53 protein-coding genes, 2 tRNA genes and 2 pseudogenes (2 of these 57 running past the window's edge) are annotated in these 57,199 nt (G+C 60.8%); 21 read left to right on the top strand and 36 right to left on the bottom strand.

All coding sequences use genetic code 11. The features are described 5' to 3' along the window. Both ABID44_RS01160 and ABID44_RS01155 read right to left on the bottom strand, forming a co-directional pair. Positions 1-189, bottom strand: partial view of an acetyl-CoA C-acyltransferase gene (locus tag ABID44_RS01160; RefSeq protein ID WP_354149845.1) — the 5' portion only. 1,002 nt of this gene lie to the left of the window's left edge; the window shows 189 of its 1,191 coding nt (coding positions 1-189); the start codon lies at positions 187-189; its stop codon lies off the left edge, out of view. A 617-nt stretch (positions 190-806) separates the two neighbouring features. After that, positions 807-896 (bottom strand) — tRNA-Ser (locus tag ABID44_RS01155). 233 nt (positions 897-1,129) lie between these two features. Here ABID44_RS01155 and ABID44_RS01150 point away from each other — a divergent pair. Then, positions 1,130-1,777, top strand: a complete 648-nt coding sequence (locus tag ABID44_RS01150) for a TerC family protein (protein ID WP_354149844.1) — start codon at positions 1,130-1,132, stop codon at positions 1,775-1,777. 22 nt (positions 1,778-1,799) lie between these two features. Here ABID44_RS01150 and ABID44_RS01145 read toward each other — a convergent pair whose 3' ends face one another. From ABID44_RS01145 to pcsA, 7 genes are all read right to left on the bottom strand, one after another. Further along, positions 1,800-2,441 carry a glutathione S-transferase family protein gene (locus tag ABID44_RS01145; protein WP_354149843.1) on the bottom strand — a complete coding sequence of 214 codons (642 nt, stop codon included), beginning with the start codon at positions 2,439-2,441 and terminating at the stop codon, positions 1,800-1,802. 132 nt (positions 2,442-2,573) lie between these two features. Further along, on the bottom strand, positions 2,574-3,641 hold the full coding sequence (locus ABID44_RS01140; RefSeq protein ID WP_354149842.1) for a BMP family ABC transporter substrate-binding protein: 1,068 nt from the start codon (positions 3,639-3,641) through the stop codon (positions 2,574-2,576). 43 nt (positions 3,642-3,684) lie between these two features. Continuing rightward, a complete protein-coding gene (locus ABID44_RS01135; protein ID WP_354149841.1) occupies positions 3,685-4,659 on the bottom strand; it encodes an ABC transporter permease in 975 nt (324 codons plus the stop codon). After that, positions 4,659-5,765: an ABC transporter permease gene (locus tag ABID44_RS01130; RefSeq protein ID WP_354149840.1), complete on the bottom strand. Its 1,107-nt coding sequence runs from the start codon at positions 5,763-5,765 to the stop codon at positions 4,659-4,661. The genes ABID44_RS01135 and ABID44_RS01130 overlap by 1 nt, the downstream gene beginning before the upstream one ends. Continuing rightward, positions 5,765-7,357, bottom strand: coding sequence for an ABC transporter ATP-binding protein (locus ABID44_RS01125; RefSeq protein WP_354149839.1), 1,593 nt, complete (start codon positions 7,355-7,357; stop codon positions 5,765-5,767). Before ABID44_RS01125 ends, ABID44_RS01130 begins: the two co-directional genes overlap by 1 nt. A 116-nt stretch (positions 7,358-7,473) precedes the next feature. Further along, positions 7,474-8,451, bottom strand: coding sequence for a quinone oxidoreductase family protein (locus ABID44_RS01120; RefSeq protein WP_354149838.1), 978 nt, complete (start codon positions 8,449-8,451; stop codon positions 7,474-7,476). A gap of 5 nt (positions 8,452-8,456) precedes the next feature. After that, positions 8,457-9,284, bottom strand: a complete 828-nt coding sequence (gene pcsA / locus ABID44_RS01115) for a phosphatidylcholine synthase (RefSeq protein ID WP_378226788.1) — start codon at positions 9,282-9,284, stop codon at positions 8,457-8,459. Between the two features lie 194 nt (positions 9,285-9,478). Here pcsA and ABID44_RS01110 point away from each other — a divergent pair, with 194 nt between their 5' ends. Next, positions 9,479-10,705 (top strand): UbiH/UbiF family hydroxylase, encoded by a 1,227-nt coding sequence (locus ABID44_RS01110; protein ID WP_354149837.1) that lies wholly within the window; start codon positions 9,479-9,481, stop codon positions 10,703-10,705. Positions 10,706-10,757: 52 nt separating this feature from the next. Here ABID44_RS01110 and ABID44_RS01105 read toward each other — a convergent pair. Then, positions 10,758-10,940, bottom strand: a pseudogene (locus ABID44_RS01105) (AEC family transporter); the annotation flags it as partial. Positions 10,941-11,057: 117 nt separating this feature from the next. Here ABID44_RS01105 and hspQ point away from each other — a divergent pair. After that, the gene (gene hspQ / locus ABID44_RS01100; RefSeq protein ID WP_378226786.1) at positions 11,058-11,381 is read left to right on the top strand and encodes a heat shock protein HspQ; all 324 of its coding nucleotides are present in this window, start codon (positions 11,058-11,060) and stop codon (positions 11,379-11,381) included. A 142-nt stretch (positions 11,382-11,523) separates the two neighbouring features. Here hspQ and aspS read toward each other — a convergent pair whose 3' ends face one another. Further along, a complete protein-coding gene (gene aspS, locus ABID44_RS01095; protein WP_354149835.1) occupies positions 11,524-13,314 on the bottom strand; it encodes an aspartate--tRNA ligase in 1,791 nt (596 codons plus the stop codon). A 218-nt stretch (positions 13,315-13,532) separates the two neighbouring features. Here aspS and rnd point away from each other — a divergent pair, with 218 nt between their 5' ends. Next, positions 13,533-14,705, top strand: coding sequence for a ribonuclease D (gene rnd, locus ABID44_RS01090; protein WP_354149834.1), 1,173 nt, complete (start codon positions 13,533-13,535; stop codon positions 14,703-14,705). Between the two features lie 6 nt (positions 14,706-14,711). Here rnd and ABID44_RS01085 read toward each other — a convergent pair whose 3' ends face one another. The 4 genes from ABID44_RS01085 to ABID44_RS01070 form a co-directional block, all read right to left on the bottom strand. Beyond that, the gene (locus tag ABID44_RS01085; RefSeq protein WP_354149833.1) at positions 14,712-15,134 is read right to left on the bottom strand and encodes an MAPEG family protein; all 423 of its coding nucleotides are present in this window, start codon (positions 15,132-15,134) and stop codon (positions 14,712-14,714) included. Positions 15,135-15,174: 40 nt separating this feature from the next. Beyond that, positions 15,175-16,677 carry an IMP dehydrogenase gene (gene guaB, locus ABID44_RS01080; RefSeq protein WP_354149832.1) on the bottom strand — a complete coding sequence of 501 codons (1,503 nt, stop codon included), beginning with the start codon at positions 16,675-16,677 and terminating at the stop codon, positions 15,175-15,177. A gap of 137 nt (positions 16,678-16,814) precedes the next feature. Further along, complete coding sequence (locus ABID44_RS01075) at positions 16,815-17,531, bottom strand: RlmE family RNA methyltransferase (RefSeq protein ID WP_354149831.1); 717 nt, start codon at positions 17,529-17,531, stop codon at positions 16,815-16,817. Further along, the gene (locus ABID44_RS01070; protein WP_435521456.1) at positions 17,528-18,943 is read right to left on the bottom strand and encodes a Ppx/GppA phosphatase family protein; all 1,416 of its coding nucleotides are present in this window, start codon (positions 18,941-18,943) and stop codon (positions 17,528-17,530) included. Before ABID44_RS01070 ends, ABID44_RS01075 begins: the two co-directional genes overlap by 4 nt. 238 nt (positions 18,944-19,181) lie before the next feature. On the opposite strand from ABID44_RS01070, the gene ABID44_RS01065 reads away from it, so the two are divergent. Both ABID44_RS01065 and ABID44_RS01060 read left to right on the top strand, forming a co-directional pair. Next, the gene (locus ABID44_RS01065) at positions 19,182-20,114 is read left to right on the top strand and encodes a putative bifunctional lysylphosphatidylglycerol flippase/synthetase (protein ID WP_354149829.1); all 933 of its coding nucleotides are present in this window, start codon (positions 19,182-19,184) and stop codon (positions 20,112-20,114) included. A gap of 160 nt (positions 20,115-20,274) precedes the next feature. Beyond that, a tRNA-Gln gene (locus ABID44_RS01060) sits at positions 20,275-20,348 on the top strand. Between the two features lie 37 nt (positions 20,349-20,385). Here ABID44_RS01060 and dusA read toward each other — a convergent pair. Next, positions 20,386-21,399 carry a tRNA dihydrouridine(20/20a) synthase DusA gene (dusA, locus tag ABID44_RS01055; protein WP_354149828.1) on the bottom strand — a complete coding sequence of 338 codons (1,014 nt, stop codon included), beginning with the start codon at positions 21,397-21,399 and terminating at the stop codon, positions 20,386-20,388. A 344-nt stretch (positions 21,400-21,743) separates the two neighbouring features. On the opposite strand from dusA, the gene ABID44_RS01050 reads away from it, so the two are divergent. Together ABID44_RS01050 and ABID44_RS01045 are read left to right on the top strand one after the other, a co-directional pair. Further along, positions 21,744-22,007, top strand: coding sequence for a hypothetical protein (locus ABID44_RS01050; protein ID WP_354149827.1), 264 nt, complete (start codon positions 21,744-21,746; stop codon positions 22,005-22,007). 90 nt (positions 22,008-22,097) lie between these two features. Further along, entirely contained in the window at positions 22,098-22,496 is a 399-nt protein-coding gene (locus ABID44_RS01045; RefSeq protein ID WP_354149826.1) for a hypothetical protein, read from the top strand. 321 nt (positions 22,497-22,817) lie between these two features. On the opposite strand, the gene ABID44_RS01040 is transcribed toward ABID44_RS01045, so the two are convergent. The 3 genes from ABID44_RS01040 to ABID44_RS01030 form a co-directional block, all read right to left on the bottom strand. Further along, positions 22,818-23,060: a hypothetical protein gene (locus ABID44_RS01040; RefSeq protein ID WP_354149825.1), complete on the bottom strand. Its 243-nt coding sequence runs from the start codon at positions 23,058-23,060 to the stop codon at positions 22,818-22,820. 824 nt (positions 23,061-23,884) lie between these two features. Next, positions 23,885-24,118 (bottom strand): hypothetical protein, encoded by a 234-nt coding sequence (locus ABID44_RS01035; protein ID WP_354149824.1) that lies wholly within the window; start codon positions 24,116-24,118, stop codon positions 23,885-23,887. Positions 24,119-24,230: 112 nt separating this feature from the next. Beyond that, complete coding sequence (locus ABID44_RS01030; protein WP_354149823.1) at positions 24,231-24,440, bottom strand: cold-shock protein; 210 nt, start codon at positions 24,438-24,440, stop codon at positions 24,231-24,233. Positions 24,441-24,902: 462 nt separating this feature from the next. Between ABID44_RS01030 and ABID44_RS01025 the strand changes: the two genes are divergently transcribed. Further along, positions 24,903-25,286 carry a hypothetical protein gene (locus ABID44_RS01025; protein ID WP_354149822.1) on the top strand — a complete coding sequence of 128 codons (384 nt, stop codon included), beginning with the start codon at positions 24,903-24,905 and terminating at the stop codon, positions 25,284-25,286. A 933-nt stretch (positions 25,287-26,219) separates the two neighbouring features. Here ABID44_RS01025 and ABID44_RS01020 read toward each other — a convergent pair. After that, positions 26,220-26,369: a hypothetical protein gene (locus ABID44_RS01020; protein ID WP_354149821.1), complete on the bottom strand. Its 150-nt coding sequence runs from the start codon at positions 26,367-26,369 to the stop codon at positions 26,220-26,222. A 465-nt stretch (positions 26,370-26,834) separates the two neighbouring features. Between ABID44_RS01020 and ABID44_RS01015 the strand changes: the two are divergent. Together ABID44_RS01015 and mazG are read left to right on the top strand one after the other, a co-directional pair. After that, a pseudogene (locus tag ABID44_RS01015) lies at positions 26,835-27,332 on the top strand (GNAT family N-acetyltransferase); the annotation flags it as partial. A 57-nt stretch (positions 27,333-27,389) separates the two neighbouring features. Further along, positions 27,390-28,214 carry a nucleoside triphosphate pyrophosphohydrolase gene (gene mazG / locus ABID44_RS01010; protein ID WP_354150178.1) on the top strand — a complete coding sequence of 275 codons (825 nt, stop codon included), beginning with the start codon at positions 27,390-27,392 and terminating at the stop codon, positions 28,212-28,214. A gap of 6 nt (positions 28,215-28,220) precedes the next feature. On the opposite strand, the gene hflX is transcribed toward mazG, so the two are convergent. The 9 genes from hflX to ABID44_RS00965 all read right to left on the bottom strand — a co-directional run bounded on the left by hflX (position 28,221) and on the right by ABID44_RS00965 (position 35,909). Further along, positions 28,221-29,615, bottom strand: a complete 1,395-nt coding sequence (hflX, locus tag ABID44_RS01005; RefSeq protein ID WP_354149820.1) for a GTPase HflX — start codon at positions 29,613-29,615, stop codon at positions 28,221-28,223. Between the two features lie 10 nt (positions 29,616-29,625). After that, complete coding sequence (hfq, locus tag ABID44_RS01000) at positions 29,626-29,862, bottom strand: RNA chaperone Hfq (RefSeq protein ID WP_035028646.1); 237 nt, start codon at positions 29,860-29,862, stop codon at positions 29,626-29,628. Positions 29,863-30,003: 141 nt separating this feature from the next. After that, complete coding sequence (locus ABID44_RS00995) at positions 30,004-30,864, bottom strand: D-amino-acid transaminase (RefSeq protein WP_354149819.1); 861 nt, start codon at positions 30,862-30,864, stop codon at positions 30,004-30,006. Between the two features lie 234 nt (positions 30,865-31,098). Next, positions 31,099-31,908 carry a 4-hydroxy-tetrahydrodipicolinate reductase gene (dapB, locus tag ABID44_RS00990; protein WP_354149818.1) on the bottom strand — a complete coding sequence of 270 codons (810 nt, stop codon included), beginning with the start codon at positions 31,906-31,908 and terminating at the stop codon, positions 31,099-31,101. A gap of 91 nt (positions 31,909-31,999) precedes the next feature. Next, complete coding sequence (locus ABID44_RS00985) at positions 32,000-32,557, bottom strand: OmpA family protein (RefSeq protein ID WP_354149817.1); 558 nt, start codon at positions 32,555-32,557, stop codon at positions 32,000-32,002. A 110-nt stretch (positions 32,558-32,667) separates the two neighbouring features. Then, positions 32,668-33,231, bottom strand: a complete 564-nt coding sequence (locus tag ABID44_RS00980) for a GNAT family N-acetyltransferase (protein WP_354149816.1) — start codon at positions 33,229-33,231, stop codon at positions 32,668-32,670. Then, positions 33,231-34,097 carry a 3-mercaptopyruvate sulfurtransferase gene (gene sseA, locus ABID44_RS00975; RefSeq protein WP_354149815.1) on the bottom strand — a complete coding sequence of 289 codons (867 nt, stop codon included), beginning with the start codon at positions 34,095-34,097 and terminating at the stop codon, positions 33,231-33,233. Before sseA ends, ABID44_RS00980 begins: the two co-directional genes overlap by 1 nt. Before the next feature lie 37 nt (positions 34,098-34,134). Continuing rightward, positions 34,135-34,875, bottom strand: a complete 741-nt coding sequence (locus ABID44_RS00970; RefSeq protein ID WP_354150177.1) for an alanyl-tRNA editing protein — start codon at positions 34,873-34,875, stop codon at positions 34,135-34,137. An 8-nt stretch (positions 34,876-34,883) separates the two neighbouring features. Further along, positions 34,884-35,909: a cysteine synthase A gene (locus ABID44_RS00965; RefSeq protein ID WP_354149814.1), complete on the bottom strand. Its 1,026-nt coding sequence runs from the start codon at positions 35,907-35,909 to the stop codon at positions 34,884-34,886. A gap of 198 nt (positions 35,910-36,107) precedes the next feature. Between ABID44_RS00965 and ABID44_RS00960 the strand changes: the two genes are divergently transcribed. Beyond that, positions 36,108-36,947: an SDR family NAD(P)-dependent oxidoreductase gene (locus ABID44_RS00960; protein ID WP_354149813.1), complete on the top strand. Its 840-nt coding sequence runs from the start codon at positions 36,108-36,110 to the stop codon at positions 36,945-36,947. Positions 36,948-37,255: 308 nt separating this feature from the next. Beyond that, positions 37,256-38,680, top strand: a complete 1,425-nt coding sequence (locus ABID44_RS00955; protein ID WP_354149812.1) for a DEAD/DEAH box helicase — start codon at positions 37,256-37,258, stop codon at positions 38,678-38,680. A gap of 72 nt (positions 38,681-38,752) precedes the next feature. Here the strand turns inward: ABID44_RS00955 and pyrG are convergent, their stop codons facing one another. The 4 genes from pyrG to tpiA form a co-directional block, all read right to left on the bottom strand. Further along, entirely contained in the window at positions 38,753-40,381 is a 1,629-nt protein-coding gene (gene pyrG / locus ABID44_RS00950; RefSeq protein ID WP_354149811.1) for a CTP synthase, read from the bottom strand. A gap of 134 nt (positions 40,382-40,515) precedes the next feature. Then, positions 40,516-41,646: a L,D-transpeptidase gene (locus ABID44_RS00945; RefSeq protein ID WP_354149810.1), complete on the bottom strand. Its 1,131-nt coding sequence runs from the start codon at positions 41,644-41,646 to the stop codon at positions 40,516-40,518. Positions 41,647-41,853: 207 nt separating this feature from the next. Continuing rightward, positions 41,854-42,288, bottom strand: a complete 435-nt coding sequence (secG, locus tag ABID44_RS00940; protein ID WP_354149809.1) for a preprotein translocase subunit SecG — start codon at positions 42,286-42,288, stop codon at positions 41,854-41,856. A gap of 153 nt (positions 42,289-42,441) precedes the next feature. Then, entirely contained in the window at positions 42,442-43,206 is a 765-nt protein-coding gene (gene tpiA, locus ABID44_RS00935) for a triose-phosphate isomerase (protein ID WP_354149808.1), read from the bottom strand. A 125-nt stretch (positions 43,207-43,331) separates the two neighbouring features. On the opposite strand from tpiA, the gene ABID44_RS00930 reads away from it, so the two are divergent. From ABID44_RS00930 to lexA, 6 genes are all read left to right on the top strand, one after another. Then, the gene (locus ABID44_RS00930) at positions 43,332-45,224 is read left to right on the top strand and encodes a SurA N-terminal domain-containing protein (protein WP_354149807.1); all 1,893 of its coding nucleotides are present in this window, start codon (positions 43,332-43,334) and stop codon (positions 45,222-45,224) included. Then, positions 45,221-46,231, top strand: a complete 1,011-nt coding sequence (gene trpD, locus ABID44_RS00925) for an anthranilate phosphoribosyltransferase (protein ID WP_354149806.1) — start codon at positions 45,221-45,223, stop codon at positions 46,229-46,231. The genes ABID44_RS00930 and trpD overlap by 4 nt, the downstream gene beginning before the upstream one ends. Before the next feature lie 2 nt (positions 46,232-46,233). Next, the gene (trpC, locus tag ABID44_RS00920; RefSeq protein WP_354149805.1) at positions 46,234-47,040 is read left to right on the top strand and encodes an indole-3-glycerol phosphate synthase TrpC; all 807 of its coding nucleotides are present in this window, start codon (positions 46,234-46,236) and stop codon (positions 47,038-47,040) included. Between the two features lie 4 nt (positions 47,041-47,044). After that, complete coding sequence (gene moaC, locus ABID44_RS00915; protein ID WP_354149804.1) at positions 47,045-47,545, top strand: cyclic pyranopterin monophosphate synthase MoaC; 501 nt, start codon at positions 47,045-47,047, stop codon at positions 47,543-47,545. A 1-nt stretch (position 47,546) separates the two neighbouring features. After that, positions 47,547-48,752 (top strand): molybdopterin molybdotransferase MoeA, encoded by a 1,206-nt coding sequence (locus ABID44_RS00910; RefSeq protein WP_354149803.1) that lies wholly within the window; start codon positions 47,547-47,549, stop codon positions 48,750-48,752. 114 nt (positions 48,753-48,866) lie between these two features. Beyond that, complete coding sequence (gene lexA / locus ABID44_RS00905) at positions 48,867-49,586, top strand: transcriptional repressor LexA (RefSeq protein WP_354149802.1); 720 nt, start codon at positions 48,867-48,869, stop codon at positions 49,584-49,586. Positions 49,587-49,767: 181 nt separating this feature from the next. On the opposite strand, the gene ABID44_RS00900 is transcribed toward lexA, so the two are convergent. Beyond that, positions 49,768-52,089, bottom strand: a complete 2,322-nt coding sequence (locus ABID44_RS00900) for a ComEC/Rec2 family competence protein (protein ID WP_354149801.1) — start codon at positions 52,087-52,089, stop codon at positions 49,768-49,770. Positions 52,090-52,375: 286 nt separating this feature from the next. Here ABID44_RS00900 and gltX point away from each other — a divergent pair, with 286 nt between their 5' ends. Both gltX and gltA read left to right on the top strand, forming a co-directional pair. Further along, positions 52,376-53,797 (top strand): glutamate--tRNA ligase, encoded by a 1,422-nt coding sequence (gltX, locus tag ABID44_RS00895; RefSeq protein ID WP_354149800.1) that lies wholly within the window; start codon positions 52,376-52,378, stop codon positions 53,795-53,797. A gap of 180 nt (positions 53,798-53,977) precedes the next feature. Next, positions 53,978-55,267 (top strand): citrate synthase, encoded by a 1,290-nt coding sequence (gene gltA / locus ABID44_RS00890; protein ID WP_354149799.1) that lies wholly within the window; start codon positions 53,978-53,980, stop codon positions 55,265-55,267. A gap of 62 nt (positions 55,268-55,329) precedes the next feature. Here gltA and lpxB read toward each other — a convergent pair whose 3' ends face one another. Both lpxB and ABID44_RS00880 read right to left on the bottom strand, forming a co-directional pair. Continuing rightward, positions 55,330-56,502: a lipid-A-disaccharide synthase gene (gene lpxB / locus ABID44_RS00885; RefSeq protein WP_354149798.1), complete on the bottom strand. Its 1,173-nt coding sequence runs from the start codon at positions 56,500-56,502 to the stop codon at positions 55,330-55,332. Beyond that, positions 56,492-57,199, bottom strand: partial view of an LpxI family protein gene (locus ABID44_RS00880; protein ID WP_354149797.1) — the 3' portion only. The gene runs 195 nt beyond the window's last position; 708 of the gene's 903 nt are visible here — the last part of the coding sequence; its start codon lies beyond the right edge, outside the window; its stop codon occupies positions 56,492-56,494. Before ABID44_RS00880 ends, lpxB begins: the two co-directional genes overlap by 11 nt.

The following is a 57,199-nucleotide window of genomic DNA, read 5'->3' as shown; positions in this document are numbered from 1 at the left end:
CCCGGCGGGCAGCACGCATCCCATGACAACTTCATCCACCGCCTGAGGGTCCGCGCCGGCCCGTTCCATCGAGGCGCGGATGGCCGCAGCGCCAAGCTGCGAAGCCGTGGCGTCGGACAATTCGCCCTGAAACGCGCCCATGGGCGTGCGCGCGCAGCCGACTATGACGATTGGATCATGTTCGCTCACAATTTGCTCCCTGCACCGCGCGAAACCGGCATCAACCCTGCGGGGCCGACCGACCCCACCTATACAGCTTGCGCTGGCGGTTGGGTACAGGGCTATCGAGGTCTTCGCTGGTCCTTCATCGCTGAATTTGGTCTCGGCGCTCCAAGCTCGGGGGCAAGCGGATTGCGTGTTCGGCTGATTGTCGCGCCGATCATGACCGCAACCACCGGAGCGATGTAAGTCGCGGTGTACGCCTGGCCTTTCGAGGATGAAGTAAAAGGTGACGAACGCCCCCGTCTGTTCCCAACACTCCCAGCCCGATCACCGCTATTACGACAATCACCAGGAAGGGTTTTGCGAAGACGCGAGGAAAACGCTTCGCTCCTACACCCCGGAATATTTTCGCTGGTTCAAGATAATCGACTAGCTATCGATATCGGCCTCAGATCATCAAATCTGAGGGCGTAGGCCGAAGTCGGGTGCATGGCTGAATGTTCGCAGCGACCTTTGACCGGCGCTAACAGGTCACGATTGTGCGGATTACTGCTACAGACAACGACGCTGATCGGTTATTGGGGCAGGCGTTCGCTATGGCAAGCTGCCAACAAACTCACAGCCGATTGATTTTATTGATGCAATGGCAGAGGGGGTGGGATTCGAACCCACGGTGAGCTTGCACCCACGCCGGTTTTCAAGACCGGTGCCTTAAACCGCTCGGCCACCCCTCCCCGCACCAGCGCATCGGCGGCGGTTCAGACGGCATGGCTTTAGCGCCGAGCGTGCCGTCCCGTCAACTCGTTGACGACATTGAAAACTGCATAATCTGCATGCTGCCGGTCTTCTTTCGGATCAGGATGAATCTTCGCGACAGTTGTACGTTGAAGCCGGGACAACTCTTGACGCCATTGCTTGCGAGGCGTACCCCCGCAAAATTCCCCCAACAGAAAACGGCATTCTGACGATGGAAATCTTTACCGCGGCTGGCTTCACTGCGCTCCTTCAGGTGATTTTCATCGATCTCGTCCTGGCCGGGGACAACGCCATCGTCATCGGACTCGCGGCGGCTGGGCTTCCGGCGGATCAGCGCAAGAAAGCCATCCTGATCGGCATTCTGGCCGCCACGGCGCTGCGCATCGCCTTCGCGATCGTCGCTGTTCAGCTTCTCGCCATTCTGGGCCTGCTTCTCGTTGGCGGCATCCTGCTTCTCTGGGTTTGCTGGAAGATGTGGCGGGAACTGCGCACCTCTCCTGAAGATGAAGCGGAAGCCGCCGAGGCGCTGGCCAACGGTCAGCAGCCGGCAGCCGGCAGGGCTCCGCGCAAGACGCTGATGCAGGCTGCGGTCCAGATCGTAGTAGCCGACGTGTCTATGTCGCTGGACAATGTGCTGGCCGTCGCCGGCGCGGCGCGCGACCACTTTACGGTGCTCATCGTCGGCCTGGTATTTTCGATCGCACTGATGGGGCTTGCAGCGTCTTTCATCGCGCGTCTTCTGCACCGCTATCGGTGGATTGCCTATATCGGCCTGCTCATCATCCTCTATGTCGCCCTCGACATGATCTATCGGGGCGGGATGGAAGTGTGGCCATATGTCAACGGCGCGCTGAGCTGATCCGCGATCGCCGTCCTCGTGCTCAAGGCGACTGAAATTGCGGTGGCGGCGTAACCTGCTTCGCCAGTTCCGCTTCCTTTTCAGCGTATCGCCGATAGGCGGGACGGTCGAAGGCGCGGGTCACGTATTCCCGGAAAACCGGCAGATCCGGCAAGACCTTCAATATATGCATCGTGAAGTGGATGCCGGAGGCGAGCTGCGTGTCGGCTGCGGTAAAGCTGTCCCCCACGGCATATGACTGGTTTGAAAGAACTTTTTCGAGATTGGCCACCATGTCTTCGAACAGACCGAACGAGAAGCTGTTGCCGCCTTTGTAACGCCAGCCCTGAGCGCGTGCCGCGATGACCGGATCGAAAACGGAATCGCAATAGACAAGCCGCGTCAGATAAGCTGCACGCCGGCTGTCGCCGATTGGCGGCGCCAGCCCCGCTTCGGGGAAGGCGTCGGCCAGATAGATTGTGATCGCCGCGCGTTCGGTAACGATCGCGCCGTCATGGGCGATGGCGGGAACCTTCTTGTTTGGCTGGATGTTGCGATAGCTCTCCGGAACGCCCTCCGGGGCGCGAATGTCGATCAGCTCGATTTCATAGGGCTGCCCGATTTCCTCCAATAACCAGAACACGCCGGAGGAACGCGACCATGGCATGCAGTAGAAGGTGAGCATCTGAAACCCTCCGATGTGACTCCTTCATATCATCTTTCATCCTGATCCGGCATTCTTCAGTCCGCAGGCAGAACGCCCGGCAACAAAAAGGGCGCCCCTATGGCGCCCTTCCCGTTCAACATCGCGACCTGCTTATTGCGGCAGCTTGTCGTCGATGCCTTTGACGTAGAAGTTCATGCCAAGAAGGGTCTGATCGTCCGCGACCTCGCCTTCCTTCAGCCACTCCGAGCCGTCCTGCTTCGCGACCGGGCCGGTGAAGGGATTCCAGCCACCCTTGATTTTTTCCACAGTGGCTTCGGCTTCCGTGGCGACCTCATCCGGAACGTTGGTGTAAGGCGCCATGTAGATGATGTTGTCCTTGAAGCCTTCCCACAGGCTCTCGGCTTTCCAGTCGCCATCCATGGCCGCCTTGACGCGGCTGACATAGTACGGGCCCCAATTGTTCACCACAGCGGTGAGTTGCGCCTGCGGAGCGAACTTGGCCATGTCGGCTGCCTGACCGAAGCCATGAAGGCCACGCTCCTGCGCAATTTGCAGCGGCGCGGTCGAGTCCGTGTGCTGCACGATTATGTCCGCGCCCTGGTCGAACAGCGCCTTGGCGGCGTCTGCTTCCTTGCCCGGATCGAACCAGGAATTGATCCAGACGATCTTCAGCTTGAAATCCGGATTGACCGACTGTGCGCCGAGCATAAAGGAGTTGATGCCCATAACCACTTCCGGAATGGGGAACGAGACAATATAGCCCGCCACCCCGGCCTTGGACTGCTTGGCGGCGATCTGCCCGCTGACATATCGGCCTTCATAGAAGCGGATGTTGTAGACACCCATGTTCTCGGAGGTCTTGAAGCCCGTGGCGTGCTCGAACTTCACGTCAGGGAATTTTTTCGCCACCTCCAGCTCGGCGTCCATGAAACCGAACGAGGTTCCGAAGATGATCTTGCAGCCGTCGCGGGCCATGCGCTCGAAGGAGCGCGCCGCATCCGGGCCTTCGGAGACGTTTTCGAGATAGGCCGTTTCCACCTTGTCGCCGAATTCCTTCTCGACTTCGAGGCGGCCCTGATCGTGCTGGAACGAGAAGCCGAAATCGCCTATCGACCCGACATAGATCCAGCAGGCCTTGAACTTCTCCTGCGCCTGCACAGGGGCGGTCAGAGCCAATGCGGCGGCCGCCGTCATCAGGCCTATGAGTCTTTTTCTCATGTTGTTCTCCATCTGAGGTTTAACTTCCACCGTGCCGTTTCTTCTATCGCTCCGGCACGAAAGGCTGGGCCAGCGAAGCCGGCGTGTTCATCATCGTTAGCCGCTTGTTTCGGGAAATCAACACGAGCACCACTATGGTCGCGAGATAGGGCAGCGACGACAGGAACTGCGATGGCAGCGACTTGACGAGAGCGATCGGCTGGTAGATCAGCCAGGATGAATTGGCGAAGCTCGACAGGTCGATGGCCTGCACATGCAACTGGCCGATCCAGATCGCTCCAAAGATATAAGCTCCCGCCAGAACACGCCATGGCCGCCATGAGGCGAACACCACCAGCGCCAGCGCAATCCAGCCACGCCCTGCACTCATATTCTCAACCCACTGGGGGGTGTAGACGAGCGACAGATGTGCGCCTGCAAGTCCCGCGCAGGCGCCGCCGAACATTACGGCCAGATAGCGGTAGCGGATCACGCTTATGCCAAGCGCATGGGCTGAGGTGTGGCTGTCGCCAATGGCGCGCATGGTGAGCCCCTTGCGGCTCCTGAACAGAAACCACGTCACGGCGACCACCAAAGCTATCGACAGGTAGAAAATGGGATCCTGCCCGAACAAAAGACGGCCCACCACGGGAAGCGAGGTCAGGCCCGGAATGTCCAGATTGGGCAGGCGCTGGCCCGGCAGACCGACGAAACTGGTGCCGAGCATACCCGACAGGCCGAGGCCCAGAATTGTCAGCGACAGGCCGGTCGCCACCTGATTGGTTGCGAGCGTCAGCGTCATGAATGCGAACAGAAGCGAGAACAGGACGCCGATGATTATGGCGGCGAGCACGCCGATCCATGGGGAACCGGTGAGATAGCCGGCCCCGAAGCCGCCGACAGCGCCCATGATCATCATGCCTTCGACACCTAGGTTGAGGACGCCGGCGCGTTCCGCCACGAGTTCCCCGATAGCTGCGATAAGCAGAGGCGTAGCGGCAGTGGCGATCGTCAGGAGGATGCTGACCCAGATATCCATCAATGCGCTCCTTCCTGAGCGGCAAGCGTTTCCGGGGCGGGATCCTTCCGGCCCATGATGCGGATTCGGTAGTGGATGAGCGTGTCGCAGCCCAGCACGAAGAACAGCAACATCCCCTGAAACACGCGCGCAAGCTTGTCGGAGACACCGAGTGATGACTGCGCGGCCTCTCCTCCCAGATAGGTGAGGCCGAGCACCAGCCCCGCCGCGATGATGCCGAGCGGGTTGAGCCGGCCAAGGAACGCCACGATGATCGCGGCAAAGCCGTAACCGGGAGAGATGACTGGCTGAAGCCGGCCGATCGCACCGGAAACTTCCGAGATGCCTGCAAGGCCCGCCAGAGCCCCGGAAAGCATGAAGGCGAAGAACACCATGCGGTTGAGGCTGAAGCCGGCGAAACGCCCTGCCCTCGGGCTCGACCCCAGAACGCGCACCTCGAAGCCCTTGAGCATGCGGCTCATCATCAGCCAGACCAGCACCGCCGCGACAATCGAAAGGATGAAGCCCAGATTGGCGCGACCGGAATCCAGAAGTTCCGGCAGTCGTGCAGTACTGCTGAACTGCACGGTCTGCGGAAAATTGTAGCCCATGGGGTCTCGCCACGGTCCGCGCACGACCCAGTCGAGGAAAAGCTGTGAGACATAAACCAGCATGAGACTGGTCAGAATCTCGTTCGTATTGAAACGCGCCTTCAGAAGAGCCGGCACGCTGGCATAGGCCGCTCCGCCGATCATACCCATCAAAAGCATCAGCGGCAGGAGATAGACTCCCTCAAGGCCGGGATAGAGCACCGGCAGGACCGATCCGGCGATCGCGCCGATCGTGAACTGCCCCTCTGCCCCGATGTTCCAGATATTGGCGCGGAAACATACGGACAGCCCTACGGCGATCATGATCAGCGGGGCGGCCTTGATCGCCAGTTCGTGCAACTGCCACACTTCGGTCAGCGGCGAGACGAAATAGGCGTAAAGCGCTTTGGCGGGATTGACGCCCAGCATCGCGAACATGATCGCGCCCGCGATGACGGTCAGCGCAAAGGCGATGAAGGGCGACAGCATCGAAAACAGCGCCGAGCGCTGGGGACGTTTGACGAGTTCGATGCGCATCAGGCGACCTCCGCCGTTTCGGCGATATGCGCGGTTGCGGCATGGCCGGGTTCGGCCCCGCCCATCAGCAGGCCGATCTGCTCATAGGTTGCCTCGGCGATCGGCATCTTGGCCGACAGTTCGCCATTGTGCATGACCGCGATGGCGTCCGAAATCTCGAAAAGCTCATCGATATCCTGACTGATGACCAGCACCGCCGAGCCATTGCGGGCGAGTTCGATCAGCGCCTGCCTGATGTGCGCCGCCGCGCCCGCATCGACGCCCCAGGTCGGCTGGTTCACCACCATGACCGCCGGCTTGCGGTCAAGCTCGCGCCCGACAATGAATTTCTGGAGATTTCCGCCGGAAAGCGAGGCCGCCTCGGGATCGGGCGCGCTCTTGCGTACGTCCATCATCCCGATGATGCGCTGCGCGGCGCTGTAGATCGCATTTGCCTCGATCATGCCGGTCCGGCTCACGAACGCCTTGCCATCGGTGGCATGACGCGAAAGCAGCAGATTTTCGGAAAGCTTCATCCGCGGCGCGGCGCCGTGGCCCAGCCGCTCTTCCGGCACGAAGGCCGCACCCAGAAGCCGACGTCCACTGATATCGAGCCCGCCGACCTCACGGCCACGTATACGCACCGAAGCCCTGTCCGGCTGGCGAACCTCACCCGATACAGCCTCGAAAAATTCGCCCTGTCCATTGCCGGCCACGCCTGCGATGCCGACAACCTCGCCTGCCCGCACCGAAAGATTTATGTTTCTCAACGGGATAGAAAAAGGCGTTGCAGGCGTGCGGTTGAGATTGGCGATTTCGAGCAGCGACTGGGCCTTTTCCATGCCCTCGGCTGGCGGGCGCTCAACGCTGCGAACCTCCGATCCGACCATCATACGCGCCAGTGACGACGCCGTTTCCTCGCGGGGGGTGCAGTGGCCGACAACCTTGCCATGGCGCAGAACAGTCGCCCTGTCGCACATCCGCTTCACCTCCTCGAGGCGATGCGAGATGTAGAGGATCGACTTACCCTCGGCGCGCAGCCGCTCCAGCGTTTCGAACAGCTTGTCGGCCTCCTGCGGGGTCAGGACCGATGTCGGCTCATCGAGAATGATGAGGTCCGGCGTCTGCAACAGGCAGCGAATGATTTCGATACGCTGACGCTCGCCAACCGAAAGATCGCCAACCAGCGCGTCCGGGTCGAGCGGCAGCCCATAGCTGTAGGAAAGCGCCCGCGCCTTGGCGGCGATCGTGCCGATCGGCGCGCCGTCATTCAGCGAAAGCGCAATGTTCTCAGCGGCCGTAAGCGCCTCGAACAACGAAAAGTGCTGAAAGACCATGCCAATGCCGAGCTTCTTGGCGACGCCCGGGCTGGTGATATGTACAGGCTGACCGTTCCAGAGAATTTCACCTGAATTTGGCTCGAGTGAGCCAAACAGCATCTTGACCAGCGTGGACTTGCCAGCGCCGTTTTCCCCCAGCAGCGCATGAATCTCACCCCTGGCGATGCCAAGGTCGATACTGTCGCAAGCCTTCAGGGTTCCGAATATCTTGGTGAGGCCGCGAACCTCGAGCAGGTTCGCAGCGCCTTCATGTAAATGCACAGTGCCTCCCATCTGTCGCCAGATATGTTCTGTGTTCCCGCAGACATGGTAGGCACGGCCGCAGTCTCGCGCAAACTAATAGTTCCGTTGAAAGACCTTCAAGAAAGTGAGTGGCATTCGACGCCTGATTACGGAATCAGTACTGTCGTTCCTGTCGTTTTACGCGCTTCGAGGTCAGCATGAGCCTGCGCGGCGTCGGCGAGCGCATAGCGCTGATTGATCCTGATCCGCACAGCGCCGGACAACACCACGTCGAAGAGCGCCTTCGCCGATTGCTCCAGTTCCGCGCGCGTTGTATTGTAGGAGAACAGCGTCGGCCGCGTCGCATAAAGCGACCCCTTTTGCGCAAGGATTCCGATATCGAAAGGTGGTATCGGACCCGAAGACTGGCCGAAGGATATGAATGTGCCGAGCCTTTTCAGGCAGTCCAGAGATCCGGCGAAGGTGTCCTTGCCGACAGAGTCGTAGACAGCATCGCATTTCCCGCCTTCCGTTATACGCGCCACCTCCTGCACGAAATCCTGCTGGCGATAGTCGATGACGTGATGGAAGCCATGGTCGCGCGCGAGGGCCACCTTTTCCGGTGAACCGGCGGTGCCGATCACAGTAGCGCCGAGATGGTTCGCCCACTGGCCAAAAATGAGCCCCACCCCTCCGGCCGCGGCGTGGTAAAGCACGGTGTCGCCGGGTTTCACCCTGAAGGTGCGCCGCAACAAATATTCGACCGTCATACCTTTCAGCATCATGCCGGCCGCCTGCTCGTCGCTAACGCCGTCAGGGATCGGCACGACCTGATCGGCGGCCACCACCCTCTGCTCCGCATAGGTTCCAAGACGCACCACATAGGCGACGCGATCCCCCGGCTTGAGCCCATCAACCCCCTCACCCACCTCCTGAACGACGCCAGCGGCTTCGCCGCCGGGTGTGAACGGCAAACCGTTCGGGGCAGGATAGAGGCCGGTGCGATGATAGACGTCGATGAAATTCACGCCGATGGCGGTGTGCCTCACGAGAACTTCGCCACGCCCCGGCCTGCCCGGATCGACATCTTCGAGGACAAGGACTTCCGGACCGCCGTGATTGTGGATGCGGATCGCCTTTGACATGTGTTTCAGACCCTTTTTGCGCCGAGATGCGGGAAAATCTGCATGATGGCGCCAATGCAAAACAGGTATAGCCCGGTTATGGTGATACCCACTTTGGTGAACTGGCTGACATTTTCCGCCAGGACCCCGAACTGGCTGTAGAATTCCGCCAGCGCCGATTCCGCCAGCGCCAGTATGCCGAAGGCGCACCACAGCAGCGTGACCGTGAGATTGACCGGGCGCAGCCGCCTCACCCGTACGGGGTGGAGAAAATTGACCGGCACGAAGGTCAGCAATCCACAAATCACCACGACGCCGAAGGACACCCATTCTCCCGGCCCGACCACGAACAGGGTGAACACCACCATGTTCCAGACCACAGGGAAGCCCTTGAAGAAGTTCTCCTTCGTCTTCATGCCGGTATCCGCGTAATAGATCGCGCTGGACACCACGATGATGGCGGCGGACAGGAAGGACAGCCCCTCGCCCATCAGGCCGAACTGATAGAGCGCAAAGGCGGGAATCAGCACATAGGTGACATAGTCGATGATGTTGTCGAGTAATTCGCCGGACCAGGTCGGCAGGATTTCCTTCACTTCCAGCTTGCGTGCGATGGGGCCGTCTATACCATCGACGAACAGGGCAAGTCCGAGCCACCAGAACATCGCCGTCCAGCGCTCCTCGCTGGCCGCCACGAGCGAGACGAAGGCGAGGAATGAGCCGGACGCCGTCAGCAGATGAACCGAAAAGGCGCGCGCCTGCGGCCAGGTCACCTTTTTTCTCGGCCTCGGAATCCGGTCCCTGATCTTCCTGCCGGTCGGTTTGCTGTCCACGGCCATCGGTCCATCTTGCATCGGCATCTGTAATCCCTCTTGATCGGCCACCAGCCAGCGGGGGTCAATGCACAAGTGACGACAAGTCCGAAGGCCACACAGGATTTCTCGTCTGACATGCATGAATAGCAAAGGTTTCGCTTCACAGCTGAAAGGTCGCGTTGAAGAAGACGGCCTACAGGGCGTATATCTCAACCGACAAAGGAGGCTTCGACATGCCAACGCCCGCCGCGCCTGCCCGATCCGACGCCAGAATCCTTGTCGCAGGAACCGGGCCGGCTGGCCTGATCGCGGCGCTCGCCTTCGCCGATGCGGGCTTTGGCGTAACGCTGGTTGGCCCGGACGTGAATATCCGTGACGGGCGCACCACGGCGCTGATGAATCCGGCGCTTGCCCTGCTCGATCGCGTGGGGGTGCTGAAAACGCTTGCGCACAATTCCGCGCCGCTCAAGGTCATGCGGATCGTCGACGGTACGTCGAGGCTCATCCGCAGCCCAGCAGTGACTTTCCATGCAAGCGAGGTCGGCGAACACAGATTTGGCCTCAACATCCCGAACTCCGTCATGGTCGCGACGCTCGCTGAAGCCGTGGCCGTCAACCCAGCGATCGAATGGAAGAAAACGCTGGTCGAAAGCTGGGATTTGCGATCCGAAGCGGCAGCGGCCCATCTCGCGGACGGCAGCGCCGTGGAGGCGAAACTGGCGGTGGCGGCAGATGGACGCCTGTCGCCAGCGCGTGAAGCAGCAGGCATTTCGGTGTCTTCGCGCCCGTTCCCGCAAGCTGCATTGGTGTTGAATTTCGCTCACACCGTCGACCACAACTTCACCTCGACAGAGTTCCACACCGAGACCGGACCGTTTACACAGGTTCCGCTGCCCGGACGCCGCTCAAGCCTCGTCTGCGTCGTTGGGCCCGAAACCGCGCAGCAACTTGCCGCGCTGGATGTCGACGCGTTGTCCCTGCACATCGAGCGGCGCATGCAATCCATGCTCGGACGCGTGACAGTCGAACCGGGCAGCCAGATCTATCCCCTTTCGACCTCGACACCGTGGCGCTTCGCCCACAACCGTGTGGCTCTGGTGGGCGAAGCCGCGCATGTGTTCCCGCCAATCGGCGCGCAAGGCCTCAACCTTGGCATCAGAGACATTACCGATCTTGTTGAAGTCGCTTCGCAAAACCCCACCGATCCGGGCTCTCCGAAGGCGCTGCTCACCTACGACCTCAAGCGCCGACCGGACATCGTGGCGCGAACCAGCGCGGTGAACCTTCTCAACCGCTCGCTGCTTTCCGACATGCTTCCGGCCCAGATCGCGCGCAGCGCCACGCTCGGCGTTCTCGGACGCTTTGCGCCGGTTCGGGCTTTCTTCGTGCGCGAAGGCTTGCAGCCCGGCAGCGGGTTCTCCGCGATTGCCGGCTCGTTGAGGGAACAGGTCCAGCGGTAGAAACCCGCTGCGGATGCGGTGGAGAAAACCGATCCGAAGATGAAGCCCAATCGGCCAGTTCCTTAAACGGTGTTTTGACCAGAAGCTGGAAGAAAAGCGCAGGCAGCGCGACATAGATGATGAAGGTGTTCATCCAGCGCAGCGCTTCAATCGGCTGGCGCGTCAAGCGAGCAACGGCAAAGCCGATGAAAATCAGTCCGAAGAATGGAAGTACGAGACTGGCAATATCCGACATTGAGTTCCCCGCGCCGGTTTCACCGGCCGTCGATTTCACCAGAGCAGGCGGATAACCCTGCGCAGGATTGAATTGCCACGCACCATGAGCCAAATAAGGGTTATGGAAAACGAGAACATAAAAACAGCCAAATTCTCGATCGGACAGGTGGTTCGCCACCGCCTGTTTCCGTTTCGCGGCATCATTTTCGATGTTGATCCGCAGTTCGCCAATTCCGAGGAGTGGTACCAGGCGATACCCGCCGGGGTTCGCCCGAGCAAGGACCAGCCCTTCTATCACCTGCTGGCCGAAAACTCGGAGACCGAATACATCGCCTATGTCTCCGAGCAGAACCTGTTGGAAGATGTTTCAGGTGATCCTGTGCGGCATCCACAGATCCGCGAATTATTCCTGAAGACGCAGGACGGGCATTACGAGCCCCGATATCAGATTCGCCATTAGGGCGGAGCGCATCCTTTTAGGGACGCAAAGGGCATTTCACGATTCAGCAGCGGGATAATCCGAAAACCCAACTTCCTCTGCTCAACAAAAACCCGCCGCTTCGTGAAGCGGCGGGTTTTTTTAACGTAATCGAGATTTCGGCTCAGTCTTCCTTTTTCATGGGCGCAACGCGCAGCGCCAGTTCGCGAAGCTGTTGCGGCGTCGCAGGCGCCGGCGCATTCATGAGCAGATCGTAGGCCTGCTGGTTCATCGGGAACATGGTCACTTCGCGCAGATTTTTCGCGCCGACCAGCAGCATGATAACGCGGTCGATGCCGGCGGCCATCCCGCCATGCGGCGGCGCGCCATACTGGAAAGCACGGTACAGGCCGCCGAAGCGGTCCTCGACCGTCTGCCGGTCGAGCCCGACGATCTCGAAGGCCTTGACCATGGTTTCAGGCAGATGGTTGCGGATGCCGCCCGATGCGATTTCGAAGCCGTTGCAGACCATGTCGTACTGGTAGGCCTTGAGGCTCAGCGGATCCTGGTCGTTGAGCGCATCGATGCCGCCCTGCGGCATGGAGAACGGATTGTGGGCGAAGTCCACCTTCTTTTCGTCCTCGTTCCACTCGTAGAATGGAAAATCGACGATCCAGCACAGGTCGAAGCGGTCGCGATCGACAAGGTTCAGTTCCTCGCCGGCGCGGGTGCGGGCCGCCCCTGCAAAGGCAACGAACTTCTTCGGATCGCCAGCGACAAAAAACGCCGCGTCGCCGTCTTCAAGCCCGAGTTGCTGGCGAACGGCGTCGGTGCGCTCCTCGCCGATATTCTTGGCGATCGGTCCTGCGCCTTCAAGATTGTCGCCTTCCTTGCGCCAGAAAATGTAGCCGAGGCCCGGCTGGCCCTCGCCCTGCGCCCAGGAGTTCATGCGATCGCAGAACGCGCGGGAGCCCCCGGTCTTCGCCGGAATAGCCCAGACTTCAGCCTTGGGGTCATTGGCCAGGATGTTGGCGAACACCTTGAAACCGGAACCGCGGAAATGTTCGGACACGTCCTGCATCTCGATCGGGTTGCGCAGGTCCGGCTTGTCGGATCCGTATTTGCGCATGGCCACGTCATAGGGAATGCGCGGAAAGTCCTGCGTCACCGGCTTGCCATCGGCGAAGGCCTCGAACACGCCGCGCATCACCGGCTCCATGGTCGACAGCACGTCGTCCTGCTCGACGAAACTCATTTCAAGGTCGAGCTGATAGAACTCGCCCGGCAGACGGTCGGCGCGCGGGTCCTCGTCGCGGAAACAGGGAGCGATCTGGAAATAGCGATCGAAGCCCGAAACCATGATGAGCTGCTTGTACTGCTGCGGAGCCTGCGGCAGCGCATAGAAGGCGCCCGGATGGATGCGCGACGGCACAAGGAAGTCGCGCGCGCCCTCCGGCGAGGATGCGGTGAGGATCGGCGTGGAATATTCGGTGAAACCCGCCTCGCCCATGCGCTTGCGCATTTCTGCAACGATCTTCGTGCGCATGACGATGTTTCTGTGCAGCGTGTCGCGGCGTAGATCGAGGAAACGGTACTTGAGGCGTATGTCTTCGGGATAGTCCGGCTCGCCGAACACCGGCAGCGGCAGTTCCTTCGCAGCAGACAGGATCTCGATCTCCTTGGCGAATATCTCGATCTCGCCGGTTTCGAGATTCGGGTTCACCGCCTCGGCCGAGCGCGCCTTCACCTCCCCGTCCACGCGGATCACCCACTCGCCGCGCACCGTCTCCGCAGCCTTGAAGGCGGGCGAATCCGGATCGGCCACGATCTGGGTCAAGCCGTAGTGGTCGCGCAGGTCGATGAACAGCAGGCCGCCGTGATCGCGCACGCGATGCACCCAGCCCGAAAGACGAATTGTGGAGCCGACATCGGCCCTTCTCAACTGAGCGCAGGTGTGGCTGCGGTAACGATGCATCGCCTGATTTTCCGCTTAACTTGGTTCGATTGGGCCGAAGCACTTGCCCGGCTTCAAAATTGGCGCGAAAAGCGCATGGGTAGTCCCTTTTGTCAAGGCAAGAGGGACCGGAGCCGCCTTGCGGGCAGCATGCAACGCGATCTGATTGACATCGATCGACTTGACGCGCCCGGCAACGGCTGGAATTGAGAAACAAGTTTGGTCCGAAAAGCGATTTGATGAACCTCATTACCACACAGGGCGAACTCGAGAGCGCCATAGAAACACTCGAGCAATCGGACTTCGTTACCGTCGATACGGAGTTCATACGCGAAACCACCTTCTGGCCGGTGTTGTGCCTCATCCAGATGGCGACGCCCGATTTCACCGCGCTGGTCGATCCGTTGGCGCCGGGAATCGACCTCAAGCCTTTCTTCCGGCTCATGGCCAATGAAAAGGTGGTCAAGGTTTTTCATGCCGCACGGCAGGACATCGAGATCATCGTGCACCTTGGCGATCTGGTGCCGCATCCGATCTTCGATACGCAGGTCGCCGCCATGGTGTGCGGCTTCGGCGACGCCGTTTCTTACGACCAGCTCGTTCAGAAGGTGACTGGCGTTCGCCTCGACAAGTCGTCGCGCTTCACCGACTGGCGCTACCGGCCGCTGTCCGAGCGCCAGCTCGAATATGCGCTGGCCGACGTCACCCACCTCATCGACGTCTACAAGCATCTGATGGCCGAACTGGAGCGCGAGGGTCGCGCCCACTGGCTCAACGAGGAAATGCAGGTGCTGACGTCCCGCGCAACCTACGATCCGCACCCGGACGACGCCTGGAAGCGCCTCAAGATGCGCGTGCGCAAGCCGCAGGAACTGGCGGTCCTTAAAGCAGTCGCCGCATGGCGCGAACGCGAGGCGCGGGAACGCGACGTGCCACGCGGGCGTATCATCAAGGACGATGCGATCTACGAAATCGCCCAGCAGGCGCCGCGCGACGCAGATGCTCTGGGCCGTCTGCGCAGCATTCCCAAGGGTTGGGAGCGGTCCTCGACCGCCGCCGCGCTTCTCGAAGCCGTGAATGGGGCTCTCTCCATTCCCAAGGACGATCTGCCCCGGCTGCCCCGGCCGCACCAGCCCCCCGAAGGATCGAATGCGGCGGCCGAACTTCTCAAGGTGCTGTTGCGCATTGTGGCGGAAAAGGAAGGCGTCGCCGCCAAGGTGCTGGCGTCGAGCGACGATATCGACCGCATCGCACAGGAAGGCGACAAGGCGGACGTTCCGGCCCTGCACGGGTGGCGGCGGGCCGTGTTCGGGGAGAAGGCGCTGAGCCTGGTTCGCGGCGAGCTCGCCATCAAGTTCGAGAAGCGGCGGATCGCGCTGTTCGAAGTGGACGCTGAGTTCCCGGGAGCCTGAGTTTTCTCAGGCTGCCCCGGCCAGATGCAGGGCGAACCAGCCCCACAGCAGCACCAGCACCAGAAACCCGCCGCCGAAAATCATGCCCCGAAGCGGCGGGCGGTTGCGGGTGACATGCTCGAAAGCATGCACATAGCGTAGCGCCACGAACAGCCACGCCAGTACCGCCGCAATGAACGATGCGCCGGCTGTGACATAGAGCGCCAGACAGACTGCATGGAACAGTACCGGCAGCTCGAACTGATTCATGACGTTGTTCGAGACCGTGGCGCTGATTTCCGGCTCGCCCCCGGAGCGCAGCTTCCATTGGTCAGGCCGAACCTTGCCGGATAGCATCGCTTGCCGGCGGCGCAGGCCCAGCAGCGCGTAGAGCGCGGCCACAAGCACGAAATGCGCCACCATCGGCCACAGGATCGCGGTCGGGTTCATGCCGTCTCCTCCATGATCGCCGACCGCGACTGGCTATGCCTTACACCGCGCCCGGATAGTTCGGGCTCTCGCGGGTGATGGTCACGTTGTGGGCGTGGCTTTCGCGCAGGCCGGCATTCGAGATGCGCACGAAGGTAGCGCGATCGCGGAATTCGGCAAGATCGCGGCCGCCGACATAGCCCATCGAGGCTTTCAGCCCGCCCGCGAGTTGATGCAGCACGCCCGCAACCGGCCCCTTGTAGGGCACCTGTCCCTCAATGCCCTCAGGCACCAGCTTCAGCGTATCGCGCACCTCGGCCTGGAAGTATCGGTCGGCCGAGCCTCGGGCCATGGCGCCGACAGAGCCCATGCCCCGGTAGGCCTTGAAGGAGCGCCCCTGATGCAGATAGACCTCGCCGGGACTTTCCTCGGTGCCGGCGAGAAGCGAACCGACCATGACGGCGGTCGCGCCGGCGGCCAGCGCCTTGGCAAGATCGCCCGAGAATTTGATGCCGCCATCGGCGATGATCGAGATGCCGGCCTTCTGCCCGACCTCGACGGCGGCCATGATGGCGGAAAGCTGCGGCACACCGACGCCCGCCACGATTCGCGTGGTGCAGATCGAGCCCGGCCCGATACCGACCTTCACCGCATCCGCGCCCGCGTCGATGAGCGCCCGTGTGCCATCGGCGGTGGCGACGTTGCCCGCCATGATGCGCACTTCGTTGGAGAGCTTCTTGGCCCGTATCACGGCGTCCAGCACGCGCTGGGAATGGCCGTGGGCGGTGTCGATCACCAGCAGATCGACACCGGCGTCGATCAGGCGCTCGGCGCGCTCGAAACCGTCGTCGCCGACGCTGGTCGCGGCGGCCACGCGCAGACGACCCTGCGCATCCTTCGACGCGTTGGGATTGAGCTGTGATTTTTCAATATCCTTGACCGTGATGAGCCCGACGCAAATGCCCTTGGCGTCGGTCACGACCAGTTTTTCGATGCGGTTCTGATGAAGCAGCCGCTTGGCTTCGTCATGATCGACGTTTTCCTTGACCGTGATGAGGTTCTCGCGCGTCATCAGCTCATAAACGCGCTGGCCGGGGTCGGAGGCGAAACGCACGTCGCGATTGGTGACGATGCCGACCAGCCGCCCTGACGTATGGCCACCCGTACCGCCGTTCTCGACAACCGGAATGCCGGAGATGCCGTGTGCGTTCATCAGCGCCAGCGCATCGGCCAGCGTCGCATCCGGGCCGATGGTGACGGGGTTGATCACCATGCCTGACTCGAACTTCTTGACCTGCCGGACCTGCTCGGCCTGCTCGACCGGCGTGAGGTTGCGATGGATGACGCCAATGCCGCCAGCCTGCGCCATGGCGATCGCCAGGCGGGATTCCGTCACCGTATCCATGGCTGCGGAAATAATAGGCAAATTCAGATCGATATCGCCGGCAATTCGTGTGGAAATGTCGACTTCGCCCGGCACCACTTCTGAATGACCCGGCTGCAAAAGCACGTCGTCAAAGGTTAGCGCCAACGCGCCGGTGGACGTTTCGATGATCTTTGCCATAGCCTGTTCCCGGATACGTGAAAGGGCACGGAACCCGCATGGCCCGCGCCAACTCGTCTTTTCCCTTTCAGGAATGGCGGTGGCTCGTAACACGGTTCCGGCCTCATGAAAAGCGGGACCGTGCAACGATGTGCGATTTATGAGTCGTTTTTCGTCGGTTCCGCCCTGCCCCTGAAGTCTCTGGCCAGCAGATAAAGCTCCACAGACTCGTCGCGCGAGGCTGGTGGCTTGACGTGATGAACCGTGCGGAAATTCTTCTTCAGCGCATCCAGCAGTCCGGTTTCCGTGCCGCCCTGAAAGGTCTTGGCCAGAAAGTGCCCGCCCGGCCGCAGAACCGCCATGGCGAAATCGGCCGCGACCTCACACAGATGCATGGTGCGCAGATGATCGGTGCGGCGGTGCCCTGTGGTCGGCGCAGCCATATCCGACAGCACGACATCAGGTTCGCCGCCCAGCGTCTCCACCAGTCTGGCGGGTGCGTCGTCATCTAGAAAATCCATTTGCAGGATCGAAGCGCCGGGGACCGCATCCATCTCCAGATAGTCGATCCCGACGACGCTGGGTGCATCCGCATTCGATTTCACGCGCACAGCCGCCACCTGGCACCACCCGCCGGGGGCAGCCCCCAGATCGATGACGCGCATGCCCGGTTTCAGCAGCTTGTACTTGTCGTCGACCTCGATCAGCTTGTAAGCCGCGCGTGAGCGATAGCCCTCAGCCTTGGAGCGCTGCACATAGGGATCGTTCATGTGCCGTTCGAGCCAGCGACGCGACGATTCCTTCAACCCGCTTTTCTTCTTGATCTTCGTGCGCAACACGCGGGAGGCACCCGCACCTGGTTTTTTCGTCGTCATCGTCTCGCCCCCGCACGGCCGGAATCGCGCCACACGCCCTCCTCCGCCATCAGTTCGCTCAATATGCCCTCGCGCAATCCTCTGTCGGCCACACGCAGCCTCTGCGAGGGCCAAACTGCGCGGATCGCCTCCAGTATCGCACAACCCGCCAGCACCAGATCGGCGCGGTCGGCTCCTATGCATGGGTTGGCGACACGGTGCTGGAAATCCCAGCCCAGCAGCTTTTCGATCATGCGATCCACACTGCCGCGATCCATCCACAGGCCATCCACGCGCCGCCGATCGTAACGGGGAAGGTCGAGATGCACGCCGGCCAGAGTGGTGACCGTGCCCGAGGTTCCCAACAGGTGGAAGCCTGGGCTTTCCAGCACGTGATCGAGCCGATCCCTTCCATCAAAAGCGGTCAGTCTCTCAGACACATCATCGACCATGGCGGTGAACGATTCCTGCGTGACGTTCCGTCCCCCGAACCGTTCAGCCAGCGAAACGACACCTACCGGCAGCGAGGTCCATGACACGATATGGTTGGCGAGACGCTGGGAGCGCCGGCCACGGCTTAGATCTATCAACGCGATCTCCGACGATCCGCCGCCGATGTCGAACAGCACGACACCTCTGGTATCCCTGTCGACCAGCGACCCGCAGCCGGAAACGGCGAGTCGCGCTTCGGTCTGGCGGTCTATGATTTCCAGCTTCAGTCCGGCCTCGCGTTCGACCCGCTCCAGAAATTCAGCGCCATTCGCGGCTGAGCGGCACGCCTCGGTGGCGATGAGGCGGGCGCGCCTGACATTGCGGCTGCGCAGCTTGTCGCCGCAAACCTTCAGCGCCTCCACGGCCCGATCCATGGCCTTGTCGGCCAGACGTCCACTGGCTGACAGCCCTTCTCCCAGCCGCACGATGCGGGAAAAGGCGTCGATCACCCGGAACTGGCCATAGCGGGTAGGAATCGCCACGAGCAGACGGCAGTTGTTGGTGCCAAGATCGAGCGCGGCGAAAATGGGAGGGTTATCCGCAGCCTTGCGCAGCGCGAAGCCATTTAGCGATTGTCGGGCCCTGTCATTGCGCGCACCTTCCTGTCGCCCGGAAGCCTGGCGGCTAGCGGCGGGCGGCTTTTCCTGAGGAGAAGAAGGCGGTTCCGGCTGCTGCGGTGAAGGTTCAGACTGACCGTCGCGTGCATAAACCTTGCGGCCCCGACGTCTCTTGCGCCGTTTGCGAGGTTTTCCGCTCTGTACGGCATCCATAGCCTGCCCGGTAACGGGCAAGCCTGCCGGGGGACCTTTGCGGCGGCCACCACCAAGGGTTGCTGACGCGCCTGGGTGCGCAGCCGAATCCCTGGAGCCGACAACCTCCGGCGTCTTTTCGCCGGCGTCGCGGTCTTTCACAGTCGTTCCTTCCGGCGCCGCGCGAGCCAATCAAACCGGACGCTGCAAGCGCTCACATATCGAGTTGGTGAAAGATTAGCAGCGGCATCCGCTTTCACCAAGAGCAAAGCAATAAAAGAATCCGTCCGGCGAATTTTATCAGCCGCGAAAGGTTGAAGCGGCCACATTCATAAGGCATTTCTGAAATTCGGATTCACCGGGGGGCCGGCGACCGCATGTCCCTTGACCATTTCTCATGGAGGCAATGGCCGCGCATGACAGGTCGTGCATGAACTTCAAACGCTATTTCTGGCCGGCCGTGGGGCTGGCGGCCGTCGCCTTCTCCGTCTGGCTTCTGCTTGACGAGTTAAGGGGCATATCTCTCGACGATGTCTGGGACAGCCTGGCGGCGATTCCGTCCAGTCGGTGGGCCCTGTCCGCGCTTAGTGCCGTGGTGGCTTACGCCGCACTTGCCGGATACGACCACATCGCCCTTTTGCATATCGGCAAGCGCGTATCCTGGCTGTTTGTGACCCTGTGCTCCTTCACCACCTATGCGCTGTCCCACAACATCGGCGGCTCTGTTTTTTCCGGAGCCGTGATTCGCTATCGCGCCTATGTCACCAAGGGCCTTACCGGTCAGGAAGTCGGCGTTCTGGTGGCCATCTGCTGGTTCACTTTCGTTTTGTCCACGATAACAGTGGGCGCAATCGTATTGATTCTGGTGCCGGAGCTGCTCGGCCGCTTCTCAAGCTTCGGCTTCAGCGAATTTTCAAGCGTAACGGGTATAATTCTGCTGGTTCCCGTGGCCGCCTATATTTTCGGCTCTTGGCTTCATCTGCGCCCGCTTCGTATCGGCTCCTTCCAGCTTCACTATCCGCGCCTGCCTATCGTCGCCCGCCAGCTCATTATCGGGCCGCTGGAGCTGTTCGCGGCCGGGGCGATTATCTACTTTGCGCTGCCCGAGGCAGGAAACCCGGGTTTCCTCGTGGTGCTCGGCGTCTTCCTCGTTTCGTTCTCCGTCGCGCAGATATCTCATGCGCCTGGAGGGCTGGGGGTGCTGGAGGTGGTGTTTCTCGCCGGCCTGCCCGACATTGAAGCCGTCGACGTTCTGGCGGCGCTGCTTGTGTTCCGCCTGTTCTATCTGATTGCGCCTTTTGTCATCAGCCTTTGTGTGGTGCTGCTGTTCGAGCGCGCGCAACTGCGCCGAAGTGACATTTGAGTGCACAATCCCCCGATTGAAGTCACAGGCGGGGTTGACTAATTCAATGCGGCGATTAAAACGCAGCCACTTGCCGGGCGCACCCTACCGATGCGCCGGGTTCGGGATCGAAGGAACCCGATCTCAAGTTACAGTGCAAACATCGAAAGCGATGAGCTGCTGGGGAATAGGTTAACGGTAGACCCACGGACTCTGACTCCGTTAGTCCTGGTTCGAATCCAGGTTCCCCAGCCAACCTCTCCAACTATCCGGATAGTGAGCCTAGTTCTGATCAGGCGTCCTCGTATGCCGATACATCGACGGCAGCGAAGGCATCGCGCAGCACCTGCGCACCGGCGCCAGGCCTCGGTGCCTCTGTAGACAGTATCTGGCGCCAGCGTCGTGCGCCGGGCAGCCCGTGGAAAAGCCCGACCATATGACGTGTGACGTGGCCGAGGCGGCCGCCATGCGCGATGTGGCGCGTGGCGTAATCAGCCATTGTTTCGATCAGCACGGTGAAATCGAAAGATTCTGCTGGTTTGCCTTCAAGGAGCGGATCAACGTCGGTCAGAATTCCTGGCGTGTGATAGGCTGCCCGCCCAAGCATCACCCCGTCCATATGGCGAAAATGCTCCTCCGCCTCTTTCAAGGTCTGGACGCCGCCATTGATCCCAACGAAGCGATCGGGGTTGCTTTCTTTCAGTCGATAGACCCGGTCATAGTCGAGCGGCGGAATATCACGGTTCTCTTTTGGGCTCAGGCCCTTCAGCCAAGCCTTACGGGCGTGAACCCAAAGCGCATCAACGCCGGCGTCGAAGACCTTGTCCGACAGATCATCGAGCGCGATTTCGGGATCCTGATCGTCTACGCCGATCCTGCATTTGACGGTCACGGGAACGTCCACTGCCGCCTTCATCGCCGCCACGCAATCTGCCACCAGTTCCGGCGTGAGCATGAGGCAAGCTCCGAATGTGCCGCTCTGAACCCGGTCAGATGGACATCCCACGTTCAGGTTGATCTCGTCATAACCGAAATCGGAACCAATGCGCGCCGCCTCCGCCAGCTTGCGCGGATCCGAACCGCCAAGTTGCAATGCAACGGGATGCTGAGTGTTATCAAAACCCAGCAGCTTTTCACGTGCGCCATGGATGACGGCATCGGCGACCACCATCTCCGTGTATAGTAGCGTTTTGTGCGAAAGTTGCCTGTGAAAGAACCGACAATGCCTGTCCGTCCAGTCCATCATCGGGGCGACGGAGACCTTGAATCTTTTGTAATTATTATTTCTTTTTAGATTTTTCGTCAATTTCCGACCTGCAAAGCTGTCCGCATTCTACGCAATCGCAAAGATGGGATTTAGGGCTGTCTAGCGCAAATTCTCCTCAGGCGCGACGGCAAGATTGTCCAGCAGGGCATGAAGAATTCGGGAGAAAGGTAGGGAAGCGACTTCTGGAGCCGACATCTCCCCTGTCTTTGAGAAGCCCGGCTTGGAAGCCAACCGGCGCCAGCATCCCCCGCTGGCGTGGGGATCGTTCGATTGCTATCCCTGCCTGAAAAGCGTATGGTTTCTGTATTGGCAGCTTCTGATACGGGCGTTGCCAACTAAGGGTGAGCATCAAGCCCTGGCCCCAGCTGGGGAAGGAGGACTTTATGTCTTCCACCTACCTTACTTCGCAAGACATGAACCTGATTGGACGGCTTCTCGATGAGATGCGGGACTTGGGAAAGTTTCGTGGCTTTGATGGGGAAGCATCAGCAGCGCGCTTTCTTGTTCGTCGTATCGAGCAGGGCACATCGAGCGAAATGAGACTGCGCATTGCGCTGAAACGTCATCTTCGTCTCGGAGATGCTCTTAACGGCTCAACTTCCCGCCACGACGCAGAAGGCGGGATTACCGGAACCGGCGCACTGTGATGCCGCTTGGAACTCCATTGCCGTTTTGAACAGGAAGCCGCTCTTATCTCGCGTGGAAACAGACCGTGCCTGCTCGAAAGGAGGCTAGTAATGAATGTAGCTCGAACCCATCACGACCTGCCCGCTGATGTGCGGGCCGCAATAAGCTCCTTCCTGAAGGCATGCCAAAATGAAGCCCGACCTTTTGCGACAGAAGAGGCGCTTGAGGCGATCCGTAACATCTTTCCTGATCTCATAATCGACGATGCAGATCTTATCGACGGTCTGATCAGCGAAGCGTCCGTGGCGGGGTTTGACGTTGGTGTAACTGAAGAAACAAGAAAGCGCCGGCGGCAATCCCTGGATACCTGGGAGGATGAAGGCGGCGCATTCCACCAAAAGCACGAAAGCCGGCAAGAACGACGCCGCGCACGCCGCATGGTGGTGGATGATACGGTCGGCGCCAGAAGGCGTGTAAAGGAAGACAAAGAACGCAACCGTCTAATCTAGCAGGAATCGCGCCGGCATGCCCCTGCGAGAGATGGAATATTTGGCGTCTGGCGAGGCCGCGACCCGGCAAGTGCGCGTTTGGAGGGTTAGCCCTCACGTAACGGAGGCAGCCGAGCTGGAGGATTATTTGTCGATGAACCATACGGGACTGAAAGCATGCCTTGGAAACACCGGACAGATAAACATGCTAAAGAAAATCACGCCTTCACGACAACATGGCAATAATATCGGGCTCTTGATCGGCATTATCATTACGACGATCACAGTAGCTTTTGTGATATATTCCGTTCTTTTTGGATCGTGATAGCTTGCAGACGGGCGCTACCGGGTTCGTTCTTCGCGCAGAGCCTTCTCGACGCTGTTCTGTTCCTCGCCATTGTCTGAGCGGTTCAAGGTGATCGTGCAGCGGATGAGAAAATTCCAGTCCGGTCCGTGTTCGATGACAGGATGAAGATCCGATATCTCCTCGAAATAGTGCTCAACGCTCATTGGCCCTTCATCGGTGCGATACTCGATCACCGCCTTCCAGCGCTTGTCGCCATGCAGGGTAACAATGTTGCTCATCAAATCCCGGATCATTCGTAGCAGCGGCTTAGAACGTGATGCTGCTAAACACCAAGTAAAGCAGCATTCCAACTACTCCGCCAACCAACAGGACAAGCAGCCAGCCAGTCGGCTCGGCGTTCAGTCTGGATAGATATTTCATGCCACCACCTCCGGTGGCCGACCAGCTGCGACCCGACATGTCGACTTTTCAAGCAAGACGGAAGACATAGCGTCCTCCTTCGGTTTTGGGGCGAAGGCATATATGCCGCCCTCAATCGGCAACGCCCTGAACAAAGCTGCCGATCCTGCAATCTATCACAGTCAGCATGCGGCGCGAGGACAATCGGAATGCACGACCGTTTATGTCCCGCTTCACCATTCGCATGATAGGATGTTCAGCCTCGCACGCAATCGGGCGCGCTTGCCACTTCTGATCGGACACCTTCTTCATGCATATCCCCACATGGCTGTCCCCTGCCCTTCTGGGCGCGGGAACCGGAGCTGTTGCACTGGTCCTCATCGGCTTCAACTGGGGAGGCTGGGTAAGCGGCAGCACTGCGCGCCGGATGGCTTATGACGCGACCAGCGCCGCCGTCACCGACCGTCTCACGCCATACTGCCTTGAGCGGGCACGAGCGGATCCGAGATCGGCGGAACTTATCGCAGAGCTAAAAGCTGCCAACGGCTACGATCGCAGGGTGGTGATTGAAAGATCAGGATGGGCGACACCACCGGGATCAGACAAGGCGGACATAGCGCTCGCATTGGTCTGCGGCCAGGCCCTCATAACTCATGGAAGCTGATCTGGTATGATGTTGGTTCGGCCCGACCGTCTCTTGCTCTCAAGATTTTCGAGGAGCTTTCTTTCGGTTCGCCACAGTGACAGTATCTGCCTCGGTCGCGACGGCTTCCGCCTCTTTTTCAAGACGGGCGGCCTTCAGGCGCGCTGTCTTCGCGTTTCGCCGGGCGACTTCAGTGTCCATGATTTCGCGGGCGACCCGCGCTGATATATCCGCCTTGGTTTCCATTTTTGACAGTTTCGGCTTGAAAACCGCGTTGATCGCATTGTGATCCATGCCTATGCTCCTTCACATAACGAAAAAGGCCGGGAAATTCCCGACCTTCTCCTGCCCGTCTCGATGGCCCGTGCCAGTACATCCGTGGTCAAAAGCCAGAGACGGATTTTCCTCAGGCAGCCTGAAGGTTCTCAGCGGCGCTCTTGCCGTTGCGGCTATCCTTCACGATGTCGAAGCTGAGCTTCTGGCCTTCGGCGATGGTATGCATGCCGGCGCGCTCGACGGCCGAGATATGGACAAACACGTCCGTGCTGCCGTCATCGGGAGCGATGAAGCCGTAACCCTTGGTGGAATTGAAGAACTTGACCGTTCCAGTGCTCATGGCGATTTCCTTTCAAATCGGCATAGATTGTCGCCGTCTGGCCGCATGCCAAACGCCGTAGTCTTTCGAAATTGAGAGGGGAAGATCGTCAGAACGCCGAAGCGCGGAAACAAAGTTCGTCAGCAAGATCGATGGGACAATTACTACATTGCAATTGTGTTCATGGCAAGGCCCCGTGAAAACAATTTGATTCCCTCTGCTTTACAAGGGAAATGGCCTGTTTTCGCCCAATATACCACAGGCCACATTGTAATTATTCAGAGAGCGTATAAGCTCTGGCGCTACAAGATGCATAATCCGCTTATGCCAAGCAACCAGTCGCGGCCATGCTACATTTGAGCAAGCCACAGAGCCCAAAACGGCCAAGCCAAAATCGACTTTGCATTGTTGTCGCTACATACGGATGGGCGCGAGCATGAAGCCTCTCTCGCGGAGGCTCCTCGCTTCCACGAAGGAGGACCAATGACCAATATTCATCTGGCAGTCACTTCACCCCACGACGTGAATGTCGCAATCGAAAAGTTTCTGAAAGCCTTTCAAACCGGGACGTATCCCTTTGCAAACAGCGAGGCGCTGAAAGCCATTCGCAACATGTTTCCCGGCCTGGATATCACCGATTCTGAATTGCAGCGGGCTTTGCTTCGGCAGACCGCCACCAGAGGGTTCGAAGTCGATATCGCTATCATTTCCCACCTGCCCGGGCATGGCGTCGCGGGAAGCGAACAGCGCTACCGCAAGCAGGAAAGCAGGAAAGAACGCCGGGAAACCAGACGGCGTATCGTCAACGATACAGTCGGAACCCGACGGCGCGCCCACGAAACCAAAGAGCGCAACCGGCTGATCTGAACATGGCGCACCACCGGCTGAGCGTGCGGCCAGGCTAAACGAACCAGGAATCCGGCTCTCAACCGGAACATACTGAAAAACACAGCCCTGAGCCCGTTGAGGAGTGGCGGCAGCCCATGGGAAAGGACAGCCCATCCGAAAATGTCGAGATTGGCGTAATCTGTTCTGCGTGCGGGTATGAGGCGAAGCAGCGGGTCGGCTGGGTCAGAAAACATACCCAACTGGAATGCCCGAACTGCGGCTTCATCATCGATATTGAAAGCAGCAATTTCCGAAGCCCGAGTTCCGGATTCTAGAGCGATTCTGGCTTCATTGAATCGGCAAAACCGCGCTATCTCATTGTTTCAGCCGGATTTTCGAGCGTAAAACCGATTTAAACTCTTGCTGAAGATGCTCTAGCTATGAGGAGCCATCTCATGGGCCTTGAATTTCCGAATAGAAACCGCAGCTTTGACGAGAGCAATCACGGCTTGCGCTTATCCGCTACGACGGAATGGTTTCAGCACCGTTCCTGATCGAAGCCGAAGCCCTGAAACAACTTGGCCTGGCGTCACAGTCGGAATCGTCGGGCCTTGGCCGCGTTCGATGCTGTACGCTTGTCGATCTACGAAATCGCGCATGACATATATTCCGCCAGCCGGCAGACCACGTATCGGATCACGGAGAACTGCAAATGATCTCGAGGCGGGCCGAGGCGATGAGGCCCCAAATGAAAAAAGCGGGCCATGACGCCCGCTTCCCTTCAATCCTGAGACAAATGCATCGCCGGTACCTTCATGGTCGACACGTCATCAATCAGGGCAAATACAGCTGCCTTACGGGGAAACCCAACATCGTATCCCGACCAGCGTTCCCTGCCGACCAGCGGCTGATGTCGATCTTATGCACGTATTTTAAAATTATAGCAAGCAGTTTCTTATATTATTGCAGCCTTCAGGATGAAGTTTCCTGAACCACAACAAACGGCTCTGCGTCCCGCTTGCCCCTGGCGTGTCGAAAAATTTTTGCCGATATCCCTTTTTCTTCGAGTGTTTTTGCAAATTCCTTTGCAAGATCGTTGGAGGCGAACCGATCGACCTTCATGATACTTTCCAATCATTTTGTGAGATTGGAAAGTTCTTTATAGGTGCGAAGCGTTAAAAGCAAATTTTGCTGGCCAGCGTTGCACCGCTCCACAGCCACGGCGTGAGTTGGTCCCGACACAGACGTTCGGCTTCGGCTTCCATCGTCTTGTCATTCGAAAGCCATTTCCTCGACCGCATTAATGGGGCAAGCCAATGGACCGCTGCGGGCGCGCGCTGACCTCGCTGGAAACGCAAAGCGACGCGCAGGGTATCCACCCCTCAGTATTGAGCCTACAGTCTCGGCAGCAGTGGACCCGCTTCCTGTCTCAGGGGGTAAGGCGCGGAGGAAATGGCCGGGTTGAACTGCCCCACGTGAGCGACCCGGCCTCCCATCCAGATTCCACGCCACAGCACCGCGCGAGCATCAATCTCGAATTCCGGGCCTGTTTCACAGTCGGAACACCCTTTTGCCGCACGTATTGCGGTGCTAACCGTGGGGCGCTTTTTCCAGAAGGATAATATCGTGTCCAGTCAGCCGCTGCCGCCTATCGAAGCCGTATCAGAAAAAGACGAAGCGGCCATCCTGAAGCTGAACAATCTGCATGCGCAGGAGCTTTCCTGGCTGGAGCCGGAGCGTCTGTCATTTCTTCTCGGGCAGGCATTCCATGCGCGTCATATCGGAAAATCGGAAGCCTTTCTGATAACCTTCGATCAGGACGCCGATTATGACAGCCCGAACTTTCTCTGGTTTCGCCAGCTTTATCCGCGCTTCGTCTATATCGACCGTGTTGTCGTGGATGAAAAGGCTCGCGGGCGCGGTCATGCCCGACGCCTGTATGAGGAACTGTTCGAGCGGGCCGCCGAGGCCGGCTACGACACCATTGTCTGCGAGGTGAATGCCGATCCGCCAAACCCCGCATCGGACGCTTTTCATGAGCGGCTGGGCTTCCGGGAGGTCGGCACGGCTGAAATTCATGGCGGCGCCAAGACCGTGCGCTACTTCGCCCGCAAACTGGATAATGGCAAGGCGATCCCCTCACTGACGCCGTCGCGGGATATTTCGCGCCTCATCGAGATCATGGCGGCGTTGCGCGCGCCAGTCGGTGGCTGCCCCTGGGACGTCGAGCAGACCTTCTCAACCATAGCGCCCTACACGATCGAGGAAGCCTATGAGGTGGCCGATGCGATCCAGCGCGGCGATTTCGACAATTTGCGTGAAGAGCTTGGAGATCTCCTGTTGCAGGTCGTCTACCACGCCCGCATGGCCGAGGAAGAAGGGGAATTCGCATTCCCCGATGTGGTGGAGGCGATCACCACCAAGATGATCCGCCGCCACCCCCATGTCTTCGGCGACGACCGGGCTCGCAGCGCCGGCATGGCGAAGGGCATGTGGGAGAAGATCAAAGCCGAGGAGAAGGCGGAAATGCGGGCGGCGCGGCTCGCACGAGGCCTCCACCCCGAGAATGGCGGCAAAGGCTTTCTGGACAGCGTGCCGCTTGCCTTGCCCGCGCTGACGCGCGCGCTCAAGCTACAGGAAAAAGCCGCCCGCGTTGGCTTCGACTGGGGCGAGGCGGCGCCGATCCTCGACAAAATCGCGGAGGAGATCGACGAATTGCGCGAAGCCCTGGCAAAAGGCGAGACCGTCCCGATCAAGGATGAATTCGGCGATGTGTTGTTCGCTCTCGTCAATCTTGGCCGTCATCTCGGTATTGATTCGGAAGCTGCGCTTGCCGGAACGAACGACAAGTTCCGCAATCGTTTCCATTACATAGAACAAACTCTTGACGAACAGGGCAAGTCGCTGGAAGCCGCGACGCTGGACGAGATGGAGGAGATCTGGCAACGGGCCAAGGGCAAGCGCTGAGTCGCGCTACTCGTCCGGGCTTTCCTTTGCCGACCCGCCCCCCAGCCTGCTGCGGATTTCCTCGCGCGCGCTCTCTGTCGCTCTCAGAACGAGCGTGACGCCGCCGTTCTCATTGTCGGTTCGCGAGATCACGTCGCCGTTGCGATAAAGCCAGTCGACATGAGCGAGTTCGGCCGGCGCCAGGGTGACGGTCAGTTCCGCCAGTTCACCCGAAACATATTCCTCGACAACTGCAAACAGGCTGTCGAGCCCCTCGCCGCTTATCGCAGAAATAGCGACAGGGCCATGGCGACGATCGCGTCGCGCCGCGCCCAGCAGCCGTTCGCGGTTGGCTTCGTCCAGCAAATCGATCTTGTTCCAGACTTCGATGACGCGCCGGTCGTCGGTCGCATCGACCCCGAGATCGGCCAGAATGCGCTCCACATCCTCCGCCTGCGCTGCGGTGTCCGGATCGGAAATGTCGCGCAGGTGCAGCACCAGATCGGCCTCGACCACCTCTTCCAGCGTGGCGCGGAAGGCCGCAACCAGATGCGTCGGCAGATCCGATATGAAACCCACGGTATCGGACAGGATCACCGGCGTGCCGTGCGGAAGGCGCAGGCGGCGCAAGGTGGGATCGAGCGTGGCGAACAGCATGTCCTCAGCCAGAACCCCTGCCCCGGTCAGCCTGTTGAACAGGGTCGACTTGCCGGCATTGGTGTAGCCGACGATGGCCACGACCGGAAACGGCACCTTCTTGCGCTTGGCGCGGTGCAGATCGCGCGTGCGCCGCACCGTTTCCAGCTCTCGCTTCAGCTTGACGATCTTGTCCTGAAGAATTCGCCGGTCGGCCTCGATCTGGGTTTCGCCAGGCCCTCCGAGAAAGCCCGCGCCGCCGCGTTGGCGCTCAAGGTGAGTCCAGCTTCGCACCAGCCGGCCTTTCTGGTAGTTCAGGTGGGCGAGTTCGACCTGTAGAGTGCCCTCTTTCGTGCGGGCGCGCTCGCCGAAAATCTCCAGAATGAGCCCGGTGCGGTCAAGCACCTTGACGTTCATTTCCTTTTCGAGATTGCGCTGCTGCACGGGCGTCAGCGGATGGTCGACAATCACCAGCTCCGCCTCGCTTTCCCTCACCAGATCGGCAATCTCGGCGACCTTGCCGGAGCCCAGCAGCGTGCCCGGACGGGGATCGTTCACGGTCACCACAAGGCTGTGCACAGGATCGAGGGCGATGGCGCGCGTCAGTCCCACGGCTTCATCGTGGCGGGCCTGAGGCGATCGCGTCAAGCGTGGCCGCGACGTCTCGTCCGTCGCAACGGGACGTGTCAGCACGGGCACGACCACAATGGCGCGCGTCGGCGCGGCATTCGCCTCGCCGTTGCCCGGTTGCGTGGATTTATCAGCCGCGTCGCGGTTGCGTGCCAATCAGCTGTCCTTAGCCTTCCTCGGCCTCGAACATCTGCACCGGCTGGCTTGGCATGATCGTGGAGATGGCATGCTTGTAGACGAGCTGGGAGTGCCCGTCGCGGCGCAGCAATACGCAGAAATTGTCGAACGATGTCACGACACCGGTCAGTTTGACGCCATTGATGAGGAATATGGTGAGGGGGTTTTTGCTTTTACGAACCGAGTTCAGGAAAAGGTCCTGAAGATTTTGCGAGCGTTCGGCCATTTTTTCTTATCTTCCCGCCGGATCCCTTTTTGTCTGCTGGACGATGCGTCCAAAGCATATGGTCGCATCCGATCTGCACACAACCCTGCCTGCGACTTCGCATACAGGACGAGATTTACTATTGTTTACACCCTGCGGTTATCAGGCCGGACTTTTTTCCGCAATCTCAAAAAAGGCCTGACGCAACGAAAGTGCCACGGAACCCGGATGGCCGTTGGCCACGGGATGGCCATCAATAGCCACGATAGGGGTGGCGAGCGTGGTGGCTGACGACAGGAAAGCCTCCCGCGCCGAAAGCGCTTCCTCGACCGTGAACGCACGCTCCTCGATGCGCAGGCCCAGCCGGGCAGCGACATTGAACAGGGTGGCGCGCGTAATGCCGCGCAGGATGCCATGGTCTGCCGGACGTGTGACGAGAATACCCTCATTCGTCACGATCCAGGCATTGGTCGATGCCCCCTCCTTGACGGCGCCGTCGGGATCGACGAACCAGGCTTCGTAAGCGCCGGACTCCTTCGCCTTCTGCTTGGCCAGCACATTCGGCAACAGGCCCACCGTCTTGATGTCGACCCGGTCCCAGCGGTTTTCCGGCACGGTGATGACGTTGACGCCCGCCTCCGCCTTGTGTCGCAAGGCTTCCGGATCGATCTTTTTGGCGGTCACCACCAATGACGGCCGGGTTCCTGCGGGAAACGGGTGGTCTCGCGGTGCGACCCCCCGCGTCACCTGCAGATAAACCAGACCGTTCCGGACGCGGTTGCGGCGAACCACCTCGCGCAAGACCACGATGAGCGCCGACCTGTGCATCGGCCAGTCGATAGAAAGCTCCGAAAGCGAGCGGTCCAGGCGATCCAGATGCCGCGTCATATCGACGATGAAGCCGCGCGCGATCTCGCACACTTCATAGACACCGTCCGCGAACTGGTAGCCTCTGTCCTCAATATGAACGGAAGCGTTCCGATGGGCGACATAGCGCCCGTTGACGTAAGAAATGCGTGGCATGGTGATCACCCGGAAGACGGCACACCATATTCGATTCCGCCATCCCCGCAACGCGGCAAACAAAAAAGCGGAGCAATTGCTCCGCTTCCTCGTCTGCCGCAGTCGCCGCCGGTACATCCGCGGTCGGCCACCTTGTCGACACCCTGCCTTATAGAGAGACAATGTAACAACAATACGACAGTTGCAGGTAGAGTGCCCGAAGTATGGTTAACAAAGAGTTAATTCATATCGGACTTATTCCATCAGCGCATCCAGCCCCCTGACCAACCCCGTCATCGAGCCGACCCGGCGAATCGCCAGCAGGGTGCCGGCGACATAGGGCGCGGCCGATGAACCGGCATCGTGCCGGATCGACAGCCGCTCGTCCGGCAGGCCAAATACAGCCTCACAGGAAAGGATGTAGGACGGCATGCGCAGCGCGTGGACCTGGACGCCCTCACCTTCTCCCACAGCGGCGCCACGGGTGGCCGGTATGCCGGCGACCCGTGATTGGGGAAGGCTCGTCGCCGCCTTGCGAACCTCAGCCAGGCGCTCGGCCAGTTCACGCGCCGTGCCGGAAGGCGCATCTGGCTTGCGCGCGCTCGCATAATCGATGATCTCGACATCGGGCACATATTTCGCAGCCATCAACGCGAAACGCTTCAGCAAGGTCGCGGTAATGGAGAAATTGCCGGCCGCCAGAACGCCTACGCCCTTTGCCCGGGCGGCATTGTCGATCTCGGCGTAATCGTCCGCCCCGAGGCCGGACGTTCCGATCACCACATGCCGGCCTTTGGAGATCGCCAGAAGCGTGTTCGCCTTGACCACATCCGGCTTCGTGTAGTCAACGACGACATCGGAAGGGACGGTCAATGCCTTTTCAAGCGAGGGAGTGACGGTAACGCCCGTCGTCATTGAAATGCCTGCGGCGGCGCCAGCGTCCTGCCCGGCCGCGTTGCGCGACACCGCCGCGGCAAGAAGCAGATCCTCTTCCGCGAGAATCACGGGAACCAGCGCCTTGCCCACCCATCCGGTCACGCCGGCCATCACCACCTTTATGGTCATCGCATTCTCCTTCCCTTTTCAGAAAAGAAGACACGCTGAAAGCCCGGCGCGTCAAGCCGGGCTTCCTCACGATCTCGGGAATGGTTGCCTGTCAGCGAATGAAGCTGTCGATGCGGCGCAGGGTCACCCGGCGATTGCGCCAGTTCTCGTTCTGCGTCGGCACCAGGAGGAACTCCTTGCCATAACCAACCGTCTCCAGCGCTCGCGACGGAACGCCATACTGGCGCCCCAGAAGCCGCTTCAGCGACTCCGCCCGGCGCTCCGAAAGCACCTGGTTGGACTGATAGGAGCCCACGGCGTCGGTGTGACCCTCGATGATGAAGCGTGCCCGGCGATCACGTCGCAGGATACGGTTCATTGCGTTGGCGATGTTTTCAACCTTGCGGTACTGCGCAGGAGCAATGTCCGCGGAGGCGAACTCGAAGTTGATCGACTGGATATCGATGGACGGGGCGGCGCGGCGCAGATCAGGCCGGCGCTTGAACTCCTGCACGGTCACACGCTGGTTCGGGTTCACACGCATGCGCGGGGCGGCGTCGAGCTGGCGTTCGATAGTGGCCGTCGATGGCATCTGCGCCTGGGCGAATGCGGCGCCGGGCATGACTACGGCGGCAATCAGGGCTGTGGTGAAGCTGCGGCGATTGAGCATGGTGTTCTCCTTATGTCGCTTGCCTCGTTCATCCCGCCCGAGGCTCGAGCGCAACATGATCTTCGCTTGCTGAAGACTGCATGAACGGCGCGTTCAGAAAAACCGCCGCGTCAGTCGCGTATCACGCTGGCGGCGCGTTCGGAAAAATTCATCGGCCGCACGAATTCCCTGCTCTGGCCGACAGGACGGAAGCCCAGCTTCTGATAGAGCGGCAGCGCCGCCGGATGGTCCAGCGTGCAGGTCTGCACCGTCACCAATCGCGGGTCCATCGCCCAGCAAGCGGATATGGCCGCCCCCAGGAACCAGCGACCTATGCCCTGGCCGGTCGCATGATCCATCATACCGAAATAGGCAAGGTCGACGATGTCGGGCGTGGCGCGATTGAGATCGAAGAAACCGGCGGGCGATCCGTCCAGATAGAGAACCCAGACCTCGCGTCCGCTGCGATGAATTTCCTCGCTCAACTCATCATCATTTTTACGCAAACTGTTGACCCAATGCCATTTTCTTCCGACACGATCTGTCAGATAGCGGTAGAAATGCAGCGGGATGTTGTTCGCCTTGAGCAGGGCGATCTGCCGATTATAGGGTAGCGGCGGAAATGAGGATGGCCTCGCTTCCATCTCAAGGAAGGTGACCGTCACCTCGATCGGTTCCGGTTGAGCCTCCGGCATCAGTTTTTCACGCCGTCGCCACTGCCGGTCTCGACGGGCGTGTCGGGCAGGCTGCCCCATTCCGTCCATGACCCGTCATAAAGACGGTTGTCGCCATGGCCCAGCGTCTCCAGAGCCAGCGTGAGAGCCGCCGCCGTGACGCCGGAACCACAGGAGGTGACGACAGGACGATCAAGATCGACGCCGGCATTCCCGAACAGTTCGCGCAATTCCGGTATCGGCAGGAGGTGTCCGTCTTTCGACAGGGCCGCGACCGGCACGTTGCGTGCGCCCGGCATATGCCCGGAACGTATACCCGCTCTCGGCTCCGGTTCCGCACCTGAGAAACGGCCCGGCCCGCGCGCATCGGCGATCTGGCTCTCGCGATTCTCGACGATACGGCGCATCTGCGGCAAGCTTACCACACGCGCTTCATCGAACTCGGCATGGAAGACGCAAGGCGCGATCTTCGTGACCTCGGAAGTCGCCGGCCGCCCCTGTGTTTTCCAGTTGTCGAAGCCGCCATCCAGCACAAAGACCTGATAAACGCCCATGATGCGGAACATCCACCACGCCCGCGGCGCGGAGAAGAAGCCCGGACCGTCATAGACGACGATCGTGTCGTCGGCCGAAATGCCGAGCGTTCCGACAAAGCGGGCGAAGTGCTGCGGCGACGGCAAAGTATGCGGAAGGTGCGAATCCGGATCGGAAACCGCGTCCTGATCGAAGAAGACGGCCCCGGGAATATGCGCTGCATCATATTCGGCGCGCGCGTCCCGCTTGTGCGCCGGCAAATACCACGATGCATCTACAATTGTCAGTCCTGGCTGGCCAAGGCGCTGCTGCAACCAGTCCGCGTCCACGGTGAATGGGCTGTCCGCAGCCATGTCAAATCCCTCGTTGATCTGCCTTAATATAGCGCGCTCAGGAAACCGGCAACGGCCCGAAGCGCAAACGGAAGCGGCGGTTTTCGCGCCCCTTCTTCTCGATCTTGCCGATGTGGATTTCCCCGACTTCAGCAGTCGTTGCGACATGCGTGCCGCCGCAGGGCTGGCTGTCCACCGCTCCCCCCTCGCCGATACTCACGAGCCGGATGCCGCCCGCCCCCTGTGGAGGGCGTACATTCTTGGATTTCACCAGACCCGGATTCGCGCCCAGCTCATCCTCGGTGATCTGCTGGACGAACACGGGATGATTCGCGCGAACCAGTTCCATCAACCGTTCAGTGGCCTCCTCCTTGCCGAGGCCGCTGTCGGGAAGATCGAAATCAACCCGCGAATCGTCGGTCGACACCGCAGCGCCGGTGATCGGATAGGGACATACAACCGTGAGCAGATGACAAGCCGTGTGCATACGCATCAGAAGATGCCGGCGCGGCCAATCTATGACAAGCCTGAGCGTCTCGCCCGGCCCGACAAGCGCCTGTCCGGGGGCCGGCACATGGATGATTTCGTCCTTTGTCTGACCGGTAACGGTCGCCGCGATTTCAATGCGGCTTCCATCGGAACGCTCGAAATAACCGACATCGCCGGGCTGTCCGCCCGATGTCGCGTAGAAGATCGTGCGATCGAGAATGACGCCGCGATCGTTGACCGCCAGCACGCTGGCCTCTGCTTCCCTGAGATATGAGTCGTCACGAAAGAGGGCTTGCGTGCTGAATTCCATCATTCCACCTACTCATACGGCACATCGATCTCCACTTTCTTCTCCATCCAGCCCGGAACAGGCAAGCCCTTCGCCCGCAGGAATTCAGGATTGAACAGCTTTGACTGATAACGCGTGCCGTAATCGCACAGGATGGTCACGATGGTATGGCCGGGCCCAAGCTCTTTGGCCAGCCTGATGGCCCCCGCGATATTGATGCCGGTGGAGCCGCCGACGCAAAGCCCTTCTTCCTGAATGAGGTCGAAGATGATCGGCAAAGCCTCTTCGTCCGGGATCTGGTAGGAGAAATCCGGCGTAAAGTCATCGAGGTTGGCGGTGATACGGCCCTGCCCTATGCCTTCGGTGATCGAAGCGCCCTCGGCGTTGAATTCGCCGCTCGTATAATAGCTGTAAAGCGCGGCGCCCAGCGGGTCGGCCAGTGCGATCCTGACATCGCCGCTGTGCTGGCGAAGGCCGGCCGCCACGCCAGCCAGCGTGCCCCCTGAACCGACGGCCGAAACGAAACCGTCGATCCTGCCGCCGGTCTGCTCCCATATTTCTTCGGCGGTGGTGTGGATGTGGCCGTCGCGATTGGCGACATTGTCGAACTGGTTGGCCCAGATCGCACCATTCGGTTCCGTTGCCGCAAGCTGCCCGGCCAGCCGGCCAGAAAGCTTCACATAATTGTTTGGGTTGCGGTATGGCACCGCAGGAACCTCGATGAGCTCCGCGCCCAGAACCCGGATCGCGTCCTTCTTTTCCTGAGCCTGCGTATCGGGGATAACGATGACCGTACGATAGCCAAGCGCTTTGGCGACGAGTGTGAGGCCGATGCCGGTATTGCCGGCTGTCCCTTCCACGATCACGCCACCGGGCTGCAATAATCCGCGCTTCTCGGCGTCGCGAATGATGAACAGGCCCGCCCTGTCCTTCACCGACTGGCCGGGATTCATGAATTCGGCCTTGCCGAGAATTTCACAACCCGTTTCCTCGGAGGCCCTGCGCAATCTGATAAGCGGCGTGTTGCCGATGGCGTCAATCACCGAACGGTGCATGGAAATTCCTCAGGTCGAATGGATCGGCCTGAAACTAGAAATGTCAGCTCGGCCTTTCAAGGATTTATTTTCCTGTGTTTCGCAGATCATGAGCATATCATTTCTCGTCGGCGAATGACTACGCCATGGGTGCTACAACGCCTCTTTCCTTACCCGGCACAGATGGCTAGACCGTCCGTGATGCAAGCAGGATGACGAATGGTACTTTACAGGGCCAAACCCAGGGATGGCGCTGTCTGGATTACAGGCGGCAGTTCCGGAATAGGCAGGGCGCTTGCAAGCCAACTGGCCGAGGCCGGCTACACGGTGGCCGTAACGGCGCGCGAAGGCGACGAGATCGAAGCGCTGGTTGCGGAATCCGCCGGCCTTCCAGGCCGTATTGTCTCCTTTCCTTGCGATGTGACAGACGAAGCGGGTCTGGAAGCCACGGTGGACGCGATCGAAAGCGAAATCGGGCCGGTGGTTCTCGCCATTTTCAACGCCGGAACCTATGTCCCCGTGGCCGGGGAAAACCTTTCGGTGCGGAAATTCCGCCGTACCTTCGACGTCAATGTGCAGGGCGTCGTCAACGGGCTTGTCCCTGCGGTTCGACGCATGCAGAAGCGTGGCTTCGGTCACGTCGTGCTGGTCGGATCGATCAGCGCATGGTTCGGCTGGCCGACCACGGCGGCCTATGGGTCCAGCAAGGCCGCGATCAATGTGATGGCGCAGGCCCTGAAATACGATTTCGACAAGATCAACATTCGTATCCAGGTGGCCAATCCCGGTTTCGTGAACACGCCCCTGCTCCAATTGCAGCACACTGCATCGATGATGCCGGCGTTGATGAGCGCGCAGGATGCGGCCAGCCGCATGCTGCGAGGCATCTCCCGCGGAGGTTTCGAGATTGCATTCCCGCTTCGCCTTGTATGGGCCCTCAAGCTTGCCGGCATGATGCCGCAGCCAATTCGGCACTGGCTGATCCTCACTCTCACCGGCTGGCGCAGGCGACCCCTCAGCTTCGGCCGCGCGGGGCGCAGGCAAGGGAAAGATGTCTGAACGGGATATTGCATCGCAGCATAAACTGCTTGCAATCTGGCCTGCTCTCGTCCATATGCACACCATAGGCGCATGGGCCGGTTGAGCCGGCTTTCTCCATGAACTGAGACTGGTTGCGTCTGTTTCTCGCTCTCTGCCGCTTGGGCATGGCGATGAACAAGCCCCACCGCATGCAGCGGCGGGCACGACAGCGCAGCCGTGCGGATGAGTGTCATCCGCCGCCTTGTCGTTTCACGAATATAAAATGATGGCGGGTTGCGCCCCGCCGCGATCGTTTGCGGCTGCAAGCCGCATGAAAGAAGACGAATTTGACCACTGAAACCATTGCGGAGCCGACCGGCTTCGCCGCGCTCGGAATTTCCGGGCAATTGCTGAAATCCACTCATGCCGCCGGTTTCACCGAGCCGAAGCCTATTCAGGAGCAATCCATTCCGGCTCAACTCGAAGGCCGTGACATTCTGGGCATCGCCCAGACAGGCTCCGGCAAGACCGCGGCATTCGCCCTGCCGATCCTGTCGAAGATCATAGCGCTCGGCACAAAGCGCCGTCCCAGGACGGCGCGGGCGCTGATCCTCGCCCCTACCCGCGAACTGGCCGTGCAGATCGAGGACACGGTCAAGATCCTCGCCAAGGGCACGCATGTCTCCACGGCGCTCGTGCTGGGCGGCGTGTCGCGTCACAGCCAGGTCAAGCGCATCGCGCCCGGCGTCGATTTCCTCATCGCCACGCCCGGCCGGCTCACGGACCTGGTCCGCGAAAAGGACCTGATCCTGTCCGAAACGACCTGGCTGGTGCTGGATGAAGCTGACCGCATGCTTGACATGGGCTTCATCAACGACGTTCGCCGCATCGCCAAGGCCACCCATCCCGCCCGGCAGACGGCGCTGTTTTCCGCAACCATGCCCGACGAGATCGCGGACCTCGCCAAGGGCCTGCTGCGCGATCCCCTTCGTGTCGAGGTTGCGCCGCAGGGCACCACGGCCACAGAAATCAGGCAGAGCGTGATCCTCGCCCGCCTCAAGCAGAAGCGGCAGATCCTGTCGAAGATGCTGGCCGACGAGGCGATGCGCTCCGTCATCGTGTTCGCCCGCACCAAGCATGGCGCAGATCGCGTCACCCGCGATCTGGAGCGCGACGGCTTCGAAGCGGCCGTGATCCACGGCAACAAGAGCCAGAACGCCCGCCAGAAGGCGCTGAACGGCTTTCGCGACGGTTCCGTGCGCATTCTTGTCGCCACCGACATCGCCGCGCGCGGCATCGATGTTCCTGGCATCAGCCATGTGGTGAATTTCGACCTGCCGGACGAGGCCGAGAGCTATGTCCACCGCATCGGCCGCACCGGCCGCAACGGGCAGGACGGCGCCGCCATCACCATGGTCGATCCGGCCGAGAACGCGAAGCTCAGGCAGGTCGAGCGCATCATTCGCATGAAGTTGCCGGTGCTGGCCGATCATCTCAATGAGCCGGACCCACAGGCGCAGCCGCGCCAGCACAGCGCCGACAGAAAACCGGAAGCCGCAAACGATCGCGAACCCCGCCGTGACGGCAAACGCGCGCCCAGCGGTGAAAGAGCGTCTAAACCCGCAGGAAAAAGCAGGACCGGCGCCAATGCCAACAGGCACTGGCCCGAAAAGGCCAATTCACCTCGCCCGACAGGCGAACGTACGCCGGATGGCGCAAAGCCGCGCAAATTCCGCCGCCGCACCCGGAAACCGGCTGCGCGGGCAGCCTGATCCGCGCGATCCATTACAAATGAAAACGGCGGGGAAATCCCCGCCGTTTTTGCATCCTATAACATCGCCGGCTCACACCAACCGCGACTGCTCCACCGCCGCCGCGATAAAGCTCGCAAACAGCGGATGCGGCTCCAGCGGACGGCTCTTCAGTTCCGGATGGTACTGCACGCCGATGAACCAGGGGTGGTCCGGATACTCGATCGTCTCCGGCAGCACGCCATCCGGCGACATGCCGGCGAACTTAAGGCCGCATTCTTCCAGACGCGGCTTGTAGTCGATATTGACTTCGTAGCGGTGGCGATGACGCTCCGAAATGTCGGTTGAACCGTAAATCGCAGCGATCCTGGAGTCCGGCTCCAGCTTCGCCTCGAAAGCTCCGAGGCGCATTGTGCCGCCAAGATCGCCACTTGCCTTGCGCTTCTCAAGCATATTGCCCTTGAGCCATTCGGTCATCAGACCGACGACAGGCTCTTTGGTCGGACCGAACTCGGTAGAGGACGCTTTTTCCACACCGGCCAGAGAACGCGCCGCCTCGATACAGGCCATCTGCATGCCGAAGCAGATGCCGAAATACGGCACCTTGCGCTCACGGGCGAATCTGGCCGCAAGAATCTTGCCTTCCGAACCACGCTCGCCGAAGCCGCCCGGCACAAGAATGCCGTGCACCTTTTCAAGGTAAGGTGCCGGATCTTCCTTTTCGAAGACTTCAGATTCGATCCATTCGAGCTTCACACGCACCTGATTGGCCAGCCCGCCATGCGACAACGCCTCGATCAGCGACTTGTAGGCGTCCTTGAGGCCCGTATACTTGCCGACGATGGCGATGGTGACCTCGCCCTCCGGGTTGTGGATGCGGCGGGCGACCGCTTCCCAGCGCTCCATGCGTGGCTTGGGTGCGGGATCGATTCCGAAAGCGGCCAGAACTTCGGAATCCAGCCCTTCCTTGTGATAGGCCATCGGCACATCGTAGATATGGCCGACATCGAGCGCCTGAATGACCGCAGACTCACGCACGTTGCAGAACAGCGACAGCTTGCGTCGTTCTTCCTTCGGGATCTGCCGATCCGCACGCACCAGCAGGATATCGGGTGCGATGCCGATGGCGCGCAGTTCCTTCACCGAATGCTGGGTGGGCTTGGTCTTCAGTTCGCCGGCCGCAGGAATCCACGGCATCAGGGTGAGGTGGACATACACGGCCTGTCCGCGCGGCAGATCATTGCCGAGCTGGCGAATCGCCTCGAGGAAGGGCATCGCCTCGATGTCGCCCGCCGTGCCGCCGATCTCGCACAGGACGAAGTCGTAATCGTCATTGCCGTCGAGGATGAAATTCTTGATCTCGTCGGTGACGTGGGGAATGACCTGAACGGTTGCGCCGAGATAGTCGCCGCGACGCTCCTTCTCGATGATATTCTGATAGATGCGCCCGGTTGTGATGTTGTCTTGCCTGTTGGCGGACCTTCCGGTGAAACGTTCGTAATGGCCGAGGTCGAGGTCTGTTTCGGCCCCGTCGTCGGTCACGAACACCTCGCCGTGCTGATACGGGCTCATCGTGCCCGGATCGACATTGAGATAAGGGTCAAGTTTCTTGAGGCGCGCGCGATAACCACGCGCCTGCAGCAGGGCTCCAAGAGCCGCAGAAGCTATACCTTTGCCTAGCGAGGAGACCACGCCGCCAGTGATGAATACATATCGCGCCATGGGAACCATCGCTTAGCGCGGCCGAACCGATTCCGCCAGTGGAAAAACCCGCCGCCTTTGGTTTTTCCCGGCTTTGATTTCGCAAACAAAAGGGGCCGGCTCAAGCCGGCCCCTCGCCAGACCTCAAAAAACTGTCAGAGAACGACGACCTTGGTGCCCGTCTTTACACGCCTGTAAAGGTCCATCACATGGTCGTTGATCATCCGGAAGCATCCATTCGAGGAGTTGGTGCCGATCGTCTGTGGCTGATTGGTGCCATGGATGCGCAGATAGGTGTCCTTCTTGCCTTCGTAAAGGTAGATGGCGCGCGCGCCCAGCGGATTGTCCGGACCGCCCGGCATGCCGTCCTTGTAGCGGCCGTACTTGGCCGGCTCGCGCTGTTGCATGTCCTTGGTGGGAATCCAGCGCGGCCACTCCTGCTTGTCGCCGACGACCGTGGTGCCCTTGTACTGAAGCCCATCGCGGCCGACCGCGATGGCGTAGCGGCGCGCGGTAAACGGTGTCTCGACCAGATAGAGACGATGCGCGTTGGTGTCGATGACGATTGTGCCGGGTTCATAGCCGGTGAAATTCACCTGCTGCGGCTCGAACTCCGGCTTAACATTGAACTTTTTCTTTGCCTGACGTTCTTGCAGGACGGAGTCCAGCGCACGCGTTTCAGGCAGATAGGCAATGCTGCTGCCGGCCGAAGCGCTGGAGCCGAACAGGCCTGCAAGCAAACCGCCGCTCCTGCGCTGCTGCTGGACTTCGCGAGATTCGCTGCGCAGCTCGCCGTTATTGCCGCTGCGCGTAATCGCCATCGCGTCTGCGGATAACGGCTGCTGGACTTCCTCGACAGCCCTCGGCTCGACTGCGACCTGCTTCACCGGAGCTGCACGCACGGGCGCCGGCGTTCTCTCAGCGCGCGCCGTCCTGCTCTGTCCGCGCTTTTCCTGAAACGCCTTGCGGTCGGCGTCCGCCTTGGCCTTGGCGGCTTCACGCATGGCCAGTTTCCTGGCTTCGAGCGCCCTGGCGCGGGCCTCGGCCTGCTCCACCTTTACCTGCTTCTCCAGCTCCCTGATGCGGGCCTGATCTTCGTCGGTCGGCTTCTTCTTGCGCTTGAGGGTCCTCAACTCCGCGCTGGCGCTCTTGGCGGCCACTTCCACGACGTCGGTCGCCTCGGGCGCCTTGGGGGCTGCACCGGCTGCAATCGGGGCGGCATAGGCTGGCACACCCGCGAACATCGTCGCGCACAGGCCCATCAATATGAAGCTGCGAAGCTGCATGGTGAAAATCCGATCAGAAATGCTGTTGCCTGAGGCTTGCCCCCGGTCCTCCGTCGGGCACCCATCGGCAAACCTATAATCGATAGGCCATGCCTATCTCAAGCGCGAGCTTGCGTCCTGAACGGCAAATCAGCGTGATAAAATGCATTTGCGGAAACTGTGTTCAAACGACAACAGTTTCCGCAACGCAAGCTCCAGAAAGCCGGCTCAGTTGTTGGGAACCTGCGGCTGTGTCGGCTCGGGTGCTTCCGCGGGAGCCGGAACCGCATCGCTTTCGGGCGAAACCGTAGCGCCGCCTTCAGGCGCGGCTGGCACGGCCGGGGTCACCTGGCCGGGAAGCTGATCAAGAACGCCCTGCCCGACCGGTGCATTCTGCTGTTGGGTCGCAGCCGGAACACGATCGAGAATGTCGGTTGGTTTGGAACCGTAGCGGGCGAGGACCGACAATCCCAGCGAAGTGATGAAAAAGGCCGCGGCCAGAATCGCCGTGGTGCGCGTCAGGGCGTTCGCCGCGCCACGCGCGGTCATGAAGCCGGAGCCGCCGCCAATGCCTAGGCCTCCACCTTCCGAGCGCTGAACCAGCACAACGCCGACGAGCGCGAGCACGATCATGAGGTGGATGACGATAAGTACGGTTTCCATGGGTCTACCTTGGCAATGCCTGGCGGCCGCTTGCGCGACGGCTCTTTGGAGGCGGCTCATACAATGCTTTGATGGCATTTCCAAGTCCGCGCCCGGATATAAGCCATCGCCCGGTCATGTAGGGGCGCGTCGCGCTGCGCGCCACCCCATTCGTCAAAGGTGCTCGTAGGCTTCGGCGATGCCGAGGAAATCGGCGGCCTTCAGGCTTGCGCCGCCCACCAGCGCGCCATCGACATTATCCACGCCAAGCAATTCCACCGCATTCGACGGCTTGACCGATCCGCCATACAGAATGCGCATATTCCTTGCCCCCGCACCGAGCTTGGTCTCAAGCCGCGTCCGGATGTGCGCATGGGCGCTCGCCACATCGTCCGCGGTTGGCGTCAGGCCGGTGCCGATCGCCCAGACCGGCTCATAGGCGATAATGGTATTGGCGGAGGTAGCGCTTGCCGGCACCGAGCCTTCGATCTGACGCGACAGCACATCGAGCGTCTGGCCAGCCTGCCGCTGCTCATTGGTTTCGCCGATGCAGACGATCGCGACGAGGCCAGCACGCCAGGCAGCTTCGGCCTTGGCGCGAACGGTCGCGTCATCCTCACCATGATCGGTGCGCCGCTCCGAATGGCCGACAATGACGTGGGTTGCGCCGGCGTCCCTGAGCATTTCCGCCGAAATGTCGCCCGTATGGGCCCCGCTTTCCTTCGCATGGCAGTCCTCGCCGCCGGCGCGAACCGGAGTACGCGACAGAATCTCCGCTGCGCGGGACAGCAGTGTCGCCGGCACGCAAACGAGAGCCTCGGTTTGCGCATCGAGACCCCGCATGAACCCGTCGCCGATCATCCTGAGCTCATCGAGGGAAGCGCCGATGCCGTTCATCTTCCAGTTGCCCGCGACGAGCGGTCGAATTCCTGGCGTCATGGTGTATCTATCTCCGACAGGTTCCATATGCGCGCCTTCAGTAACAAAATCGGACCACAAAGCAATCGACAGTGACGCCCAAGGAGGCTATTGCCCTTGGGCCTTGTCTGAAACCGGAAGTGAACATGCTCGACAGCCTAAGAAAAGCCGCAGGAACCTGGGTCGCCAAAACTTTGCTCCTTCTTCTGGTGCTGAGCTTTGCCGTTTGGGGCATCTCCGGCCAGGTCTCGGGCGTGCTCGGCGGACATGAATCCGTGGTCAGGGTTGGCGGCACCTCCGTATCCGTGAATGAATACCGTCTGGCCTATGACCGGCAGATCAACGCGCTTTCCCAGCAATTCGGCCAGCGACTGACGCAGGAGCAGGTTAACGCGCTGGGTCTGGACCGTCAGGTTCTGGCGCAGCTCGTGTCCGGCGCATTGCTGGACGAGCAGGCCCGCAAGATAGGCCTCGGCATCTCGCAGGACCGTCTCGCCGCCCTCACCCATGAAGATCCGGCCTTCCACGGCCCCGGCGGCCAATTCGATCGCCAGATGTTCGACTATGTGCTGCGACAGGTCGGAATGCGGCCGGAGGACTATCTCCACAATCGCGCGCAGGTGGCGCGACGCCAGCAGATCATCGAGGCGGCAACCGACGGCCTCAAAGTGCCGGACACGTTCCTGAAAGCTTTCGCGCTCTATCAGGGCGAAGATCGTACGGTCGACTATCTTGCGCTCCCGAAGTCACTGGTCGAACCGATCACAGCTCCGTCCGATGCCGACCTTTCCGCCTACTTCGAAGAAAACAAGCAGCGTTACGCAGCGCCCGAGTATCGCAAATTCTCCTATATCCGGCTGGAACCTGAAGACATCATGGATGTCGCCTCCATCAGCGACGAGCAGGTCGCAGAGGACTACGAGAAAAACAAGGCGCTCTTCACCACGCCTGAGACACGCAAGATCGAGCAGATCGTTTTCAAGTCGGAGCAGGATGCGCAGACGGCGCGCGATTCGATCAATGCTGGCGCAACCTTTGACAAGGTCTATGCCGCTCAGGGAAAGACCGAAGAGGATGTCCAGCTGGGAACGCTCGCAAAGGACAAGATCGCCGATCAGCCCGTCGCAGATGTAGCTTTTGCGCTTGGCCTCAACGAAGTGAGCCAGGTGGTCAAGGGCGCTTTCGGACCGGTTCTGCTGAGGGTTACAGAGATCAATGCTGAGCTGGCGAAGCCGCTTGCCGAGGTTTCCGACCAGATTCGCAAGGATCTGGCGCTCAGCGAAGCCACCCGCGTTCTGCTCGACGTGCACGACGCCTATGAAGACGCCCGCGCCGGTGGCGACAGCATGGAGGAGGCTGCGGCCAAGCAGCGCCTGAAGGTCGTGGCCGTCGAATCCATCGATCGGTCAGGGCGGGCGCCCGATGAGAGCGTCATCCGCGATCTGCCGGAATCTGCAAATCTCATCCGCGCGGCATTCGAGGCGGAGACCGGAATCGAGAATGAAAGCATCACCACGGCAAATGGCGGCTACCTGTTCTATGAGGTGAACTCCGTTACCCCCGCGCGCGACCGGACGCTCGACGAGGTGCGCGAGCGCGTTGTCGCCGACTGGACTGCTCTGGAGACGGAAAAGAAGCTTCTGGCAAAGGCCGGGGAATTGCAGAAGCGCGTCCAGGAAGGGGCTGAACTGGATGCCCTCGCCTCCGAGCTTTCACTGGAAAAACAGACCAAACGCGGGTTGAAGCGTTCCGCCGACGATGCAGATTTCGGCCGCGAAGGCGCCGCGGAGATCTTCGAAGTCAGTGAAGGCGGATCGGGCATCGTGCCCTCGCCTGCCGGCGACGCGCAGATCCTGTTCAAGGTCGCTCAGGTGGTCGAGCCCGCCGGCGCTGACGCCAGCACGGTGCCGGAGGATGTCCGCACCTCGTTCGCGGCCGGCCTCTCGGGCGACCTTCTCGACCAACTCGTTGCCCGGTTGCAGACCGAGTACAAGGTCGAAATCGATCAGGTAGCCATATCGCAGGCGCTCGTTCGATGAGCGCGCTGAAGCCCTTCATTGCAAGCGTCGCGGCTGGCAAGCCGCTCAGCTTCGAGGAAGCGCGCGAGGCGTTCGAGATCATCATGTCCGGCGACGCGACCCCCGGCCAGATCGGCGGCTTTCTGATGGCGCTGCGCGTGCGCGGGGAGACGGTCGGCGAGATTTCCGGCGCGGTGGCCACAATGCGCGACAAGATGCTGCGCGTTTCGGCGCCGGCCAACGCTATCGACATTGTCGGAACCGGCGGCGACGGCCTGCACAGCTTCAACATCTCCACCGCGTCCGCTTTCGTCACAGCCGCCAGCGGCGTGCCGGTGGCCAAGCACGGCAACCGGGGCCTGTCGTCCCTGACCGGCACCGCCGATGTGCTGACAAAACTCGGCGTCAACATCGAACTGGCTCCTGATGCGATCAGCCGTTGCGTCGAACAGGCCGGAATCGGCTTCATGTTCGCGCCGGCCCACCATCCGGCCATGAAGCATGTCGGCCCTGTCCGAGTGGAGCTGGGAACCCGGACCATCTTCAATCTGGTCGGCCCCCTTACCAATCCGGCCAGTGTCGGCCGCCAGCTCGTCGGCGTGTTCGCACCGGAATGGGTCGTACCCGTGGCCGAGGCGCTCAAGGCTCTTGGTTCCACCCATGTGTGGGTGGTGCATGGCGACGGCTATGACGAGATCACCACCACCGGCGAAACGCAGGTTGCCGAACTTGCTGGTGGTGAGGTGCGCAGTTTCACGCTAACTCCGGAGGCCTTGGGGTTGGGCCGCCACTCCAAGCAGGACTTGCGCGGCGGAGATTCCGAAACCAATGCGGCAGCGCTTCGCAATGTGCTTTCCGGCGCTTCCGGCGCCTACCGAGACACCGTGCTGATGAATGCCGGGGCCGGTCTCGTGGTCGCCGGGCAGGTGACCGAATTGGCGGAAGGCGTCGCGAAAGCCAGCGAGGCGATCGACAGCGGCCGCGCCATGCAGGTGCTTGACAGACTGATCGAGGTTTCCAACGCTTAGCCATGTCCGATATTCTGCGTAAGATCGAAAGCTACAAGCGCGACGAAATCGCCGCCGCCAAAGCGCGCGTTTCACTGGATGATCTCAGGGCCCGTGCGAGCGATCGGGACAAGCCGCGCGGTTTTCTCGCCGCGCTCGAAAGCCGCAACAGGGACGGCCAGTTCGCGCTCATCGCCGAGATCAAGAAGGCCAGCCCCTCCAAAGGATTGATCCGTGCGGATTTCGATCCGCCCGCCCTCGCCCGCGCCTACGAAACCGGCGGGGCGGCCTGTCTTTCGGTGCTCACCGACGCCCCCTCGTTTCAGGGCGCGCCGGAGTTTCTGACCGACGCCCGCGAGGCGGTGTCCCTGCCTGCATTGCGCAAGGATTTTCTGTTCGACACCTATCAGGTGCATGAGGCGCGCGCCTGGGGCGCGGACGCCATTCTCATCATCATGGCGAGCGTGGACGACGAAACGGCTCGCGCGCTTGAAGACACCGCGTTTTCGCTCGGCATGGATGTGTTGATCGAAGTTCACGACGAGGAGGAAATGGAGCGCGCGCTGCGTCTCTCATCCCGTCTTCTGGGCATCAACAACCGCAATCTGCGCACCTTCGAAACCAGCCTCGAAACCAGCGAGCGGCTGGCTCCCATGGTTCCGGCGGATCGGCTGCTGGTGGGCGAAAGCGGCATCTTCACCAATGAGGATTGCAAGAGGCTGGCCGCCAGCGGAATTGGCGCCTTCCTCGTCGGCGAAAGCCTGATGCGGCAGGAAGACGTCACCGCTGCAACGCGCATTTTGCTGGGGCTGGACGCTCCGGGAGCTTGAGGCGATGACCAATACACCACCCGCCAAAAGCGGCCTCACCCATATCGGAACGATGGGGGAGGCGCATATGGTGGATGTTGGCGACAAGGCCGAAACAATTCGCGAGGCGGTCGCCGAGGGCGTCGTGCGCATGCAGGCCGAAACGCTGGCAATGATTGTCGAAGGCAATGCGAAGAAGGGCGACGTTCTTGGCACGGCCCGAATCGCCGGCATCATGGCGGCAAAGAAAGCGCATGAACTCATTCCGCTTTGCCACCCGCTGCTGTTGACGAAGGTCACGGTGGAGATCGAACCGGACCACGCCCTGCCCGGCCTCAGGGTGCGGGCGATGGCGCGGGTGACCGGCAAGACCGGGGTGGAAATGGAGGCTCTGACAGCCGCTTCCGTCGCCTGCCTCACCATCTACGACATGGCCAAAGCCGTGGATCGTGGCATGGTTATCTCGGACGTCAGGTTGCTTTCAAAGACCGGGGGCAAGTCCGGCGACTATGAGGCGGAAAGCTGACATGGCTCTGGTTCCGATGGAGACGGCGCTGGAGCGCCTTCTGCAGGGTGTCGAGCCTCTGACTGCCGAACGGGTTCCCCTCGATCAGGCTTACGACCGGGTGCTGGCTGAACCGGTAACGGCGCTTCGCACGCAGCCGCCGTTCCACGCCTCCGCCATGGACGGCTACGCCGCCCACGGGGTCGATGCAGGCGCAATTGGAAACCGGCTCGCAGTGATTGGCGAAATTGCCGCCGGCAGCACCTTTTCCGGGACCGTGGGCAAGGGAGAATGCGTACGCATCTTCACCGGCGCGCCCCTTCCCGCCGGCGTCGACACTGTCGTCATTCAAGAGAATGTGAAGGTTGCGGCGCCGGGCATCATAGAACTGCTCGAGACCACGGTAGCGGGCCGCAATGTCCGGCGCGCCGGTATCGACTTCATGGAAGGCGACCTGCTGATCGAGAAAGGCCGCCTGCTCGGTCCTGCAGCATTGTCGCTGGCTGCGTCCGCCAACCATCCCAGCCTTTCGGTGGTGAAGCGCCCGCTGGTCGCCATCATCGCCACCGGAGACGAGTTGCGCCCGCCCGGCAGCGCAACCGGGCCTGGCCAGATCATCTCCTCGAACGCCTATGGCATCGCAGCCTGCGCCCGCGCCGCCGGCGCGGAAGTGCTTGATCTCGGTATCGCCCCCGACCGGAGGGACGCCACGGCAGCGCTGGTCAGGGAAGCGGTGGCGGCGGGGGCAGATGTTATCGTTACGTCCGGCGGCGCTTCCGTTGGCGATCACGACCTCGTTCACGAGGTTTTGACCGGGGAAGGCATGACGCTCGATTTCTGGAAGATCGCCATGCGCCCCGGCAAGCCGCTGATGTTCGGCAGGATGGGCGAGATCAGATGTCTTGGTCTGCCCGGCAATCCGGTGGCCAGCCTCGTTTGCTCCCAGCTTTTCCTCAAACCGCTGCTTGCCCGTCTTGGAGGAAAGCCGTTCCGGCAGGACATGCGCGCCGCTATCCTTGGGGCCGACATGAGCGCCAACGATCACCGGCAGGATTATGTGCGCGCGAGGCTTGAGGAGCGCGATGGAAAGCTTGTGGCCACGCCGTTCGAAATGCAGGATTCCTCCATGCTGCGCGTGATGGCGGCAGCCGGCGGCCTGATCGTCCGGGCTCCATTCGCAGATCCGCTCGCAGCCGGCGAGCCGTGCCCGGTTCTGCTCATCGACTAACGAATTCTCAATTCATTCATTAAACTTTAAACGGTTGCGGAACACAACTGGAACATATAGTGTTTGTTCCGGGTTTGTTTTCCAATTCTGGATTCACCGCTGCCGGGGGAACCGATGCTGACGCGCAAGCAACATGAATTGCTGCTCTTCATTCATGAACGAATGAAAGAGAGCGGTATTCCGCCTTCATTCGACGAGATGAAGGAGGCGCTGGATCTCGCTTCCAAATCCGGCATTCACCGGCTCATCACCGCCTTGGAGGAACGCGGCTTCATTCGCCGCCTGCCCAATCGCGCCCGGGCGCTCGAAGTGTTGCGTTTGCCCGATTCCATTGCGCCCGGCCTCAACAGCGCGCGAAAATTTTCCCCAAGCGTCATTCAGGGCAGTCTCGGGCAGCCGGCTAAAGAAACCCGCAAACTCCAGATCGCCAGCAATGACGACGATTCGGGTTCGGCCGTTTCCATTCCGGTTATGGGACGGATCGCCGCCGGCGTGCCGATCGATGCGATCCAGCATAAGACGCACTCCATTTCCGTGCCTCCGGAAATGCTCTCCAGCGGCGAACACTATGCGCTGGAGGTCAAAGGCGATTCGATGATCGAGGCGGGTATCTTTGAGGGCGATACGGTCATCATCCGCAATGGTGACACGGCGACGCCGGGTGACATCGTGGTCGCGCTGGTGGATGACGAGGAAGCCACCCTGAAACGTTTCCGCCGCAAGGGTGCTTCCATTGCCCTTGAAGCGGCCAATCCAGCCTATGAGACGCGTATCTTCGGACCCGACCGGGTGAAGGTGCAAGGCAGGCTTGTCGGATTGATCCGTCGCTACTGATAGAAAGTGGAAGCCCTTCGACGAAAGCCGGTCTTCAGAAGGTGCATGTATCTTTTAAAGAAAAATATCGAGAAAACCAAACGATATAAGGCTAACCTTCTAAATCAGGTTAGGTATTACACGTTGGCGGCTTGATCCTGGAGCGGGCGGCCATCGCGTGCATTCTGGACGGGCTTGTTCTTTATTCCGATTCGCGCGTCAGGCCACCTTCCGGAGAATTTGCAGGCTTGGGGGTGGCCACTTTCCGCTGGTAGGGTGGCATGCCGCGCGCCTCCCGGGAAAATCGGCGCTGGGTATGCCATGGGCGATAGTCTCCCTCGATGGAGAAGTGTATTTCGGGCTTTGGTCTCGTGGATGCTGCGCCGTTCGATGAAAAGCCTGCCGGCAGGAATACCGCCGCACTGCCCTTTTGCGCCAGTTGGCGGCGGGTGATGACGGCGAGACCGGCATTGCGGCAGGGATTTCTTGCCGTTGGGTCTTCGATCACGATAAGGCTCGCCGTATCGCAGAAGGCGCGGGCAGTATCGGTATCGGACGCCTGCACGATCTGCGCGCCTGAAGGGTGGTGTGTCACGCAAACCCTGTCCGCGCATCGAAATCCTGCGCCTGCGGTGGATTCCTCGCCACCGTCCTTCATTTTCAGCGCGAGATCGTTCCGATCCTTTTGTTTGCGTCGCTCCGGCGCCTGCACGCCTTGCGCATCGAGAGCCCGCCGCCAATTATCCATGGTGAAGGCGTTGGGGCGCGGACGGTTAACGGCGATCTCGCCATTCTCCATGGTGACGGCGAGCAACCGCGCGTCTTCCGAAATCAGAATGTCCGGTGTGCGTTCTTCAATCAGCATCATCAGACTCGCCACCGCAAACGGCGCCGAAACCCATCGCAGCCATGTCGTCGCCATGGTCGCGATCACGAGCGCTATGCTTGCTAAAAGGACGGAAGCTGCCGAAATCAGGCCGACCGCATCAATGGGCGACAGGTCGGCGATCCGTTCTGACAGATGGATCATTACAGTCAGACCCTGCCCCATCACATACAGAAACGGGCCATCCAGCCCGAAAGGCATGGCTATGGACGCGAAAACCGCAAACGGCATGACGATGATCGAAACGACGGGCATGACTGCGAGGTTCGCCAGCAGGCTGAGTGGCGCCACACGCTGGAAGTGCCAGGCTGCGTAAAGTGTTGTCGCGATGCCAGCGACGATCGAAGTGGCGGCGAGCCCGATCATCATGACGGCAAATCGATGCAGAAGTGCACTGGCGAGCGAGCGCTTTGCGGGAACTCCCGCCGAAACGCGTCGGGCGCGATAATCGGACCACGCCGCATAGGCCCCAACAAGTGCGGCGGTCGCCGCAAACGACATCTGGAAACTTGGGCCCACAACCTCATGCGGCGTTACGAGAATGACGATGATGGCGGAAATGGCGAGGTTGCGCATAGTGAGCGCGCTTCGATCGAACAGAATGGCGATCAGCATCACCGCCAGCATGATGAAAGAGCGAACTGCGGCGACCACCATTCCGGAAATCAGCAGATAGGCGATGATGGCGAACAGCGCCGTCAACGCCGCATATTTCCTGACCGGTCGACGGGACGAAAAATCCGGAAACAGCGCAAACAGCGCCCGCATGAGACCCATCACGGTGCCGGCGACCAGCGCCATATGCAGACCGGAAATGGAAATGATGTGGTAGATGCCGGTCTTGCGCATCGCCTCATTGATTTCTTCCGGGATACCAGCCCGCACGCCGACGATGAGAGCGGCGGCGATCTCGCCCTCCGGCCCGCCGATACTTTGCCTGATACGCCCGGCGATCGATTGCCTCGCACGCTCGATCGCCGCGCCGAAACGGGCGGTGATCGGAGCTACTGTCGGGGAGGAAAGTTCCGGCCCGGAAAGGAAGAAACCGCTGGCGCCGATGCCGCTGAAATAGCTGGAGAAGGATGTGTCGTAGCTGCCCGGTCGAATCGGCCCCGCAGGCGGCAGGAGGCGCACAAGGCCGGTCACATCGGAACCGGGACCGATATCAGGAGATATCTTGCGGGCTGAAAGGCGCACTCGCTCCGGCTGATACCGCAATTTCGGACGCTCGGTCGAAACGACATCGATGGTGAGTCGCTTGCGGCCGCTGGCCATCTCCTCGATCTCCACCACGCGGCCTGTCAGGCGCACACTTATCTCCGCGCCTATGATCTTCGTTCCAAGTCGCCAGGTTTCCAGCTTGGAAAGCCAGATTCCGGCAAGACAGAGCAACAGAGCGAGCAGGCAAAGCTGGAGCGCGTGTCTGTGCCGGGCGAGCCACACGGTCCCGATGACAAGCCCCGTCATGGCAAGAAGAGAGGGCCAGGACGGTTCGTAGCGCAGCGTGAAATAGGCGACGACCCCGACCGACAAGAACACCGGCGTCAGCAGAAACGCGCCGCCACGCTCAAGTTCCAGAGCGATCGCATCGGAAACGGCGCGCCACGCCGCTCCTCCCGCTGCTGGCTCCTTCGCCACCCACAGGTTCGGGGGCCGAGGCGGCGTCTCAACGGCTGGTTCAGCGGAATTTGGCTGTGTGGAACAGCGCAACGGCTCGCAAGCCTGCGGAGCATCCTGCGAGACCCGCTCCGGCAAGGCGAAAAGATTGCGTTCGCTGACGTCAGATGGCGGAATCTTTGCGCCCTGTTCCCCCGCAGACGACAAAGTCACGGGCTCTCCCCTTGCACCCCTCATCTCCTATGCTACATGAACGCGCAAACTGCGAAAGCCCGACAGGCGGCTTTCGGCACCGCGCGAGAATTGAATGTCTGAAAAGGTCGTCACCCGCTTCGCTCCCTCACCTACGGGATTTCTGCACATAGGCGGCGCGCGCACCGCGCTGTTCAACTGGCTCTACGCCCGGCACACCGGCGGCGTCATGTTGCTGCGCATCGAGGATACCGACCGGGGACGCTCCACCGAAGCCGCCACCGCGGCCATCCTTGAAGGGCTGACCTGGCTTGGCCTCACCTGGGAAGGAGAGGCCGTATCCCAATACCAGCGCGCCTCGCGCCATCGCGAAGTGGCCGAGGAACTGGTGCGCTCGGGCAAGGCCTATTACTGCTACGCCACGCCGGCCGAACTGGAAGAGATGCGTGAGAAGGCCCGCTCCGAAGGGCGTCCCCCGCGCTATGACGGCCGCTGGCGTGACCGCGATCCCGCCGACGCGCCGGCAGGTGTTGCGGGCGCGATCCGCATCAAGGCCCCTACCGAGGGCGAAACCGTCGTTCACGACCTCGTGCAGGGGGAAGTGCGCTTCCCCAACAAGGATCTGGACGACTTCATCATCCTTCGCTCGGACGGCAATCCCACCTATATGCACGCGGTCGTGGTCGACGACCATGACATGGGCGTCACGCATATCATCCGTGGCGACGACCACCTCACCAACGCCGCGCGCCAGACCGTCATCTACAACGCCATGGGCTGGCAGGTTCCCAAGATGGCGCATATTCCGCTCATTCACGGGGCTGATGGCGCGAAGCTCTCCAAGCGCCATGGCGCTCTGGGCGTCGAAGCCTACCGCTCGATGGGCTATCTGCCCGAGGCGCTGCTGAACTATCTTGCCCGCCTTGGCTGGAGCCATGGCGACGACGAAGTGATGTCGATCGGTCAGATGGTCGACTGGTTCGACGTCAAGGACGTCAACAAGGGAGCCGCGCGTTTCGATTTCGCCAAGCTTGAAGCGCTTAACGGCGTTCACATGCGGGGCATGGACGACGCTGCGCTGACTGAGGCATTTCTTGCCGCCCTGCCCTATCTGCCCAACGGCGAGGAAATAGATGCAGGTTTCGACGATGCGGCCAGAGCGCGGCTGCTCAAAGCGATGCCGGGCCTGAAAGAACGCGCCAGGACGCTGGTGGAACTTGCCGGGAACACCTACTACCTGACGGCGAATCGGCCGCTTCAACTGGACGACAAGGCCGCTTCCATACTGGATGCCGACGCCCGGACCGTGCTGAAGGGAGTTTCGGAACGATTCCAGGAGCTTGGCGACTGGAATGCCCAGACCACAGAGGCGGCGGTTCGCGAATTTGCGGAAAGCTCGGGGTTGAAGCTCGGCAAGATCGCACAGCCTCTGCGCGCCGCCCTGACAGGTCGGGCCACCTCCCCCGGCGTGTTCGACGTGCTGGAGGTGCTTGGCCGCGAGGAAAGCCTCGGGCGTATTCAGGATCAAATCGATTAAGGATTCAGGGCCGCGAAAAATGGCATTGAAAGGCTTGTTTTGCGGTGCAACATTAGCGCGCGGGCCGATCGGCCCGGCACCTTATACAGGCTGCAATTTCGAACATTTTCCATGTTTTCGGATTTTGCATCGCAAAATAATTTTTGCCGCTTGGGCATGAGACTTGACAAGGAGTTTGCAATGACCGGATCGACTGCGAAACTGGAACTTGGCGGCAAGACTCACGAGCTCAAGGTGCGAAGTGGCACGATCGGGCCAGACGTCATCGACATCGCCTCGCTCTACTCCACCACCGGAGCCTTCACTTACGATCCCGGGTTCACTTCCACCGCAAGCTGCGAATCGCAGATCACCTATATCGACGGCGACGCCGGCATTCTGCTGCACCGCGGCTATCCCATCGAGCAGCTTGCTGAACATGGCGACTTCCTCGAAGTCTGCTATCTGCTGCTATACGGCGATTTGCCGACCAAGGCCCAGAAGGAAGACTTCGACTACCGGGTCACGCGCCACACCATGGTGCATGAGCAGATGAGCAAGTTCTTCTCCGGCTTCCGCCGCGATGCCCACCCGATGGCGGTGATGTGCGGTGTTGTTGGCGCGCTTTCCGCCTTCTATCACGACTCTACAGACATCTCCGATCCGCATCAGCGCATGGTCGCGTCGATGCGCCTGATCGCCAAGATGCCGACCATTGCGGCCATGACCTACAAGTATCACATCGGCCAGCCGTTCATGTATCCGAAGAACGACCTGAACTTCGCCGCCAACTTCCTGCACATGTGCTTCGCGGTGCCGTGCGAGGAATACAAGGTCAACCCGGTTCTGGCGCGCGCCATGGAGCGCATTTTCATCCTGCACGCCGACCATGAGCAGAACGCCTCGACCTCGACAGTTCGCCTGGCCGGCTCCTCCGGGGCCAATCCTTTCGCCTGCATCGCCGCCGGCATCGCCTGCCTCTGGGGTCCGGCTCACGGCGGCGCCAACGAGGCTGCGCTCAACATGCTGGCCGAAATCGGTCATGTCGACAACATCCCCGAATATGTGAACCGCGCCAAGGACAAGAACGACCCGTTCCGGCTGATGGGCTTCGGTCACCGCGTCTACAAGAATTATGACCCGCGCGCCAAGATCATGCAGCAGACCGCACACGAGGTTCTGGGCGAACTCGGCATCAAGGACGATCCGCTTCTCGACATCGCCATGGAACTGGAGAAGATCGCTCTCACCGATGAATATTTCATCGAGAAGAAGCTCTATCCGAACGTCGACTTCTACTCCGGCATCACGCTCAAGGCGCTGGGCTTCCCCACCACCATGTTCACCGTGCTGTTCGCCCTGGCCCGCACCGTCGGGTGGATCGCTCAGTGGAAGGAAATGATCGAGGATCCGCGCCAGAAGATCGGCCGTCCGCGCCAGCTCTATACCGGCGAGGCGCAGCGCGACTATGTACCGATCGCCAAGCGCTGATCAGAAGCCCAGACACAGAAAAGGCCGCGAATCTCGCGGCCTTTTTCCATTATGCGCGCATTTCAGGAACGCTCGGCGAGTTCCAGCACCGCATCGGAGGCGATAACGCCCGCAGGCCGCTCCGTCGCCATGCGCCGACGAACTTCGCTGAAACCATCCTTTTGCCAATCGCGCATGCCGCCCGCCATGAACAGCGCCTCTATCTGCCGGGCTAGGGTTTGAGGGCGCACGAAGCGATCGTAAAACTCCGGCACGATGGCCCGGTCTGCGATCAGGTTCGGCAGCGACGCCGACCAGATTTTCAGCAGGAACGGCGCAACAGGCTTGATGATGGGATCGAGCTTGTAGCACGAAACCATGGGTACGCCCGACAAAGCGAGTTCCAGAGAAACGGTTCCTGATGCGATAAGCGCTGCATCCGCCTCCGCAAAGGCCCGCCATTTGGCTTCCGGTTCTGTCGTGATTTCCGGCTTCTGCTCCCAGCCGGCGACCGCCTTTTCCACCATGGGCGCGGCATGGGGAACAGTCGGCAACAACAAGCGCAAAACATGCCCACGCAACTGCAACTCTCGCACAGTCTCGCGAAACGGCTCCAGCAGCCGGCTCACCTCGCCGCGGCGCGACCCCGGCAACAAAAGCAGTGTTTTCCTGCCATCCGGCGACAGGTCACGCCGGGCATCCTGCCCGGCAGCAGCGAGGGCGACGCCGGGATCCTGTGTGAGCCTGTGCCCTACATAGGTTCCGGGCGGCCCGCCGAGCTTTTTCAGTTCCTCCACCTCGAAAGGCAGGATGCACAATATGCGATCCACATAGGGCTTCATCGCCGCCGCCCGCCCCTGCCGCCATGCCCACACGCTCGGGCAGACATAGTGGACAATGGGAATGGAGGGGGCGGCAGCACGAACTTTTTTTGCCACACGCAGGGAAAAGTCGGGACTGTCGATGGTGACGAGGCAATCCGGCTTCGCGGCTGCGACTGCCGATGCCGTCTGGCCGATGCGGCGGATGAGGCGTGGCAGATCGCGAAGAATGGCGCTGACGCCCATCAGCGCCACTTCGCCGGAGTTGAAGAGAGAAGTCAGGCCCAGCGCTTCCAGATGCCGCCCGCCGACGCCAATCAGTTCGACCTTGCGGCCCGTCTGCTGTTCCAGCGCCCGGATGAGATCCGCCCCTAGCAGGTCGCCCGATTCCTCACCGGCCACGACGGCGACGCGCAGGGGTCTCTCAGTCTTCATGCCTCGGCTCCCTGGGCGGCAGCCCGATGACGAACAACCCAAGCGCATCAGCCTTGCCGATCATTTCAGGTCCGTTCAGCACAAGAGAGCTTCCGGCCTCCACCGCTATTCCGACAAGGCCCGCCGCATGCGCCTCATCCACCGTACGCGGCCCAATCGAAGGCAAATCCGTTCTGGCTTCCTGACCGGGTTTCGAGCATTTCACCAGAACGCCACGCTGCTTTCCAGCAAGCCGGCCATGGTCGCGCAGGTCTTTGACCCGCGCCAGCATGGCGTCGGTTCCTTCTATGCCTTCGAGCGCGATTGCCCGGCCGCCTATCGCCACGGCTCCCTGTCCGATATCGAGCGCGCCAATGGCTTCAGCCGCCAAGCGCGCCGCGTCGATGTCGCGCCAATCTGTCTTCTCGGGCGACACCTTGCCGAACTGGCCCTCCGTTGCGACCAGATCGGGAACGATCTGGTGCGCGCCGACCACCTCGAAGCCGCTGCCTTCCAGCCATTCGACTACGAAGCGCAGCAGACCATCGTCGCCGCTGGACAGCGCGCGGAGAAACGCCGGAACGTGGCGCAGCAAGCCGAGCCCCGGCCGCATCGCCGCAATGCGCGGACGCCTTTTGATCTCCCCGGCCATCACCACATGAGTGACGCCGCGACGGCGCAGTCGCTTGACAAGCGAAGGCGCTTCTTCAAGGGTGAG

Origin of the sequence: Aquamicrobium ahrensii, assembly GCF_040545755.1 — a bacterium.
Lineage (GTDB): Bacteria > Pseudomonadota > Alphaproteobacteria > Rhizobiales > Rhizobiaceae > Mesorhizobium > Mesorhizobium ahrensii.
The sequence above is the reverse complement of the archived record's forward strand: the minus strand, read 5'-3'. Positions and strand labels throughout refer to the sequence as shown.

Coding starts and splice junctions, on each gene's coding strand:
- ABID44_RS01150 (WP_354149844.1), top strand. CDS start 1,130: ATGGAAATCTTTACCGCGGCTGGCTTCACTGCGCTCCTTCAGGTGATT.
- ABID44_RS01145 (WP_354149843.1), bottom strand. CDS start 2,441: ATGCTCACCTTCTACTGCATGCCATGGTCGCGTTCCTCCGGCGTGTTC.
- ABID44_RS01140 (WP_354149842.1), bottom strand. CDS start 3,641: ATGAGAAAAAGACTCATAGGCCTGATGACGGCGGCCGCCGCATTGGCT.
- ABID44_RS01135 (WP_354149841.1), bottom strand. CDS start 4,659: ATGGATATCTGGGTCAGCATCCTCCTGACGATCGCCACTGCCGCTACG.
- ABID44_RS01130 (WP_354149840.1), bottom strand. CDS start 5,765: ATGCGCATCGAACTCGTCAAACGTCCCCAGCGCTCGGCGCTGTTTTCG.
- ABID44_RS01125 (WP_354149839.1), bottom strand. CDS start 7,357: ATGGGAGGCACTGTGCATTTACATGAAGGCGCTGCGAACCTGCTCGAG.
- ABID44_RS01120 (WP_354149838.1), bottom strand. CDS start 8,451: ATGTCAAAGGCGATCCGCATCCACAATCACGGCGGTCCGGAAGTCCTT.
- pcsA (WP_378226788.1), bottom strand. CDS start 9,284: ATGCAAGATGGACCGATGGCCGTGGACAGCAAACCGACCGGCAGGAAG.
- ABID44_RS01110 (WP_354149837.1), top strand. CDS start 9,479: ATGCCAACGCCCGCCGCGCCTGCCCGATCCGACGCCAGAATCCTTGTC.
- aspS (WP_354149835.1), bottom strand. CDS start 13,314: ATGCATCGTTACCGCAGCCACACCTGCGCTCAGTTGAGAAGGGCCGAT.
- rnd (WP_354149834.1), top strand. CDS start 13,533: ATGAACCTCATTACCACACAGGGCGAACTCGAGAGCGCCATAGAAACA.
- ABID44_RS01085 (WP_354149833.1), bottom strand. CDS start 15,134: ATGAACCCGACCGCGATCCTGTGGCCGATGGTGGCGCATTTCGTGCTT.
- guaB (WP_354149832.1), bottom strand. CDS start 16,677: ATGGCAAAGATCATCGAAACGTCCACCGGCGCGTTGGCGCTAACCTTT.
- ABID44_RS01075 (WP_354149831.1), bottom strand. CDS start 17,531: ATGACGACGAAAAAACCAGGTGCGGGTGCCTCCCGCGTGTTGCGCACG.
- ABID44_RS01065 (WP_354149829.1), top strand. CDS start 19,182: ATGAACTTCAAACGCTATTTCTGGCCGGCCGTGGGGCTGGCGGCCGTC.
- ABID44_RS01050 (WP_354149827.1), top strand. CDS start 21,744: ATGTCTTCCACCTACCTTACTTCGCAAGACATGAACCTGATTGGACGG.
- ABID44_RS01045 (WP_354149826.1), top strand. CDS start 22,098: ATGAATGTAGCTCGAACCCATCACGACCTGCCCGCTGATGTGCGGGCC.
- ABID44_RS01040 (WP_354149825.1), bottom strand. CDS start 23,060: ATGAGCAACATTGTTACCCTGCATGGCGACAAGCGCTGGAAGGCGGTG.
- ABID44_RS01035 (WP_354149824.1), bottom strand. CDS start 24,118: ATGGATCACAATGCGATCAACGCGGTTTTCAAGCCGAAACTGTCAAAA.
- ABID44_RS01030 (WP_354149823.1), bottom strand. CDS start 24,440: ATGAGCACTGGAACGGTCAAGTTCTTCAATTCCACCAAGGGTTACGGC.
- ABID44_RS01025 (WP_354149822.1), top strand. CDS start 24,903: ATGACCAATATTCATCTGGCAGTCACTTCACCCCACGACGTGAATGTC.
- ABID44_RS01020 (WP_354149821.1), bottom strand. CDS start 26,369: ATGAAGGTCGATCGGTTCGCCTCCAACGATCTTGCAAAGGAATTTGCA.
- hfq (WP_035028646.1), bottom strand. CDS start 29,862: ATGGCCGAACGCTCGCAAAATCTTCAGGACCTTTTCCTGAACTCGGTT.
- ABID44_RS00995 (WP_354149819.1), bottom strand. CDS start 30,864: ATGCCACGCATTTCTTACGTCAACGGGCGCTATGTCGCCCATCGGAAC.
- dapB (WP_354149818.1), bottom strand. CDS start 31,908: ATGACCATAAAGGTGGTGATGGCCGGCGTGACCGGATGGGTGGGCAAG.
- ABID44_RS00985 (WP_354149817.1), bottom strand. CDS start 32,557: ATGCTCAATCGCCGCAGCTTCACCACAGCCCTGATTGCCGCCGTAGTC.
- ABID44_RS00980 (WP_354149816.1), bottom strand. CDS start 33,231: ATGCCGGAGGCTCAACCGGAACCGATCGAGGTGACGGTCACCTTCCTT.
- sseA (WP_354149815.1), bottom strand. CDS start 34,097: ATGGCTGCGGACAGCCCATTCACCGTGGACGCGGACTGGTTGCAGCAG.
- ABID44_RS00970 (WP_354150177.1), bottom strand. CDS start 34,875: ATGGAATTCAGCACGCAAGCCCTCTTTCGTGACGACTCATATCTCAGG.
- ABID44_RS00965 (WP_354149814.1), bottom strand. CDS start 35,909: ATGCACCGTTCGGTGATTGACGCCATCGGCAACACGCCGCTTATCAGA.
- ABID44_RS00960 (WP_354149813.1), top strand. CDS start 36,108: ATGGTACTTTACAGGGCCAAACCCAGGGATGGCGCTGTCTGGATTACA.
- pyrG (WP_354149811.1), bottom strand. CDS start 40,381: ATGGCGCGATATGTATTCATCACTGGCGGCGTGGTCTCCTCGCTAGGC.
- ABID44_RS00945 (WP_354149810.1), bottom strand. CDS start 41,646: ATGCAGCTTCGCAGCTTCATATTGATGGGCCTGTGCGCGACGATGTTC.
- secG (WP_354149809.1), bottom strand. CDS start 42,288: ATGGAAACCGTACTTATCGTCATCCACCTCATGATCGTGCTCGCGCTC.
- tpiA (WP_354149808.1), bottom strand. CDS start 43,206: ATGACGCCAGGAATTCGACCGCTCGTCGCGGGCAACTGGAAGATGAAC.
- ABID44_RS00930 (WP_354149807.1), top strand. CDS start 43,332: ATGCTCGACAGCCTAAGAAAAGCCGCAGGAACCTGGGTCGCCAAAACT.
- trpD (WP_354149806.1), top strand. CDS start 45,221: ATGAGCGCGCTGAAGCCCTTCATTGCAAGCGTCGCGGCTGGCAAGCCG.
- trpC (WP_354149805.1), top strand. CDS start 46,234: ATGTCCGATATTCTGCGTAAGATCGAAAGCTACAAGCGCGACGAAATC.
- moaC (WP_354149804.1), top strand. CDS start 47,045: ATGACCAATACACCACCCGCCAAAAGCGGCCTCACCCATATCGGAACG.
- ABID44_RS00910 (WP_354149803.1), top strand. CDS start 47,547: ATGGCTCTGGTTCCGATGGAGACGGCGCTGGAGCGCCTTCTGCAGGGT.
- lexA (WP_354149802.1), top strand. CDS start 48,867: ATGCTGACGCGCAAGCAACATGAATTGCTGCTCTTCATTCATGAACGA.
- gltX (WP_354149800.1), top strand. CDS start 52,376: ATGTCTGAAAAGGTCGTCACCCGCTTCGCTCCCTCACCTACGGGATTT.
- gltA (WP_354149799.1), top strand. CDS start 53,978: ATGACCGGATCGACTGCGAAACTGGAACTTGGCGGCAAGACTCACGAG.
- lpxB (WP_354149798.1), bottom strand. CDS start 56,502: ATGAAGACTGAGAGACCCCTGCGCGTCGCCGTCGTGGCCGGTGAGGAA.